Genomic DNA, 55,566 nt, shown 5'->3' on the forward strand with positions numbered 1-55,566 from the left:
GGGCCACCCGCCCGACGTGGTGGTCTCGCACTCCAACCGGCTGCTGCTGGAGATGGAGACCGACCTCTTCGCCACCTGCGCCTACGTCGACGTCGACATGGAGGAGGGCACCGCCTGGTGCGTGCGCGCCGGTCATGTGCCGCCCGTGCTGCGGCACCCGGACGGCACCACGGAGATCCTGGGCGACGAGGGCGGGCCGCCGCTCGGCGTGCTCCCGCAGGCCGAGTTCCCGATGACCCCGCTGCGGCTGCGCCCCGGCACCGTGCTCGCGCTCACCACGGACGGGCTGGTGGAGTCCGCCCAGGTCGACCTCGACGAAGGCCTCGAGCGGTTCACCGGGCAGCTCGCCGCCGCCGACCCCGCCCACCTCGGCCTGGTCGCCGACGCCCTGCTCGCCGGCGCCCACCGCGGCGACGACATCGCCCTGCTGCTGATGCGCTACGACGGCATGGCGGTACGCCCGCTGCGGGAGAGCTGGACGGTGTGGCGCGTGCCCGAGGCGGTCCGGCACGCCCGCCGCTTCTCCCGGCGCAGCCTGCGCGCCTGGGGCGTGCCGCCGGAGGCCATGGACGCCGCGCTGCTCGTCGTCTCGGAACTGGTCACCAACGCCCTCGTGCACACCGAAGGCCCGGTCCGCCTCGACCTGAGCCTGGTCAACCACAAGCTGAGCGTCTCCGTCCTCGACTCCTCGCCGCGCAGCCCGGTCAAGCCGACCAGCATCGGCTGGGAGGCCACCGGCGGCCGCGGCGTCCTGCTGGTGGAGGCCGTGTCGACGGCCTGGGGCACCGTGCCGGCCGGCGGCGGCAAGCAGGTGTGGGCCGACATCACGCTCGGCGACTGAACCCGGCCACCCGGCCCGCCGCACGGACGCCGGCCGGACCCGCCACACGGGTACCGGTCGGCGCCGCATCCGGCAGGTCTGTGCCGTTCGGCGGCCGATCCTGCCTAGGGTCCTTGGCGTGTCACACACCTTCGAAGAGCTCGTGGCGAAGCAGCGCGCGGCCGAGGCGGCCCACGCGCAGGTCCTCGAACTGCGGGACGCCTACGGTCCCCCGGCCGAGCAGCGCCACACCGGCGCGCCCTCGGACACCTACGAAACCGCCCTGCGCGCCTGGCGCGACCTGGCCCGGGACGTGCAGACCGCGGTCAGCGAGTACGCCCGGGACACCGGCCGGACCCGCTCGGAGGTGGAGGCGGAGGTCGAACGCGCGGCGGCCGAACCGGAGACCTAGGTGTGTCGTCCGGATCAGGCCGGCCCGGTCCACCGGTGGGCGTGTCCGCACGCGGGGGTCGTATCCGCCGCTCGGCGGGGTACCCGCCCCGCATGGACACCACCACGTACCAAGCCTCGTCGGGATCGGTCGCCGGACCGATCGTCATCGTCGTCATCGGCGTCGCCATCACGGCCGGACTGGTGTGGGCGTTCCGGTTCGGCCTGAAGGTACGCGCGCGGGAGCAGACCCATGCCACACCGGCCGAGCAGCCCACGCCCCCGGCGGGCGGACCGGTGCGCGAGAGCCATGAGATCCGCGAACCCGACGAGGTGCCCCGCGCCGCCGACGGCGGCGAACGGCTGACCCCGCACCAGCTCGGCGGCTCCGGCACCAAGCGGGCCGACGACCAGACCCGCGAGCGCTGGTCGCCGGGCTCCAGCGGCTCCTTCGGCGGGGGTGGCGGCGGCCGCACCTGACGCCCCCCGGCCGGGCCGGGCCGGGAGCCGGCCGCTCCCGGCCGCCCGCGGGGCGCGGGCCGCGGCGGACCGGTCGTACAAACCGGGGACCGACGCGGACGATCACCGCTAGGGTGTGGTGAATGAAGGCTCTGGTCCTCTCCGGCGGTGCCGGAACCCGGCTGCGGCCGATCACCCACACCTCGGCCAAACAGCTCGTCCCGGTGGCCAACAAACCGGTGCTGTTCTACGGGCTGGAGTCGCTCGCCGAGGCAGGCATCACCGAGGTCGGGATCGTCGTCGGGGACACCGCGGCCGAGATCGAGGAAGCCGTGGGCGACGGGGCGAAGTTCGGCCTCCAGGTCACCTACATACCCCAGGACCGCCCGCTCGGTCTCGCCCACGCGGTGCTGATCGCCCGGGACTTCCTCGGCGACGACGACTTCGTGATGTACCTGGGCGACAACTTCGTCGTCGGCGGCATCAGTTCGCTGGTCGACGCCTTCCGCGCCACCCGCCCCGGCGCCCAGATCCTGCTCACCCACGTCCCCGACCCGCGCTCCTTCGGCGTCGCCGAACTCGACGCGGACGGGCAGGTGATCGGCCTGGAGGAGAAGCCGGAGCACCCCAGGAGCGACCTCGCCCTGGTCGGCGTCTACCTGTTCAGCCCCCTCATCCACGAGGCGGTGCGCGCCGTCAAGCCGTCCTGGCGGGGCGAACTGGAGATCACCCACGCCATCCAGCACCTCATCGACACCGGCGCCGACGTGCGCTCCACGGTGATCCAGGGCTACTGGAAGGACACCGGCAACGTCGACGACATGCTCGAGGTCAACCGGATGGTGCTGGAGAGCGTGGAGCGCCGCATCGACGGCACGGTGGACGAGCGCTCCGAGACGGTGGGCCGCGTGGTCGTCGAGGAGGGCGCGCGGATCGCCAACTCCAGGATCGTCGGCCCGGTCGTCATCGGCGCCGGCACGGTCGTCAGCGACTCCTACGTCGGCCCCTTCACCTCCGTCGCCGAGAACTGCCGGATCACCGACAGCGAACTGGAGTTCTCCATCGTGCTGCGGGACTCCTCCATCTCCGGCGTGGGCCGGATCGAGTCCTCGCTGATCGGCCGGCACGCCGAGGTCACCCCGGCGCCCGGCGTGCCCAGTGCCCACCGCCTCGTCCTCGGAGACCACAGCAAGGTGCAGATCCGTTCATGAACCTCCTCGTCACCGGTGCCGCCGGATTCATCGGCTCCACCTACGTCCGCTCGCTCCTGGCCGACGACGCGGCCGACGCGCCCCGCATCACCGTGCTGGACAAGCTCACCTACGCCGGCACGCTCACCAACCTGCCCGTCGGCCACCCCCGGCTGGACTTCGTGCACGGCGACATCCTGGACGCCGCCCTGGTCGACAAGCTGATGGCCCGGGCCGACCAGGTGGTGCACTTCGCCGCCGAGTCGCACGTCGACCGCTCCATCGACGGGGCCGGCGAGTTCGTACTGACCAACGTCGTCGGCACCCAGACCCTGCTGGACGCCGCACTGCGCCACGGCGTCGGCCCGTTCGTGCACATCTCCACCGACGAGGTCTACGGCTCCATCGAGTCCGGCGCCTGGCCCGAGACCCACCCGCTCGCGCCCAACTCGCCGTACTCCGCCTCGAAGGCCTCCTCGGACCTGCTCGCCCTCGCCTACCACCGCACCCACGGCCTGGACGTCCGGATCACCCGCTGCTCCAACAACTACGGCCCGCACCAGTTCCCGGAGAAGGTCATCCCGCTGTTCGTCAGCAACCTCCTCGACGGCCGCACGGTCCCGCTCTACGGCGACGGCCGCAACGTCCGCGACTGGCTGCACGTCGACGACCACTGCCGGGGCGTGGAGCTGGTGCGCACCGGCGGCCGCCCCGGCGAGGTCTACAACATCGGCGGCGGCACCGAGCTGAGCAACCGCGAGCTGACGGGCCTGCTGCTCCAGGCCTGCGGCGCGGACTGGGACCGGGTGGAGTACGTCACCGACCGCAAGGGCCACGACCTGCGCTACTGCGTCGACTGGAGCAAGGCCCGCGACGAACTGGGCTACCGCCCCCGACGGGACTTCACCACCGGGCTCGCCGAGACGGTCGCCTGGTACCGCGACCACCGCGACTGGTGGGAGCCGCTGAAGCGCCGGGAGTCCCGATGAGGTGGCTGGTCACCGGCGCCGGCGGCATGCTGGGCCGCGACACGGCCGACGCGCTGCTGCGGCGCGGCGCGCACGTCACCGCCCTGGACCGGGCCGCCCTCGACATCACCGAACCGGGCGCCGTCGCCGGGGCGCTGGACGAGCACCGGCCGGACCTGGTCGTCAACTGCGCGGCGTACACGGCCGTCGACGACGCCGAGAGCGACGAGGAGCGGGCGCTGCGCGTCAACGGCGACGGCCCGCGGCTGCTGGCGCGCGCCTGCGCGGCACGCGGCGCCCGCCTGATCCACGTCTCCACCGACTACGTCTTCTCCGGCGAGGCGCGCACCACGCCCTACCCGGAGGACCACCCGCCGGCCCCGCGCACCGCCTACGGCCGCACCAAGCTCGCCGGGGAACGGGCGGTGCTGGCCGAACTCCCGGGCGCGTCGGCCGTCGTGCGCACCGCCTGGCTGTACGGCGTCCACGGCCGCAGTTTCGTGCGCACGATGCTCGAACTGGAGGCCCGCCGCGACACCGTGGACGTCGTCGACGACCAGCGCGGCCAGCCCACCTGGAGCGCCGACGTCGCCGACCGCCTCGCCGACCTCGGCACCGGGATGTGCGGGGACGCCGCCGTGCACGGCGTCTTCCACGCCACCGGTTCCGGCGAGGCCAGCTGGTACGACCTGGCAAAGGAGGTGTTCCGGCTCGCCGGCGCCGACCCGGACCGGGTGCGGCCCACCGGCAGCCGGGCCTTCGCCCGCCCGGCGCCCCGCCCCGCCTACAGCGCCCTCGGGCACGCCCGGTGGCGTGCGGCGGGCCTGGTCCCGCTCAGGGACTGGCGTTCCGCCCTGCAGGAAGCACTGCCCCACATCCGCAAGGAGATGTCTCAGTGAAACGGCACGAGTTCCTGCGGGAACTGCACAAGGTCACCGCGAACCGCAACTACCTGGAGATCGGCGTCAACGACGGCCGCAGCCTGACGCTGTCCCGGGTGCCCAGCATCGCGATCGACCCGGCGTTCAAGGTGGTCACGGAGATCCGCTGCGACGTCCACCTGGCGAAGGCGACCAGCGACGACTTCTTCGCCCGGGACAACCCGCTGGCGCACCTCAGGGGCGGCCGCCACCCCCTGCGCAACCTGGCGCGCAACCGCAGCCCCTTCGGGTACTTCAGGCGCACCACGCTGGACCTGGCGTTCATCGACGGCATGCACCTGTTCGAGTACGCGCTGCGTGACTTCATCAACATCGAGAAGCACGCGGACTGGGCCAGCGTCATCGTCTTCGACGACATGCTGCCGCGCAACGTGGACGAGGCGGCCCGCGACCGGCACACCAACGCCTGGACCGGAGACGTCTACAAGCTGGTGGAGATCCTCAACCGCTACCGGCCCGACCTGCGCACGGTCCTGGTCGACACCGCGCCCACCGGCCAGCTGGTGGTCTTCGGCGCCGACCCGGACAACACCGTGCTCAAGGACGCCTACGACGACATCGTCGCGGAGTTCGAGGTCCCCGACCCGCAGAAGGTGCCCGAGTCGATCCTGTCGCGCACCACGGCCGTGAAGCCCGAGGCGCTGGTCGGCGCGGGCTTCTGGAAGCCGCTGGTGGCGGCCCGCAACCGGGGCACCAAGCGGGCCCGCGGCTGGGAGCCGCTGCGGCGGGCGGTGGAACAGCTCGGCGTCAGCTGAACCGGCCGGCGCGCAGCCGCCGGTAGTGGGCGGAGCAGTCCGCGTAGCTGGGCAGCAGCCCGGACCGCTCCGCCTCCGCCAGCGAGGGCGCCGCGGCGTCCTTCTCCGACAGCACCGGCTCGACACCCTCCGGCCAGGCGATGCCCAGGGCGGGGTCGAGCGGGTGCACCCCGTGCTCGCGCCCCGGCGCGTACCCGGCCGAGCACAGGTACACCACCGTCGCGTCGTCGGTGAGCGCCATGAAGGCGTGCCCGAGGCCCTCGGCGAGGAACACCGCCCGGGGCGTGCCCTCGTCGAGGCGCACGGCCTCCCAGCGGCCGAAGGTGGGGGAGCCGACCCGGATGTCCACCACCACGTCCAGCACGGCCCCGCGCACGCACGTCACGTACTTGGCCTGACCCGGCGGCACGTCGGCGAAGTGCACGCCGCGCAGCACGCCCCGCCGGGACACCGAGCAGTTGGCCTGGGCGAGGGTGAGGTCGTACCCGGTGGCGGCGCGGAACTCCGCGCCCCGGTACCACTCGTGGAAGCTGCCCCGGTCGTCCGGGAACACCGTGGGCTCCAGGACCCAGGCGTCCGCCATGTCCAGCTGCCGCATGCCGTCATGCCTTCCGTGTCGTGTCCGGTGCGGTGGCCCTGGCGCCCGCCCTGCCCAGGGCGGCGGCGAGCACCCGGCGCGCCAGGCGCACCAGGCGCCGCGCCGGCCCGGCGGGCACGCTCCGGGCCACCCGGACCCGCCCGGTACGGCTCACGCCCACCACCAGCGGCACCCCGACGAAGCGCGGCTGCGCGGCGTCCGGGGCGAGACACACCTCCACCCGCCAGGCGGCACCCCGCATCCGCCGCAGCGGCAGCGTCGCCCTGAGCAGCGCGCCGGTGTCGTCGGCGGGGGTGAGCGTGGCCGCCTGCCGCACCGTCCGCCCCGCTCCGGCGGTCAGCCGCACCAGGACGTCGGTGCGGTCGGCGACGTACAGCGGTACGGCCAGGGTCAGTTGCTCGTCGCCGGAGACCGCAGCGTCCGCGGGGGTGAGCCCGGCCAGGCCCAGGGACCGGGTCGCGCGGTCCACGTCCAGCGAGAAGTTGGCGTAGCCCTTCGTCCAGTACGGCAGCACCACGCGCCCGGCGAGGGCACCGGCGGGCGGCCGGGGGCGCTGGTGGGCGGGGGCCGGGCCCAGCCGGCACTCCTTGGTCCAGGGGCCGAGGCCGACCCGGGCGTAGGCGTCCCACAGCCCGTCGTGCAGCGGGGCGCCGCCCGCCGCGGTGGCGGGGTCGACGGCGGCGGTGGCCCGCAGCACCAGGCGGACGCGGCCGTCGCCGGCCGGGACGCGCTCGCGGGTGACGTCGACCGGCTGGAAGAAGGACGCGGAGCTGGCCCGGTCGCGCAGCACCAGGTCGACGCTCGCGCTGTCGAAGGCGTCGTCGGCGGCCCCGGCGAGCCAGGCCACCGCCTCCTCGATGTCCCGGGGCGCGCCGTCGGCCGGGGGGCGGGGGGTGCCGGGCGCGACGGTGAGCGGGCCGTCCCCGGTGTGGTATTCGGCGCTGAACTCCACCCGCAGGCGGCCCTCGCGCCACCGGACGCCGGCCGGGGCCGCCTTGGGCCGGACGGCGGCCTCCCGCTCGGCGAAGGCCACCAGGTCGTCGTACCGGTCGGCCCTGATCAGGGCGGCGACGATCCGCTGGGCGGGCCGCAGGCCCGGGGCGACGCCGGGCCCGAAGCGCTCCACGACGACGTCGTGCATCTCGCGGAACAGCGCGCGCCGGTAGTCGTCCGGCTTGGCCAGCAGCCGGCGGCCGCTCATCCGGTCCACGATCTCCACCCGCAGCCAGCGGCGCAGCAGCCGGTCGCGGCGGGGGCCCGGTTCCGTGTACGTCTCCACGACGTCCAGGGCCTCGCGCAGGTTGGCGAAGTAGCCGACCGGGTCGAAGCGCTGGAAGCCCGCGTTGCCGGCGTCGTCGCGGCGGACGTGGTAGTAGCAGACGTAGTCGCTCAGCACCGAGACGTTGTCCGCGCGCAGGTACGCCTCGGTGACGAAGACGTGGTCCTCCAGGCGCCGCCGGCCCTCGGGGAAGCGCAGTCCGGTGCGGTCCAGGAAGGACCGGCGGAGCATCTTGTGCGGGGTGAGGCTGTCGATCAGCGGGGCGTTGTCGACGGTGGCGTAGGGGTGGTTGCGGCGGAACAGCTCCACCGGCACGGTGCGGCCCCGGCCGGCCATCTTGCCGACCACCACGTCGGCCTTGTGGGCGACGCCGTACTCGTACATCCGCTCCAGCGCCTCGTCGCCGAGGTAGTCGTCGTTGTCGACGAACATCACGAACTCGCCCCGGGACGCCTCGATCCCGACGTTGCGCGGCCTGCCCGACCAGCCGGAGTTCTCCTGGTGCAGGACCCGGATGTGCGGGTGCTCGGCGGCCAGCGCGTCCAGCCGGGCCGGGGTCGCGTCGGTGGAGCCGTCGTCGACGAAGACGACCTCGAACTCCCCCGGGGGCAGCGACTGCCGCAGCAGCGAGGCGACGCAGTCCTCGATGTACGGACCGGGGTTGTAGACGGGGACGACGACGCTGACCTTGACCGGCATCCGGCTCCAATCCCCCTTGCCTCGCCACCCGTTGCTCGCGGTGGCAGAAGTGCGCGTGTGGCGGAATGCTAACCCGGCCCCGGGGGCCGGCGGACGTCGGGTCAACGTTCCGCGGCCTCGGGGACCGGGGTGGAGGGGGCCGGGAACGGCCGCTCCGGCCGCTCCGGTCAGGCGTGCGTCTTGGCCAGCAGCTCGAGGATCTCGGCCGTGGTGCCCGACTCGCCGAGCCGCGGGAAGATCCGTTCGACGCTGCCGCGGTGCGCCTCGGGGTCGCTGTCGGCCATGGCGTCGGTGGCGAGGGTGACGTGGTAGCCGTGGGCGTAGGCGTCGCGCGCCGTCGACTCGACGCCGATGCTGGTGGCGATGCCCGCCAGCACGACCTGGGTGATGCCGCGCCGGCGCAGCTGGACGTCGAGGTCCGTGCCGTGGAAGGCGCTCCAGTTGTGCTTGGTGACGCGGATGTCGCCGGGGTGGCCGGACAGTTCGCCGACGACCGTGTCCCAGCCCTCCGGGAAGGACAGTCCCCGCGCCTGGCGCTCGGTGCGGCCGGGCACCGCGTCGGCCCAGTCGGCGGCGAAGGAGACGCGGACCAGGACCACGGGGAGGTCGCGGGCCCGGAAGGCGTCGGCGAGTTCCGCCGTGCGGGCCACCACGTCAGCGGCGGCGTACGGCTGGGTGGGCATGCCCACGATGCCGTGCTGGAGGTCGATCGCGACGAGGGCGGTGCGGGCGTCGAGGGTGCTCAGGGACATGGGTGGATCAGGCCTTTCGAGGGGTGGGCCGGCCGGGCGGGCGGCGGGAGTGCGCGCCGGAAGCGAACACGGGACGGACGAGCGGGCACCGGCCCGGGCGGCGCGGCGCCGGTGGGCCGGCGCGCCGGGGTGTCACGGGCGCGACAGCCGCTCCAGCAGCTCCAGCGCCGTGAGCACCGTCTGCCGCTCCTGTGCGGTGTACCGGTCCTGGAAGGCGCGGGCCAGCCATTCCTCGCGGGCCTGCCGGTTGCCCTCGACGCGGGCCTGGCCCGCCTCGGTGAGGGTGACCAGCTGGCGGCGGCCGTCGGCGGGGTCGGGCGTGCGGCGGATCAGGCCGTGCTGGTCGAGGGCGGCCAGGGTGGTGGCCATGGACTGCGGCCGGACCCCTTCGGCGGCGGCCAGGGCGCTCGCGGTGGCGGCGCCGTGCTTGCCGACCAGGGTGAGCGCCGACTCCTGGGACGGGCTGAGGGTGCCCGCGTCGTCCTGGCGGGCGACCTCGCGGATACGGCGCCGCAGCCGGCTGTAGACCACGCGCAGATCGCGTGCGGCCCGTGCCGCGGAGTCGGAGATGTGCTCGTCCATGCCCCCACCCTAGACATCGTCAGCCCAGACTGTCCAGTTCAACCTGTTCAGTCTGCGCTGTTCAGCTCACTCTGTTCAGTCACCCTGTTCAACTGTCGCGTGGGGGCGTTGCACAGGCGGTCGCGGGGGTACCCGTCCGCTTCCGTGAGGTCCGTCCGCTCCGTACCGAAGGGGAACCCCAGATGTCCGCCACCGTCGTCATCACCGGTGCCAGCGCCGGCATCGGCCGTGCCACCGCCCGCCTCTACGCCCGGCGCGGCGCCCGGGTGGTGCTCGTGGCCCGCGGCCGGGGCGGCCTGGAGGCGGCGGCCGACGAGGTCGCGGCCCTCGGCGGCCGCCCGCTGGTGCACGTCGCGGACATGGCCGACCCGGACCAGGCCGAGGCCGCCGCGGAGGCCGCCGAGAAGGAGTTCGGCGCCATCGACGTCTGGATCAACTGCGCCTTCTCCACCGTCTTCGCGCCCTTCGACGAGATCACCCCCGAGGAGTACGAGCGCGTCACCCACGTCACCTACCTCGGCTACGTCAACGGCACCCGGGCCGCGCTGAGGCGGATGCTGCCGCGCGACGCGGGCACGATCGTGCAGGTGGGCTCCGCGCTGGCGGAGCGGTCGATCCCGCTGCAGTCGGCGTACTGCGGCGCCAAGCACGCCATCAGCGGCTTCACCTCCTCCCTGCGCGTGGAGCTGCTGCACCGCGGCAGCAACGTGCACGTCACCGTCGCGCAGATGCCGGCGGTCAACACCCCCCAGTTCGGCTGGGTGCGCTCCCGGCTGCCCCGGCACCCCATGCCGGTGCCCCCGATCTACCAGCCCGAGGTCGCCGCGCGGGGCGTCGCGTACGCCGCCGACCACCCGCGCCGCAAGCAGTACTACGTCGGCGGCACGACCGTCGCCACGCTCTGGGCCAACCGCCTCGCCCCCGCCCTGCTCGACCGCTACCTCGCCCGCACCGGGTTCGACTCCCAGCAGACCGCCGGCCGCCCGCCGAGCGGCGAGAGCAACCTCTTCGCCCCGCTCGACCGCCACCCCGGCGACGACCACGGCGCCCACGGGGTCTTCGACGACACCGCGCACGCCCGTTCCTGGCAGGAGACGCTGGTCCGGCACCCCGCCGCCACCGCGCTCGGCGCCGGACTGGCGCTCACCGCGGCGGTACGCGGACTGCGCCGCCTGTCCTCCTGAGCCGTGCCGGAGTGCCGTGGCGAGCGGTGTCCCCGGCCGGTGCGCCGCGCCGGCCCGCCCGGTCCGGTCTACGCTGGCCGGGTGCGCCTGCTCCTGATGTCCGACACGCACCTGCCCAAGCGTGCCAAGCGGCTGCCGGACCAGCTGCTCGCCGAACTACCGCACGCCGACGTGGTGATCCACGCCGGTGACTGGGTGGACGCCGCCACGCTCGACCTGCTGGAGAGCCGCAGCCGCCGGCTGGTCGCCGTGTACGGCAACAACGACGGCCCGGATGTGCGCGCCCGGCTCCCCGAGGTGGCCTACGCCGACCTGGCCGGACTGCGCTTCGGCGTCGTGCACGAGACCGGCGCCGCCCAGGGCCGCGAGGCCCGCTGCGCGGCCCGGTTCCCCGGCCTCGACGTCCTGGTCTTCGGGCACAGCCACATCCCCTGGGACACCACCGCGCCCGGCGGCCTGCGGCTGCTCAACCCCGGCTCCCCGACCGACCGGCGCCGCCAGCCGCACTGCACCTACCTGACCGCCACCGCCGCCGACGGCGCCCTCAGCGAGGTCACGCTGCACCGCCTGCCCCGGCGGTGAGCGGCAGCGCGCCCGGGCGACCGTCCGGGCCTCCGGGGCGCCGCGCACCCCGGAGGCCGGTGGTCCGCCGGCCCGCCGGCCCGGGTCAGCCGGCCGAGGGTCCCGTCCAGCCGGCCTGGACGTGGCCCAGCCGGACGCGCTGCGGATGGTCGCCGACCGGGACCGAGGTCACCTTCCGGCCCGTCGCGAAGTCGATCGCGGTGACCTGGTCGGCGCCGCTCTCGGAGATGACGCAGTCCTTGCCGTCGCCGCTGACCGTGGCCCAGTAGGGCTTGGACGCGGCGATCAGCGGGCCCTCCTGGAGGGTGGCGCGGTCGACCACGGTCGCGTAGTCGTCCATGGTGCCCGCCACGCACAGCGCGCTCCCGTCGGGGCTCATCGAGATGCCGTGGTGCCGCGAGTCGTTGACCCAGGTGGTGCGGTCCTCGCTGGTCGCCGGGTTCTTCGGCAGCGTCTTCACCCGGGTGATCCGGTCGGCGGCGACGTCGTACTCCAGGAAGCCGTTGAAGAACGACACCTGGAAGTACAGCGTGGACTGGTCGGGGGAGAAGACGGCGGGCCGCACGGCGTCGGAGAAGTCCTTCAGGCCGATCGCGTCCAGCCGCTGACGCATGTCGATGACCTTGACCTGCTGGTAGGTCGTCGCGTCCACGACCGTGATGTGCCGGTCGCCCTTCGTCCAGTCCCAGCCGGGGCTGTCGAGCGAGGTGTTGACGTCCCCGATGGACATGTTCCAGATGTACTTGCCGTCCTTGGTGAAGACGTTCTCGTGCGGCTTGTCCCCGGTGGCGAACGAGCCCAGCTGCTTCCCGGTGCCGATGTCCAGCACGTGCACGGTGTTCGCGGTGGAGGCGGACACCGCCACCCGGGTGCCGTCGGGGGAGACGGCCATGTGGTCGGCGCGGTAACCGCTGACCCGGAAGCGCCAGTTGACCTTGCCGGTCGCCAGGTCGATGGAGACGACGTCGGCGAAGCTCGGCCGGGAGACCACCACGGACTTCCCGTCCGGCGTGGAGTACATGTCGTCCGCGAACTGGTCGTGGCCCTCGCCGACGCCGTTGCGGATCGCCTGGAAGTAGATCCACCGGATCGGATCGGCGTTGATCTCCGCCATCCGCTCGGCCTTGTCCGGGACGACGTCGATCCGGCCGACCTTCGCGAAGTCGCCGGAGGAGGTGATCACGTCGGCCGTGCCGTCCCAGTTGTTGCCGACGAAGAGCACCTCGCGCAGGCCGGCGGCGGTGCCGGGCGCGGCGGAGGCGGGGGTGGCGGTGGCGGTGGCGCCGACGGTCAGGGCGAGTGCCGCGGCCGCGGCCCCGGCCGCGGCACGGAGGTGCCTGGTGCTGATGGCAGGCATGGCTGCTCTCTCCTCTGAGAGGTCTGAACAGGTCAGGTCCGAGCAGGTCCGAACACGTGCAGGTCTGAGACACGTGCAGGTCTGAACACGTGCAGGTCTGAACACGTGTGGATTCACAGTCAACTTACTGAAAAGTAAGGAACGGGACGCCTTCTCGACAAGACGTGTGCACGACACGATTGGGCCATCGTCCCGATGACGGAGGGAGAGGGCGTGGCAGGCAGGCTGAAGGCGCCGACGGGCCGGTACGGCGGCAGGTCCGCCGCGGAACGGCAGGCCGAGCGGCGCCGCCGCTTCCTGGACGCGGCCCTGCGGCTGTTCGGCGGCAGCCCCGGCTTCCGCCAGACGACCGTCGCCGCGCTCAGCCAGGCCGCCGGCCTGTCCACGCGCCAGTTCTACGAGGAGTTCCGCACCCTGGAGGACGTACTGGCCGCGCTGCACCTGGAGGTGAACGCCTGGGCCGAGCGGGCGGTGCTGGACGTCGCCGGTCAGGCGGCGCGGCTGCCGCTGGCCGAGCGGGTCACCGTGCTCTTCGGCGCCTACGCCCGCGCCGTCACCTCCGACCCGCGCCGCATCCGCATCACCTTCGTGGAGATCATCGGCGTCAGCGCCCGCATGGAGGAGCAGCGGCTGGCCCGCCGGGCGCGCTGGGTCGACCTCATCCGCGCCGAGGCGGACGCCGCCGTCGCCCGCGGGGAGGCGGCCCCACGCGACTACCGCCTCGCCGCCACGGCGTTCATCGGCAGCGTCAACGGCCTCCTGCACGACTGGAGTTCCGGCTGGGTCGACGCCACGCTCGACGAGGTGGTGGCCGAACTGGTCCGGCTGCTGATGGGCATGCTCCGGCCGCAGGGCTGGGCGGCGGGGGAGGAGTGACCTCCCGCGCCGCCCGTGGATGCGGGTTCGCCGGGGTGTGCTCGGTGCCGTACTCCGCTCTCTGCTGCGCTGTGCCGTGCCGGGTGCTGGACGGCCGCCGTCACTCGTCCCACGCCTGGAGCATGATCTGCTCGCAGATCCTGCCGTCGCGCAGCGTGATCATCGACTCGGCGAACACCCGGATGCCGTCCGGGTACCGGCAGGACTCGCTGAAGGCGGCGTGGTCGCCCTGCACGATGCACTGCTCGAGCTTGTGCGTCATGTCCCGGCTGTAGACGTCGTCCAGCATCTCGCCGATCTCGTCCCGGCCGTGCAGCACCTTGGGGCTGCTGGGCTGGGAGTTGCGGTCGACGATACGGATCTCCGCGTCGTCCGTGTACAGCGACAGCAGAGTGGGTGTGCCGTCGCCCTCGATGCCCCGGCGCAGTGTCTCGGTGTCGAAGGCGGAACCGGTCGCGGTGCCCATGGTGACCTCCTTCAGGCCCGCGGCCCGCAGGGGAGGTGGGCCGCGCGGGCCTCTCCTTCGAGCGTCCTCCGCCCCGGCGGGCCAGGCAAGCGCGGCGGCGCGCTCAGCCTCACGGGTGAGCGGCACCCGGTGGCCGTGTCCGGCCGGGCCCGGGAAGCGTTGCTGGAGGCATGATCCCAACACGACGTATCGTCGCCGCCCTCGGCCTCGCCGCCGGGGTCACCGCCCTGGCCGCCCCCCTGGCGAACGCGGCCGACGCCGGCGCTCCGGGCACCGGGCTGATCAGCCCGCTCAGCACGCTCGACTCGCTGGCCGTCAGCGACATCCCCGCCGCGCACCAGGACCAGATCCCCCGGGTCAGCGAGCAGATGGGGGCGCTGAACCGCATCAACCAGCTCAACGAACTGACCCGGCTCGGCGAGCTGCACCAGGTCACCGACCTCGCCGCACCGGTCACCGGACTGCTGCCCAGCGCGCAGTAGCGCCGCCGGTGACCCGGCCGGGAACCGCCCGCGCCCCGGGCGGACCCGGCCGCGTCCCCGGGGCGCGGCACCGGCCCGGCACCGGTCCGGCGGTGCGGGGACCGCGCCCCGGTCGCGCTCCGTGCCGTTACCGATCAGTCGCGCGTAGGCTGCGGAACGTCAGCGGAATCGACGGAGAGGAGCCGGCGCATGGCGCAGGAAGTACGCGGCGTGATCGCACCGGGCAAGGACGAGGCCGTGCGGATCGAGACGATCGTGGTCCCGGACCCGGGGCCGGGTGAAGCCGTCGTACGCGTCCAGGCCTGCGGTGTCTGCCACACCGACCTGCACTACAAGCAGGGCGGAATCAGCGACGAGTTCCCCTTCCTGCTCGGCCACGAGGCCGCCGGAGTCGTGGAGTCGGTCGGCGAGGGCGTCACGGACGTCGCGCCCGGTGACTTCGTCGTCCTCAACTGGCGTGCCGTGTGCGGACACTGCCGGGCCTGTCTGCGCGGCCGCCCCTGGTACTGCTTCGACACCCACAACGCCGCCCGGAGGATGACCCTCGCCTCGACGGGGCAGGAACTCTCCCCGGCCCTCGGTATCGGCGCGTTCGCCGAGAAGACCCTGGTCGCGGCCGGACAGTGCACCAAGGTCGACCCGTCGGTCTCCCCGGCGGTGGCCGGGCTGCTGGGCTGCGGCGTGATGGCCGGCATCGGCGCCGCGATCAACACCGGCGGCGTCGGCCGCGGTGACAGTGTCGCGGTCATCGGCTGCGGCGGCGTCGGGGGCGCGGCCGTCGCCGGGGCGCGCCTGGCGGGCGCGGCCCGGATCATCGCCGTGGACATCGACGACCGCAAACTCGACACGGCCCGCACCCTGGGGGCCACCCACACCGTCAACTCCGCCGACCGGGACGCCGTCGAAGCCGTCCGCGAGCTGACCGGCGGCTTCGGCGCCGACGTCGTCATCGAGGCGGTGGGCCGCCCGGAGACGTACAAGCAGGCCTTCTACGCCCGCGACCTGGCCGGCACCGTCGTCCTGGTCGGCGTGCCCACGCCGGAGATGACGCTGGAACTTCCGCTGCTCGACGTCTTCGGACGCGGCGGCGCCCTCAAGTCCTCCTGGTACGGCGACTGCCTGCCCAGCCGGGACTTCCCCATGCTGATCGACCTGCACCTGCAGGGCCGGCTGCCGCTGGACGCGTTCGTCACCGAGACGATCGAACTCGACCAGGTGGAGCAGGCGTTCGAGCGGATGCACCAGGGCGACGTGCTGCGCTCGGTGGTGGTGCTGTGATGGCCGCCCGCATCGAAGGCCTCGTCACCTCGGGGCACTTCACCCTCGACGGCGGCACCTGGGACGTCGACAACAACGTGTGGATCGTCGGCGACGACCACGAGGCGATCGTCATCGACGCGGCCCACGACGCCGAGGCGATCGCCCGCGCCGTCGGCGACCGGCGCCTGACCGCCATCGTCTGCACGCACGCCCACAACGACCACATCGACGCCGCGCCCGCCCTCGCGGACCTGACCGGCGCCACCATCTGGCTGCACCCCGACGACCTGCCGCTGTGGAAGCTGACCCACCCGGACCGCGACCCCGACGCCCATCTGGCCGACGGGCAGGTCATCGAGGCCGCCGGCGCCGACCTGCGGGTGCTGCACACCCCCGGCCACGCGCCCGGCGCCGTCTGCCTGTACGACCCGGGGCTGGCCACCGTGTTCACCGGCGACACCCTCTTCCAGGGTGGCCCGGGCGCCACCGGCCGGTCCTACTCGCACTTCCCGGCCATCATCACCTCCATCCGCGACCGCCTCCTCACCCTCCCGCCGGAGACCGAGGTCCTCACCGGGCACGGCGACCGGACGACCATCGGCGCCGAGGCACCCCACCTCCAGGAGTGGATCGACCGCGGGCACTGAGCCGCCCGGTCCCACCTCCCGGCCGCCCACCCCGGCCCCGGCTCCCCACCGCACACCCCGGCCGCGCAGCCGGGGCGTTCGGCTGCGGCGTGGCCGACCCCACGGCAGGCGGAACTTAACCGTTTCGTCACAGCCCGGCCGTCCCTACAACCACCGCCCCCGCCCGCCGGTCCAGTACTACGAGAACCCGGCATCGCGGCCGTCGCGGCGGGGTAGGCACCAGGGACCGAGGAAAGGGCCTGACATGGGGGACATACGCAGACGCGGAGCCGTCGCACTCGGCATCACCGGACTGGTGGCGCCGCTCACACTCGCCCTGACCGCGGCGCCGGCCCAGGCGGCGAGCTGCACCACACAGGCGGGGCCGTACCAGAAGCAGGTGGAGAAGTTCCTCGGCCGCCCGGTCGACGGCAAGCAGTCCGCCGCCGACTGCACGGCCATCCGGGCCTTCCAGAACAAGCACGGCATCACGCCGAACATCGGCTACGCGGGCCCCGTCACGTGGGGTGTGATGGACCTCATGAACAAGCAGAAGGCCGTGGGCACCAAGCCGAACAAGGACGGCAAGTGTCCGGTGAACAAGGGCCGCATCGCCTGTGTGAACCTCACCCTCCAGCTCAGCTGGGTCCAGGACGGCGACAAGCTGGTCTACGGTCCCGTACCGGTGCGCACCGGACGTGACGGCTACGAGACCCGCACCGGGCTGAAGAAGATCTACTGGCGGGACATCGACCACGTCTCCAACCTCTACAACGTGCCGATGCCCTACAGCCAGTTCTTCGACGGCGGCCAGGCCTTCCACTCGGTCAACCTCAGCATGTGGAACCCGCCGGGCTCGCACGGCTGCGTCAACATGACCACGACGACCGCCAAGAAGTACTGGTCGCTGCTGAAGAACGGCGACGACGTCTTCGTGTACGGCCGCAAGCCGGGCACCTGAGCCGCCGTCCCGCCCGCCGGCGCCCGGTGCCGGATGACGAATCGGTGTGAAGTCCCGCCTGCCCCTTGACACCGGACGTGATGAGCAACACGGTCCGTTCTGTCCGTATCGAGGGTGATTACTCACAGCGCCTTCACGTCGCCCGGCATATGCTTCACAGCATGTCCACCACTGTTGAAGCCGTTACCGAGCGATCGGCCGCGGAGGTCAACGAGGAGATCCGGGCCCTGTGGCGCCGGTCGGGCGGGACACTGACCACCGAGCAGCGCGCGGAGTACCAGCGGCTCGTGATGGAGTGGGCCGCCGCGGCCCCGCGGGAGCGCCGGGCGGCCTGACCGCCCGCCGGCACCGCGCCGCACCGCCCCGGGCATCCGCGCACGCACGGATGCCCTTCTCGTTTCCTCCCCGGCCCGGGGTCCCGCACGTCCTCCCCGGCCCCCGACCGTGCTGTCCGCGCGGTCCCGGGCCGCGTCCGCCTGCTCAGTTCCAGGTCGCCGAGTAGTAGCGCTGGTACGCCTTGCGGTCCTGCTCCGCCCGGATGTACCGGGTCGCGACCAGGGCGATCAGGCTGCCCGCGATGACCAGCAGGCCCGGGCCGACCGTGCGCGTGTCGGTGAGGCGGGCCAGCAGGGTCGTACCGGTGGAGACGCCGGTCACCGGGGCCGCCGAGCCCGGGGAGGCCGCGCCCGGGGCCGGTGCGCCCTGCGCCGCCGACGCCGATGGCACCGGAGAGGGCGAACCGCCCTGCCCGCCGCCCGAGTCCCGCGCCGACACGATCAACCGCACGCCCAGCGCCGACAGGGCCTTGGTCACCGGCTGGAAGAACGTCGTCCCGCCGACGGTGCAGTCGCCGCTGCCGCCCGAGGTCACGCCCAGCGCGATCCCCTCGGAGAACAACGGGCCGCCGCTGTCGCCGGGTTCCGCGCACACGGTGGTCTGGACGAGACCGGTGACCGTGCCCTCCGGGTAGTTCACCGTCGCGTCCAGCGCCGTCACCCGGCCGTCGCGCAGCCCGCTCGTGCTGCCGCTGCGGAACACCCGCTGCCCCACCGAGGCGTCGCCCACCCCGGTGATGCGCACCCCCTTGCCGCCGCCGACGGCGACCACGTCGGCCCCGTCACCGGCCTCGCCGGACGCGTACCCCACGAGCGAGAAGTCGCTGCCGGGGAACGTGGTGCTGACCGTGGTGCCCAGCTGCCGGCCGCCCCCGGCGTCGGCGAACCAGACGGAGCCGGCGGGGCCGCAGTGCCCGGCGGTGAGGATGAAGTCCCGCTGCCCGTCGGTGACGTTGAACCCCGCCGAGCAGCGGCCGCCGGTCGACAGGATCGGCTGGGCCCCGTTCAGCCGCGTGGTGAACGTGCCCCGGGCGCGCTCCATGCGCACGAAACCGCCGATGCCCGAGGCGACCCGGCTCATCCGCGACCAGTCGCCGTCCGAGACGCTGCTGTCGGCCTGCACGACCACCTGGTTCGAGCGGTAGTCCACCGCCCACGCCGTACCGGCCACCCGGGGCGCCGCTCGCAACGTCGCCGTGGCCGACCGGAGTTCGTCCATGCTGTGCCGCACGACCTTGGCCTCGGCCCCGGCCCGCCGCACCTCGGCCGCGGCCCGCGGGTCGGTCACCGCCACCACCGGGCGCCCGTCACCGTCCGTCCAGCTGCCCGCCGTACGGGAGGTGCCCAGCCGCGCCACCAGCGTGCCGCCGGTGTCCGCGGGCGCGGCGGCCGTACGGGCCGGGCCGGGGGGCGCGGCGGAGCCCTGGGTCGTCTCGCTCGCCATGGCCGCCTGCGTGATCATGGCGCCGCCCAGCAGAAGTCCGCCGACCGCCGCCAGCCGTGTCACCCGCCGGACGACCCGTCGTCGTACGTGCCTCATGCCTGGCTCCCGAACCCGAACGCGCGGTGTCAGCACCGCGGGGCCCTCCGGTCGTCGAGCGCCCTGCCCTTGATACGGCGCCGGACGCGACGGCGTTCAGCCCGCCGGTCTCCCCCCGGTCTCCCGCCGGGTCCTGGCAGGTCAGTCCTTGCGCGCCACCCCGCCGAACATGGCGACCTCCTCCGGCTCCGCCCCGTTGTCGTGCTCCGGGCGCCAGCGCGAGCAGGACACCACACCCGGCTCCAGCAGGTGCAGCCCGTCGAAGAAGCGGGCGACGTCCTCGGGCCGGCGCTGGGTCAGCTTCGGAGTGCCGTGCTCGTTCCAGAACTTGACCGCCTCGTCCACGTCCGGCATCGACGGGCTGGTGATGGTGTGCGACAGCACCAGGTGACTGCCGGAGGGCAGCCGGTCCGTCAACTGCCGCACCAGCCCGTACGGGTCCTCCCGGTCACCGATGAAGATGACCACGCCGAGCAGCACCAGCGCCACCGGACGGCTGAAGTCCAGGGTCTTACCGGCGTGTTCGAGGATGCTGTCGACGTTGCGCAGGTCCTCGTCGAGGTAGTCGGTGCGGCCCTCGGGCGTACTGGTCAGCAGGGCGCGCGCGTGCGCCAGGACCAGCGGGTCGTTGTCGACGTACACGATTCGCGCGTCCGGCGCGTACCGCTGGGCGACCTCGTGCGTGTTGTCGGCGGTGGGCAGCCCGGTGCCGATGTCCAGGAACTGACGGATGCCGACGTCCCGCACCAGGTGCCGTATCGCCCGGCCGAGGAACAGCCGGTCGGCCCGCGCGTACTCCCCGATACCGGGGTGCAGCGTACGGATCTGGTCACCGGCCGCGCGGTCGACCTCGTAGTTGTCCTTGCCGCCCAGCCAGTAGTTCCAGATCCGGGCCGTGTGCGGCTGGCTGGTGTTGATGCGCGCGCGCAGCGACGCGGCCACGTCGTTCGTGGCCGCCGGGTTGTCCGTCACGTCGTCAGCTCCTGGAAACCTGAGGCGAGATACAGGGTCACCAGGCAATCTAGACGCCCCGGTCGGTCCGCGCGGCCCGTCCGGGGATTTCCCCGCCCCGCCGGCAACGGCCCGCGCCGGTCGCCGCCCGTGCACCGCCGGCCTCGTTCCGTGACCGCGGGCGGCCCTCTATCGTGAGCCTCATGACCAGCATCCCGCACAGCACCCCGGACGAACCCGACCCGCTGCGCGTTCTCACCCTCGACCAGCTGCGCCGGCGCACCAGCGAGAAGTGGCGCGCCCATCCCGCGGACGTACTGCCGCTGTGGGTGGCCGAGATGGACGTCCCGCTCGCCGCTCCGGTCGTCCGCGCGGTCACGGACGCCCTGGCCCTCGGCGACACCGGATACCCCGCCGGCACCGCGTACGCCGAGGCGCTGGCCGGCTTCGCGCAGAAGCGCTGGCAGTGGGACGGCGTCGCCGTGGAGCGCACCGCGCTCGTCCCCGACGTGATGCTCGGCGTGGTCGAGATGCTCAGGCTGGTCACCGGGCCGGGCGACCCGGTGGTCGTCACCCCGCCGGTGTACCCGCCGTACTACCCGTTCATCGAGCACCTGGACCGCCGGGTGGCCGAGGCCCCGCTCGGGCCGGATCTGCGGCTCGACCTCGACGTCCTCGAGGACACCTTCCGCACCGTCACCACGGGCGGCGGCCGCGCCGCGTTCCTGCTGTGCAGCCCGCACAACCCCACCGGCACGGTGCACACGGCCGCCGAACTCGCCGCCGTCGCCGCCCTCGCCGAGCGGTACGGCGTCCGGGTCGTCGCCGACGAGATCCACGCCCCGCTGGTCGTCGCCCCGGACGCCCGCTTCGTGCCGTACCTGAGCGTGCCGGGTGCCGAGCGCGGGCTGTCGCTGATGTCGGCGTCCAAGGGCTGGCACCTGGCCGGTCTCAAGGCCGCGCTCGCCGTCGCCGGTCCCGGGGCCGCCGCCGACCTGGCCCGGCTGCCCGGCGAGGTCGCCGACGGGGTGAGCCACGTCGGCGTCATCGCCCACACCGCCGCCCTGCGGGACGGGACCGGCTGGCTGGACGCCCTGCTGACCGGTCTCGACCGCAACCGGCGGCTGTTCGCCGAGCTGCTGGCCGAGCGGTTGCCCGCGATCCGGTACCGCCCCGCCGAGGCGACCTACCTCGCCTGGCTCGACTGCCGCCCGGCAGGCCTCGGCGACGATCCCGCCCAGGTCTTCCTGGACCGCGGCCGGGTCGCCCTCAACTCCGGCCTCCCCTTCGGCACCGGCGGCGCGGGCCATGTCCGGCTGAACCTGGCGACGTCGCCGCAGGTGCTGCGGGAGGCCGTGGGGCGGATGGCGGCGGCGCTCGGCTGACCGGGCACCCGCTGCCCGGCCGGCCGCGGGAGCGGATGCCCGGGCGCCCGAACAGCGGGCCGGGCAGGGCGGTTCGCCCTCACCCTCCGCGCCGGGGCGGGCGGCCTCCTAGACTGCCGGGTATGGACGACTCACCGCTGGACCGGCTCGCAGCGGGCAAGTACCTGCTGCTCACGAGTTTCCGCAAGGACGGCCGCCCGGTCGCCACCCCGGTATGGGTGGTCCGCGACGGAGACGGCCTCGGCGTCTGGACCGCCGCCGGCTCCGGGAAGGTGAAGCGGATCAGGCGCCGCGCCGACGTCCTCGCCGGGCCCTGTGACGTGCGCGGCCATCCGACCGGCGACCAGCTCCCGGCCACCGCCGAGATCGCCGACGCGGCCACCACCGCCCGCTACCGCGCCCTCATCGCCCGCAAGTACGGCCTGGCCGGCCGCCTCACCCTGCTCGGCAGCCGGCTGCGGCGCGGCCTCGACGGCACGGTCGGCGTCCGGGTCACCCTGGGCCCCTGAGCCGACCGTGCCCCACAGGCCCTGGCCCTACGACCGGTCCAGCACCGTGCCGGTCAGCTCGGGGCCGCCCGGGCGGGGTTCACCGGTGTTCTCGTCGAGCTGCCGCAGGCGCACCGACTCCGCGGGTTCCGCGGTGCGGTCGCGGACGGTGGGCAGGGTGACGTCGGCGCTGGTCCGCCCGGCGGGCAGGTCCACCCACACGTAACAGCCCTCCAGGGCGGACAGCGCCCGCTCCGGGTCCGGCGGGACACCGGCGGCCTCCCGCAGCCAGTCGGCCGGCACGTCCTTCGTGGACAGCTCCGGGCCGGTCACCGGCGCGGCGGCGGCGAACAGCATGCCCAGATCCACGTCGGCGGGCTCCGACAGGGACAGCCGCCACGCCAGCGACTCGCCCTCGGTGACCCGGCCGGCCACCGGGGTGACGGTCACCGTGGGCCTGGGGTCGTCCTCGCGCGCGGTGACCCCGCCCCGGTAGGAGCCGACGACGGCGCCGTGCACCGCCTTCACCAGCACGTCGTGCGCCACGTCACCGCCGTAGCGGGTGTTGCCCCGCACCTCGACCGGCACGTCGATGCCGCCGCCGGGCCGCACCGTCACCAGCCGGTTCCCGGCCCGCCCGGTGGCCGGGTCGACGACGTACACCCGCACCTGTCCGCTGCCGTGCCCGGACACCCGGACAGGCACCTGGTAGGTGCGCACACCCGAGTCGCCCTCGTTCACCGTCGCGCGGCCGACGTCGACGCGTGGCAGTCGCTCCGCCCGCACCGCCGGCGTCCCCGGGCGCCAGCCCCAGGCGTCCATGAGCCAGGCTCGCCCGGACGCCGAACGCGGCGTCAGCGTCAGGGACTCGACGCGGCGCAGGTCGACTCCCGCGCGCGTGGCCGCCGTCAGCGGCACCCGGACCTCGCGCGCCCAGTACGACGCGGTGCGCGCACTGCCCGGCAGCCCGTCGACGCGGACCGTGCCGAGGACAGCGCCGCGGCCGGAGGCGTCGGCGACGGACACGTCCAGGCGCGTGCCCGCCGAGTTCGGCGGCACGATCACCCGCAGCGCCAGGGCCCGGGCACCGGCCAGCGACACCGGCGCGGCCGGCCGCACCCGCGCCGCGGACCCGGCCGCCCGCCAGCGCAGCGCGACCGCGCGCCGCCCGGTCTCCCGGTCGGTCTCCCACATCGCGAAGTGCGGCGAGGCGCCCTTGACGCGCGGGCCCAGGCAGGCCGCGCCCGGGCCGGGGTCCACCGCCGAGCACAGCCGGCCGCCCGTCACGGACACCGTGCCGTCCGGCAGGAACCCGCCGCCGCGGCCGGCGCCGACCGCGTGGCTGAGCACCCGCGCCGGGTCCGCCGACGGCGCCCGCCGTCCCGAACCGTCCAGCAGGGGACGCACCCGGTCGTCCCCGGCGACGAACAGCCGGGCCGCGGCGGCGATGTACGTCGCACCGGCCCGGTGCTGCTGGGTCGCGGTCAGCCGGGTCGCGGCGTGCTGGGCGCAGACCGGGTCGTGCGCCCCCGGCTCGTCCCAGAAGTCGTCCTCCGCCGGTGCCGCGGACCGCCCCGGGGTCCACTCGGTGTTGAAGAAGTTGTGGTTGGCGCCGATGACGTAGACCGCGCTGTGCAGCGCGCGCCCGCTGCTGACGCCCCGGGTGCCGTCGACGTACACCTCGCCCTGGAGGTCGGACACGTCACCGTCGCAGCCCGGCAGCACCGACACCGACGGCACGTCCGGCACCGGGTTCTGCCCGAAGACGGTGGGGCCGATCAGCACGGTGCCGCGGATGTGCCAGCGCACCGGGCCGCGGTAGCCGTCCTGGTCGGCGGGCGGCGGGTAGAGGCTGTCCAGCGATGCCCGGCTGACGCCCTCGCCGCCGCGCGAGTGCCCGATCAGCAGCACCCGGGACAGGTCGGCGCGCGGCGCGGCGCGTACGGCCGGGGGCGCCGTGCCGGGGTGTGCGGCCCAGTCGGCCCACCGGGCCAGGTGCAGCCGCACCAGCGACGAGCGGGCCTGTGCGCCGCCGTCCTCGGCGGCCCAGTCCTGGCCGTTGATGCCGTTGGCCGACACCGACACCGTCACATAGCCCTGCGAGGCGAGCAGTTTCTGGTCGCGCAGATAGCCGCGGTGGCTCGGCACCGGCTCGGTGCCCGGCGGGCAGGGCCAGGCGCCGCTCGTGTCGCCGTGCGGGCCGGAGCCGGGGGTGTAGCAGGTGGAGTGCCGTCCGTGCAGGAACAGGGCGAGCGGGCGGGCGCCGGGGGCGCCGGCCGGGGCGACCACCACCCCGCGCATCTCCACCGGCTCGGAGAAGCCGGGCAGGCGCACCGACTTGAGCGTGTACTCGCCGCTGGTCGTGCGGTAGCGGCCGGGCTTGCCCGGGTCCACCGAGCCCGCGGGCAGGGGAGCGGGCGGCCGGACCGCGTCCGGCGCCGGCGTGTTGGTGCCGCCGGTGTGGCCGCCGGTGTCCAGGCGCCGTCCGCCGGACCAGACTTCGAGACTCTTCACGCTCGCGGAGGGCCCGCCGGGCAGCGGAAGCCGGAAGGTGTGCCCGTCCGGCGCGGGCGCGGGTATCCCGAGCAGCCGTCCGCCGGCCCGGAACTCCACCCGCGCGTCACCCATGGGCATCCGGCGGTCCACGTGCCACAGCAGCTGCGGCGCCGACCGGGAGCCGCCGATCGCCCAGCCCGGCGGCAGCTTCCCCGTCAGGGCCGCCGCTGACGCCGCCGGGGACGCCGACGGCTCGACCGCGGGCGGGGGTTGGGGCTGTGCGAGCGCCGCTTGCGAGGATCCCCCGGCCACCGCGAGCAACGCGGCGGCGGCGACCCAGATCTGCCGGGCACGGACCACTGTCTCTCCTCCTCGAACACCGGGCGCGGGCGCCCTGGTGGTCCCGGGAGCGCCTCGCGCCCCGGAGGACGGACGGAGCGGACTGTGGGTTGCCTGTGAGACCCGCGCGGTTCGGCGGCGGCGGCCGCGCCGGCGAGCCGGTGCCGGGGTCAGCTCCAGGCGCGGTACGGCTCGTCCAGCAGCTGGAAGACCGGCTCGCCGCGCACCGGGTCCTTGGCCGTGGACAGCTGGACGCGGTCCCCGCTGTGGATGCCCATCGCCGGACCCATGACCCGGCCCCGCACGACGAACCCCTCCGCCAGCTCGACCAGCGACACGTTGCGCGCCGCGGGGGAGTTGCGGTGCACCACGGTGGCGTGGCGGACCGTCCCGGTGCCCTCGCTGCGCTCCGTGCGCAGGTCGCTGCCCTGGCACACCGGACACAGCAGCCGCTGGTACATCGCGGTGCCGCACCAGGTGCAGCGCTGGAAGAGGAGGGCGTCCCCGGTGTCGGCCGGAACGGGGTCGAGGACACCCGCCGCGGAGCCGGCCCCTGTCTGAGCGGCGCTTGCTGAGTGGTGGTACACGCTGTCAACTCCCTGCGCTCGGCCGGAATCCCGTGTGCCCGGCGCGAGCCGCGCACGCCTGTGCCCGGTTCCCGTGCCACCGTGCACGCCGACAGAGTATGGCACTCAGTGCCAGCGGTAAAGGTACCGCGTACCCCTATTTCAGGCCGTCGTCCAGCGTCGACTCGATCTCCTGGAGCATCCGCCACAGCGGCGTCCCGCGCCGGGCGACCAGCACGACCACCTCGTCCGCCTCCGCCCGGCCGGGGGGCGGGGGAACGGGGTGCGCGGGGAGGGGGCGCGTGGCGGCGGGCGCGCCGTCGTGGGCGAAGGCGGACTGCACCCAGCCCAGTGCGTGGTCCACCGCGGCGCCGGCGTCCCCCCGGCCGTCGGAACGCAGCCAGGAGCGCAGCGCGTTGTTGTGCGCCGCGACGACGGCGGCCGCGATCACGTCCGCGCGCAGTGTGCCGTCGGGCCGCCCGGCGAAGCGCTCGCGCAGATACGCGGCGAGCGCCCGCTCGTAGCGCCACACCACCGACAGCTCATAGGCCCTGAGCCCCGGCACCTTCCTGGTGAGCCGGTAGCGCTGCACGGAGAACGTGGGGTTCTCCGCGTACATCCGCAGCACCAGCCGGGCCGCGTCGCAGACCCGCCGCACCGGTTCGTGCCGCTCGCCGCTCGCGGCGAGGAAGGCGGTCATGTCGGCCAGGCAGCGTTCGTGGTCGGGGAAGACCACGTCCTCCTTGGAGGGGAAGTACCGGAAGAACGAGCGCCGCCCGACCCCGGCCAGGGACACGATGTCGTCCACCGTGGTCTCCTCGTAGCCGCGTTCCAGGAAGAGCTGGAAGGCCGCCGCGACCAGGGCGTCCCGCATGGGCGGCTTCGCGGCCGCCGCCGCGCTGCTGGAACTCATGGACGGGAACGTAACACCCGAACCGGCCGGATGACACTCAGTGCACTCCGATGGCCCGTCGAGGGAACTCGGTGCTCTGCGGGGCGTACCGCACGGCTGCGCACCCCCCGGGGCGGGCCCGGTCGCCGGACGGCCGGGCCGGGACGTGGGCTGCCGAGGGCGCGAAGTACCCTTTCGGCGCTGCTGAGGGCGCCCGTCCGCCCCGGCCGCCCCGACCCACGAGGAGCCCGCATGCCCGCCGCCCGCCCCCGCCTCCTGTACGTCACCGACCTGGCGTACCAGGCCCGCGGGCGCCGCTACTGCGACGAGGACATACACCTCACCTCCCGGCTGCGCGCCCACTTCGACCTGGCCCTGTGCCACCCGCTGGACGCGGCGGCCCTGATGGACGGTTGCGACGCGGTGGTCGTCCGCAACAGCGGGCCCGTCCTCGGCTACCAGCGGGCCTACGACGACTTCCGCGCCCGCGCCCTGCGCGGCGGCGTTCCCGTGTACAACCCGCTCACCGGCAAGGCGGACATGGCGGGCAAGCAGTACCTGCTCGACCTGCACGCGGCGGGCTTCCCCGTCATCCCGACCGCGGACCGCCCGCAGGACGTGCGCCGCCTGCCGCGGGCCGAGCGGTACGTGGTCAAGCCCAAGCGCGGCGCGGACTCCCTCGGCCTGCGCGTCGTCAGCGAGGAGGAGGCCCGGGAGCTGGCCGACGGCAGCGTGCTGGTCCAGCCGTGCGTCGACTTCGCCTACGAGGTGTCCTTCTGCTTCGTCGACCGCGACTTCCAGTACGCCCTGTACGCACCCGACCCCGGCCGGCGCTGGCACCTGGAGCCCTACACCCCGACCGCCGGGGATCTGGAGTTCGCCCGGCGCTTCATCGACTGGAACGGCCTGGCGCACGGCATCCAGCGGGTCGACGCCTGCCGGGCTCCGGACGGCGGCCTGCTCCTGGTGGAGCTGGAGGACCTCAACCCCTACCTGTCGCTGGACGCGCTGCCGCAGGCGGCCCGGGACGCCTTCGTGACCGCGATGACGGCGTCCCTGAACCGGTTCCTGCGGGAGCCGGTCCCCGCGCGGTCGTCTACCCGTTCTCCGGCGGCACCCTGATGTCCAGCACGCAGACGTCGTCGCGCAGTTCGTCCGTCAGCAGGGCGGAGAGCAGCGAGTCGAGGAAGCCGGCGTCGCCGCCGTGGCTGAGCACGGCCTCCGCGAGGCGCGTGAAGCCGGCGTCGATGCCCTCTCCCGGACGCTCGACCAGACCGTCGGTGTAGAACAGCAGCCGGTCGCCGGGTTCCAGGCGGCACTCGGCCGCGCCGTACACGGGCGTCGCGCTGGCGCCGAGCAGCATGCCGCAGGGGCGCTCCAGATAGCGGACCCGGCCGTCGCGCAGCAGCAGCGGGGGCGGGTGGCCCGCCTGGGCCCAGGCCAGCCGGCGGCCCCGCGGCTCGTAGCGGGCGAGGACGAGGGTGGCGGTGGTCCGGCTGTCCCTGGACTGCAGCAGCAGGGAGTTCAGCCGCGTGAGGGCACCGGTCAGGGAGGAACCCGTGCTCACCATGCCCTTGGCGGTGAAGCGGAGCTGCGCCATGGTGGCGACGGCGCCGATGCCGTGCCCGGCGACGTCGCCCACGACGAACAGCGCGGACTCGTCGGGCAGTTCGATCGCGCTGAACCAGTCGCCGCCCACGTGGATCTCCGCCTGGGCGGGCAGATAGGCGACCTCGACCCGCAGCCCGGCCAGCTGCACGGGCTTGCGGGGCAGCGGCAGCAGCGCGTGCTGGAGCCGGGCGGCCACCGCCCGCTCGGCCTGGAGGACGCCGTGCTGGAGGAGCACCGCCCGTTCGCTCTCCATCAGCGCCAGTTCCGCGCTGCGCTGCGCGGTGAGGTCCTGGACGAAGCCGTGCACCTCGACGGGGGTGCCGCCGGTGTCCGTGACCGCCTCGGCGACCATCCGCAGGTGCCGTGCGCCCTGTGGGGTGGCGATACGGAACGGCACGTCGAACTGGTGGGCGTCGCGGACGAGTTCGGCGATGGCGTGGGCCAGGGTGCCCGCGTCCTCGGCGGCCACCAGGTCCGGCAGCCGCTCCAGGCGGACCGGCCCGCGCGCCGGGTCGCGACCGAGCACCCGGTAGGCCTGGGAGGACCAGCTGATCTGCTGGGTGACGAGGTTCCAGTTGGCCCAGCCGAGGTTGCCCAGGCGCTGGACGTCGGACAGGCGCTGCTCCTGGCGGTCCGTGGGGTCGTGGCGCAGCCAGCTCACCAGCAGGCCGCCGGCGAGCGGCGCCGCCCGCACGGAGTAGGTGGCGGTGACGGGCACCCCGTCGATGACGTCCTGGTAGGCGAACGGATCGCCCACGAACGGCTCGCCGGTGTGCAGTGCCCGGAGGTAGCCGTGCCACAGGCGCTCGCCCGCGACCGAGGGGTAGCTCTCCAGGACGTGCGTGCCGACCATGTCGCGTCCGGTGCGGCCGAAGATGTCGACGGCCTGCGGGGTGGCGGCGTCGATGCGGTAGTCCTCCACCTCGCCCGTGGCCGAACGCAGCGGTGTCAGCAGGAGCGCGGCGCCGGGGAGGGCGTCGAGCACGCCCTGGACCGTGTGGGCGGCGTCCGCGAGGGGGTGTTCCACCGGCGCGTCGAAGGCGCGCAGCCGGCCGGCGCACAGGCGCGCGGTGGCGCGCAGCTGCTCCCGTTCGCGCGGTGTGAAGGGCCCGCCGCGGCGGCGCAGCACGCCGAGGGCCACGCTGGTGGTGTCCCCGGCCGGCACGGGCAGCCAGGCACGCGAAGCCCAGCGCTCGGGCGGGTCGCCGATCAGCAGGAACTTCGCGCGGTCCGTGGGGAGGTCCTCCAGCCAGCGTGGTTCCCGGGCCTCCAGGGCCTCCAGCGCGGCCACGCCGCTCAGCGGCGGGATGTGGCGCCACCGCACGGCCAGGTCGGCGTCGACCCCGGCGTGGCCGATCAGTTCCAGGCCGCCCTGCGGCAGCAGCCGGTAGAGCAGCACCGCGTCGGCGCCCAGCCGCGGCTCCAGGTGGTCGAGCAGGCAGCCCGCCAGCTCCTGCGGCGAGCCGACGCGGACCAGGGCCGTGCCGAGGCTGCCCAGCACCCCGGCGAGGTCGCCGCTGCCGGCGGGCGGGGTGTCCCAGGAGGCCCCTGCCGCCGGCCGCGCGGACGGGGCGGCGGCGCCGCGGGCCGCCGCCGGGGCCAGGGCGCCCAGGGTCAGCCAGCACTCCTCCAGCAGCGTACGGTCGCCGGTGGCCGCGCGTTCCTGGAGTTCCTCGTACGCGGCTTCGGGGGAGCAGCCCGTCGTGGCCATCAGCGCGCCCTTGGCGCGCTCCAGCACGGCCGAGGTCGCCGCCAGGTCCCGCAGCCGGTCCAGCTCCGCGCGCTGCCTGGCGACCACCTTGGCCAACGCCGCCAGGTCGGCGCCGCCACCGGTGTCCATCGGGGGCGCGGGCTCGCTCGTCACGCGTCGAGCATCGCACATCCGGGCCGGTCCGATCACTCGTCTGCGGGGTCCGTCCGCGGCTGTCCGGGGGCGTGCCGGTGCGGGCGCGCGAGCGCCGGCGGCCGGTGCCCGCAAGCTCAGCGGCCGGTGCCGCGGCCGGCCAGCGCTTCGGTGACGGCGCGGACACTGCGGGCGATGTGCTGGAGCTGGAGCACCTCGGCCGCGTACAGCTTGATCGTGTGTTCGATGACCGATTCGGGCAGGCCGAGGACGGGCAGTTCGGCCCGCGCGGTCTGCAGGGCGGTGCGGGCCACCCGTATTTCGTGCTGGACCTGGATCTGCGCGTGCCGGGCGAGCAGCACGGGGTGGCGCATCAGCGCCGGGTAGCTGGCGTAGCGGGCCGGTACGAGGTCGCGCAGCCACCTGGCGGCCGACCGCTCCCAGTCGAAGGTGCCGGGCGTCTTGACCTGGCAGGGCCAGTCCGGTCCGATGCGCGTGGTCGTCAGGGTCATGATCATCGCTTCCGGTTCTGCGGCGTCGTGGGGGGTGGGTCCGACGGGTCTGTGGCGGCCCCGGCCCAGGGGATGACCGGGGCCGCCGTGGGCGGCGTCGCGCGGGCGACGCCCGAGCGGACACCCCTGGCGCCGACGCGGGTAGGAGACGGCGGCCGGTGGCGTCCGTGCGGGGGCCCCGGCCGTCGGGCGCCGGCGCGGCGAAGGGGCGTGCGTGCGCATGGCGGACCGTCGGCTTTCTCGGGGCGGGTGCGAGCCGTGGGGCCCGCGGGTGCGGAACGTGCCCGGAGTGGGTCGGGTGCGATCCGTGAGCAGTATTTATATATGCCGACCGGTTTGCAAGACGTATGAAAACATTCATGCGCTGCGCACGCTGAATGATCCTGTCCGCACGGCAGCCGCCGTCCTGCGGGCCGGGTGCGCGACGGATGCGCGCCGGATGCCCGCCGGGTCAGTCCCGCATGAAGAACTGGTGCTGGTCGGCGACCTGTTCGTACTTCTCCAGGCGCGCCTGGGTCCGCTCGGGGTCCGCGTCGGTCATGGCCTGCAGCAGCGCGGCGGCGAGCAGCCCGGGCGCGGCGTAGGTGTCGAAGACCAGCCGGGAGCCGGTGCCGGTGGTGAAGACGACGTCGGCCTCGTCGGGCAGCGGGCCCAGCGCGAGGTCCGTGACCAGGGCGACGCGCAGCCCCTCGCCGCGGGCGACCCGGATCGCGGTCAGCGTCTCCTGCGAGTGCCGGGGCATGCCGAACGCCAGCACCCAGGTACCGCCGGCCTCGCGGGACTGTAGCAGCGCGTCGTAGGCCACGCTGCCGCCCCGGGTCACCAGCCGCACGTCGGGGTGGATGCGCCGGGCCGCGTAGGCGAAGTACTCGGCGAGCGACACCGAGATCCTGAGGCCCAGGACGGTCAGCGGGGCAGACCGGGAGAGCGCGCGGCCGACCCGGATCACCCGGTCGGGATCGGCGAAGTCGCGGCGCAGGTTCTCCAGGTTCTGGATCTCGGCGTCGACCGCCGCCTGCAGTTCGTTGCTGCGGTCGACCTCGTCGGGGCCGCCCGCCAGGGTGCGCAGCGCGATCGACTGGAGCTTCTCGCGCAGCGCCGGGTAGCCGCTGAAGCCGACCGCGGCGGCGAACCGGGTCACCGACGGCTGGCTGACGCCGACGCGGTCGGCGAGGTCGGTGATCGACAGGAACGCGGCCTCGGTGATGTGCTCGATCAGGTACTGGGCGATGCGCCGCTGCCCCGGGGACAGCCGGGGCCCGTCGAACAGCTCGCGCAGCTGGGAGGTGGGTGCGGCCTCGGCCCGCGGCACGGTCTTTCCCGAGGTGATCGCGGACGCCTGTGCACGGGCCTGCTGCGGCGAGGGCACCGGTCCTTCTCCTTTGTCTCCCACGAGGACTCAACATAGCTCACCGCCCGTGGTGACCAGCGGCTTGTGCGGCCCCGGCGCCGGTGCGGGGACCCGCTCTCAGCGCCGGTACACGGTGATCGAATGACCGACCTCGTCGATCACCCGGCTGCCGCCGATCAGCTCGGCCAGCGCGCCCCGGGCCTTGGCCGCCGCCGAGTCCGACACCACGAGCAGCCCGTGCACCTCGGCGGGCGGCACGGTGCGCGGATCGCGGGCGTGGATGCCGTAGTACGACGGCACGCCGCTGCCCTTGTACACCAGCCAGACCCGCTCGCCCCGGTACCGCGTGGAGAGGCGGTCGGCGAGGCGGCCCAGGTCCTGGCCCCAGTCGACGTTGGAGTCGTGCAGCCGCAGATGGGTCGCGGCCGGCCCGCCGAACGCCTCGTTGGCGTAGGGCAGGTAGTACGGGTACGTGCGCAGCGAACCGGCCGCCACCCACAGCACCAGCGCCCCCGCCGCCCAGCCGCGCCACCGCCGGCCCGGCGCGGGCACGCAGGCCGCCGTCACCGCCAGGAACATCGGCACGAACACCGCGTACCGGGTCCCGAAGTCCCGCGACCCGGTCATCGCCGCCGCCAGCAGCACACCGGGCGGCAGCAGCAGATACGGCGCCGCGGGCCGCAGCCGGCGCACCGCCGTCACCGTGACGGCGCCGGCCGCGCCCAGCGCGAGCAGCCCCAGCGGGGTCTTCACCAGCAGGGCCGCCGGCAGGTAGTACCAGAGCGAACCGGTGTAGAGGCGGCCGAAGAGGTAGCCCTGCCACGGGCGGCCCTCCAGGCCGAACTGCACCCGCATCCCGTCCCGGTAGGCGCGGGGCAGCGGCAGCAGCCCGGTCAGCCGCCCGCGCAGCCCGTGCACGGCGGGCACCGGGTCGGCCGGCAGGAACCGCAGCCGCGGGTCGACGGCGAGGTAGCACGCCCAGACGACGGCCACCGCCACCAGCGCCACCACGGCCGCACCCGCCAGCCCGGGCAGCAGCCGGCGCCACCGGCCGGCCGCGCCGGACCCGCCGGGGCCGCGCGCGTGCAGCACGGCGGCCACCGCCAGTGCCAACAGCACCGGTACCGCCGGGAGCGTGCTCATCTTCGTGGCCACGGCCGCGCCGAGCGCCGCCCCGGCCGCCGGCAGGTACGCCCGGGGCCGCCGGCGCGCCCGCCACAGCAGCCAGACGGCCGTCAGCACGAAACCGGCCGCCGGCACGTCGAGCGTGGCCAGCGAGCCGTGCGCGACGACGTCGGGGCTGAAGGCGTACAGGGCGAGCGCGGTGACCGCGCCGGCCGGGCCGGTGACGTCCCGGGCGAAGGCGAAGACCACCAGCCCGAACAGCAGGGTCAGCGCGACGACCGGGAGCCGGGCCCAGAGCATCAGCCGCCAGGGGTCGTTGCCGGACTCGTACAGCAGGTGCCGCCCGGCCTCGCCCTGGGTGCCGGTGAACGACGGGTCGTAGTGCGGGCGGGCCGCCGTGACCCCGGCCATGACGACGAGCTTGCCGAGCGGCGGGTGTTCGAGGTTGTAGTGCAGCCGGTGCTCGCGCAGGTAGTCGGCGGCGGTGACGACGTACACGGGCTCGTCGATGGTGGGTGTCTGCTGGCGGGCCGTCACCACCATCACCGCGGCCATCTGGCCGAGCAGCAGCACCACCAGCAGCGGCACCGGCCACCTGCGGCGGCGCAGCCAGGCACCCGGCCGGGTGCCCGGCGAGGCGCCCGGCCGGGGCCGGAGCGGGCCCGCGCCCGGTGACGGGGCGCCGCCGGGCGTCCCGGGTGCGAGGACCGAATCCTGTGCGCCTGCCATCGTCCGCCCCGACACGAGTCCGACCGGCGGTCCCTCCGCCGTGTACACCGGTACGGCCCGCGGCCCCGCGGGGTTCACCTGCGGTGCGCCCCGCCCGGCCGGGCGCGCTCAGATGCCGGGCGGCACCGCCAGGTCGGCCCGCTCCCGGGTGGCGGCGACCAGGTCGGCGTTGCGCTGGTCGGTACCGAGGACCCAGGCCACGGCCGCGTCGTGGTCCTTGCCGAACTCCTCGTGCCGGGCCACCAGCCGCCGCACGCGTTCGGCCTCGTCCGTCTCGCAGAACCAGACCTCGTCCAGGCACGGCCGCACCCGCGCCCACGCGCCCTGCTCCAGCAGCAGGTAGTTGCCCTCGGTCACCACCAGCCGGGCGGACGGCGGCACCGGGATCGCCCCCGCGATCGGCTGTTCCAGCACCCGCTCGAAACCGGGCGCGTACACCACCTCGCCGAGGTCCGGGTCCGGGCCGCCCGCGCCGCCCGTGCCGTCGGGGCCCTCCGTGCCGGGAGTCTCGCGCAGCCGCCGCAGCAGCGCGGCGTACCCGGCCGCGTCGAAGGTGTCCGGGGCGCCCTTGCGGTCCCGGCGGCCCAGCCGGTCCAGTTCGGCGTCGGCCAGGTGGAAGCCGTCCATCGGCACGTGCGCCACCCACGGCGCGCCGGTGCCGTTCAGGTCGCGCACCAGGCGCTCGGCGAGGGTGGTCTTGCCCGCGCCCGGACCGCCGACGATGCCGAGCAGGGCGCGGCGGCCGCCGGCGGTGAGCCGCCGGGCGCGGCCGAGCAGGTCGTCGTAGGTCGGGCGCACCCGCCGAGTGTGCCACCCGCCCCGGTGCGCCACCCGGCGCACACGACGCGCCCCGGATGTGGCGTGCGCCACCCACTGGAAGCGTTCCGACGGGGAACGCTGCTGGGTATGACTCAGCTCGGTCTGCCCGACACCATCCAGGCCTGTCTCTTCGACCTCGACGGAGTGGTCACCAAGACGGCCGTCGTGCACGCGGCCGCCTGGAAGGAGGCGTTCGACGCCTTCCTGCGCGAGCAGGACGGCCTGGACCCGGACGCCGCCCGGCCGTTCGACACGGCCGCCGACTACGACGAGTACGTCGACGGACGCCCCCGTGCCGACGGGGTCCGCGCGTTCCTCGACTCGCGCGGCATCCACCTGCCCGAGGGCACCCCCGACGATCCGCCCGACGCCCGGACCGTGCACGGCCTCGGCAACCGCAAGAACGAGCTGCTGCTGGAGAAGATCCGCACCGGTGGCGTCGAGGCCTACGAGGGCACCCTGCGCTATCTGGAGGCGGTCCGCGCGCAGGGCCTGCGCACCGCGATCGTCTCCTCCAGCGCCAACTGCCAGGACGTGCTGCGCGCGGTGGACGCCGAACGGTTCTTCGACGTCCGCATCGACGGGGTGGTCGCGGCCGAGCGGGGCCTGCCGGGCAAGCCGCGCCCCGACACCTTCCTCGCCGCCGCCCGCGACCTGGGCGTGGAGGCGGCGCGGGCGGCCGTGTTCGAGGACGCCCTGGCCGGCATGGACGCCGGCCGCTCCGGCGGCTTCGGGTACGTCGTCGGCGTCGACCGGGTCGGGCAGGCCGACGCCCTCCACGCGCACGGCGCCGACGTCGTCGTCAAGGACCTGGCCGAACTCGGAGGCAAGGAGTGATCACCCAGCGGGCGTACACCGTCGAGCCGTGGACGGTCCGTGAGACCACCCTCGACCTCGACGTGCTGGCGCAGAGCGAGTCCGTGTTCGCCCTGTCCAACGGGCACGTCGGCTGGCGCGGCAACCTCGACGAGGGCGAACCGCACGGCCTGCCCGGCAGCTACCTCAACGGCGTGCACGAGGTGCATCCGCTGCCGTACGCGGAGGCCGGCTACGGCTACCCCGAGGCCGGCCAGACCGTCATCAACGTCACCAACGGCAAGGTCATCAGACTGCTCGTCGACGACGAGCCGTTCGACCTGCGCTACGGCCGGCTCGTCTCCCACGAGCGCGTCCTGGACCTGCGGCGCGGGGTGCTGGAGCGGACCTGCGAGTGGACCTCCCCGGCCGGTTCCACCGTGCGGGTGCGCTCCACCCGGCTGGTGTCGCTCACCCAGCGGGCGGTGGCCGCCGTCGCGTACGAGGTGGAGGCCGTCGACAGCCGCACCCGGGTGGTGATCCAGTCGGAGCTGGTCTCCAACGAGACGCTGCCGCAGGCGAACGGCGATCCGCGCGCCGCGATGGCGCTGCACTCGCCGCTGGAGCAGGAGGACGGCTTCGCCTCCGGCCGGCGGCTGCGGCTGGTGCACCGCACCCGGCGCAGCGGTCTGCGGGTGGCGGTCGCCGCCGACCACCGCGTCGACGGGCCCGAGCGCACCACGCACCACAGCGAGAGCGGCATCGACGTGGCCCGGCTGACCGTGACCTCCGTGCTGGAGCCGGGGGAGCGGCTGCGGGTGGAGAAGCTCGTCGCCCACGGCTGGTCCGGGGCCCGTTCGCTGCCCGCGATGGCCGACCAGGTCGACGCCGCGCTCGCGGCCGCCGCGCACGACGGCTGGCAGGGCCTGGTCGACGCGCAGCGCACCGCCCTGGACGACTTCTGGGCCCGGGCCGACGTCGAGGTGGACGGCGACGAGGAGATCCAGCAGGCCGTCCGCTTCGCCCTCTTCCACGTCTTCCAGGCCGGCGCCCGCGCCGAGCAGCGGGCGATCCCGGCCAAGGGCCTGACCGGCTCCGGGTACGACGGGCACGCCTTCTGGGACACCGAGATGTTCGTGCTGCCCGTGCTCACCCACACCGCGCCGCAGGCCGTCGCCGAGGCGCTGCGCTGGCGGTACAACACCCTGGACACCGCCCGGGAGCGGGCCGCCCAGCTGGGTCTCGACGGGGCCGCGTTCCCCTGGCGGACCATCGAGGGCTCGGAGGGCTCCGCGTACTGGCCGGCCGGCACCGCCGCCTTCCACGTGAACGCCGGGATAGCGGACGCGGTCGTCCGCTACGTCGCCGCCACCGGGGACACCGACTTCGAGCGGGACACCGGGGTGGAGCTGCTGGTGGAGACGGCCCGGCTGTGGCGCTCGCTCGGCCACCACGACCACCACGGCGCCTTCCACGTCGACGGTGTCACCGGCCCCGACGAGTACAGCGCGGTCGCCGACGACAACACGTACACCAACCTGATGGCCCGGGCGAACCTGCTCGCGGCGGCCGACGCCGTCGAACGCCACCCCGGGCAGGCGGACCGGCTCGGCGTCGACGACGAGGAGAGCGCCGCCTGGCGGGACGCCGCCGAGGCCATGTACGTGCCGTACAACGCCGAGCTGGGGGTGCACGAGCAGCACGCCGGGTTCACCCGCTACCAGCGCTGGGACTTCGCCGGCACCCGTCCCGAGCAGTACCCGCTGCTGATGCACTTCCCCTACTTCGACCTGTACCGCAAACAGGTGGTGAAGCAGGCGGACCTGGTGCTGGCGATGTACACGTGCGGCGCGTACTTCGACGACGAGCACATCGTGCGCAACTTCGCCTACTACGAGCCGCTGACCGTCCGCGACTCCTCCCTGTCGGCGTGCGTGCAGGCGGTGATCGCCGCCCAGGCGGGACACCTGGGGCTGGCCTTCGACTACGCGGCCGAGGCCGCGCTGATGGACCTGGCGGACCTGGAGCACAACACCCGCGACGGGCTGCACATCGCCTCGCTGGCCGGCACCTGGATGGCGCTGGTGGCGGGCTTCGGCGGGATGCGGCACCACGGCGACGGACTGCTGTTCGCCCCCCGGCTGCCGGAGCGGCTGAGCCGGCTCGCCTTCAGCCTGCAGTTCCGCGGCCGCAGGCTGCGGGTGGAGATCAGCGCGGAGAAGACGGCGTACACCCTGCTGGACGGGCCGCCGCTGAGCGTGTGCCACCACGGGGAACCGCTGACGGTGCGCACCGGCGAACCCGCCGTGCGCGCCGTACCGCCCCTGCCGCCCCGCCCGGCGCCCCAGCAGCCCCCGCACCGCGCTCCGAACGGCGGCTGACCGGCAGGTCCGGCGTGCCCGCGCCGCCGCGCACGCCGGACCTCACCCGCTGACGCCCTCGCCGCTGCCGCCGCCGGTGCCGTCGGTGAACAGGCCGCGCAGCGCCCGCTCGGCCTCCGGGCTCAGGCCCGACACGAACTGCCGCAGCGCGGCGACCGGATCCGGGCCCCGGCCGAGGGCCTCGTGCATCGCCGCCGCCGTCAGCTCCGCGGCGTTCTTCGCCGGCCGGTACGCGCCGCGCCGCCCGTCGGCGTCGCGCAGCACCAGACTTTTGTCGAACAGGCGCTTGAGGATGGTGTGCACCGTGTTGTAGGCGAGTCCGCCGCCGAGCGCGGCCTGGATCTCGGCGGGCGTCAGCGGCCGCTCGGTCGCCCAGAGCGCCGCCAGCACCTCGCCCTCCAGCTCACCGGCGCCGCGCCGCCCGGCCCCGCGGCGAGAGTCCGTTCCAGCCATGCGGCCAACCTTACAGCGCGTAGGGCCGTCATGCGCATGGCTGAACCATGTCCGCGGCCGCGCCCGGAACCAGATAGTTTGACCATGCTTTTTACCGACTCTCACCCGTGCTTCCGAGGCCCTGACGGATAACTGTGCGACCCTGCCCTACAGGCTGTAGGGGTAGAGGGGTGGAACATGGCCGGCACCACGCACGCCACGCTGGACGGGACCGGGCGGCACGCACCGCCGTGGCGCGGACGCTTACGGACCTCCCGGGCCGACGGCCCGCTCGCGGCCGTCGCCGCGGCCTTCACCCTGGCCCAGCTGCTGCTGGTCCGGCCGGGCCTCGGCCTCGGCTGGGACGAGACGGTGTACGTCAGCCAGGTCAGCGGCCACGCCCCGGCGGCCTTCTTCAGCGCGCCCCGCGCCCGCGGCGTCACCCTGCTCGTCGCGCCCGTCACCACCTGGTCGGCGTCCACACCGCTGCTGCGCGTCTACCTCGCCGCGCTCTCCGGACTCGCGCTGTTCCTGGCACTGCGCGCCTGGCGGGACCTGTTCCCGCGCCGCGTGCTCACCCTGGCCGGCGCCCTGTTCGCCTCCCTGTGGGTGACCCTGTTCTACGGCCCCCAGGCCATGCCCAACTACTGGGTCGCCGTCGGCGCCCTGGCCGCCGTCGCCTGCTTCCTGCGCGCCGGCGCCGACCGCTCGGACCGGGCGGCGCTGTGGGGTCTGGCCGCCGCCGGCGCGCTGATGGCCTGGATGCGGCCCACGGACGCCGTCTGGACCACCCTCCCGCTGCTCGCCCTCGCCGTGCTGCGCCGCTACCGGCGCCCCGCGGCCGCCGTCGCCGCCGGGCTGGTGGCCGGGGCCGCCGAGTGGGTGATCGAGGCCTACGTCTCGTACGGCGGTCTCCTCCAGCGGCTGTCCGACGGCTCCGCCATCCAGGGCGGCCTCGGTCTGCACGTCGCCGTCGCCGACCAGCTGCGCAGCCTCGGCGGCCGGGCCCTGTGCCGGCCGTGCACCGGCGCCGCGCCCCACCCGCTGGTCACCGTCTGGTGGTACGCGCTGCCCGTGCTGGCGGCGCTCGGGCTGCTCCTCGCCGTCCGGGCCCGGCGCACGACGGCCACCGCGGTGCCGCTGGTCTGCGCCGCGGCGGCCGCCTTCCCCTACCTGTTCCTGATCGGCTACGCGGCCCCCCGCTTCCTGCTGCCCGCCTACGCCCTGCTGGCCCTGCCGGTGGCCGACGCCCTGCTGCACCCGCTGACCCTCCGGCGCGGCACCCGGCGCCGGGTGGCCGCGCTGGCCGTGGTCCTCGGGCTCGCCGCGCACCTGGGCGTGCAGCTGATCGTCCTGGAACGCACGGTGCACCGCACCGCCGCCGCCCACGACGCCTGGTCCCGCACCGCCGACCGGCTGCACCGGCTGGGCGTCGAGCCGTCCTGCCTGGTCACCGGGAAGGACGCCATCCCCGTCGCCTTCTACGCCGGCTGCGCCTCCGCCGCGACCGCGGGCCACAACGCCAACAGCACGGCCGACGGCATCGCCCGCACCGCGCACCACATCCCGGTCGCCGTCCTGGTGCCGTCCGGGTCCCGCCCGCCCCGGTACGCCCGCGGCTGGCCGTCGGTGCCGTTCGAGGGTCTGCGCCTGCACTACGCGGTCCCGGGACCGGGATCGTGACGACCCCGGCGGGCCCCGCCGGCCGGGCACGCTCACCGGGCCGGCGCCGCGACGACCCGCCCGCGGCGCCGGCCGGCGGGGCCCGCCCGAGCGGGCGGCGCCGTCCGGGCACGCTCACCGCGCCGGCCGGGGCCGTCGCCGCCGTCACCGCCACCGGGCGGCGGCGGGCCTGCTGGCACGCCGCCGCCGCACTGGCCGTCCTCGCCGCGGCCGGGCTGCTGGCCCACCGGCACTGGCCCGCGGTGCGTGGCGGAGCCCTGCGGCTGGCCGCCGCCGACCACGGCTGGCTGCTGCTCGGCGCCACGGCCGCGGTGTGCACCTGGGCGGCCTCCGCGCTCGCCCAGCAGGGCGCGGTGGTGCAGCGGCTGCCCGCCCCGCGGCTGGTCGCCACGCAGTTCGCCGCCTGTGCCGCCAACCACGTGCTGCCCGCCGGGCTCGGCGCCGGCGCGGTCAACCTGCGCTTCCTGATGCGCTGCGGACTGCCCGCGACCCGCTCCGCCAGCGCCCTGGCGGTCAAGGCCGCCTCCGGCGCCGTCGCCCGGTTCACCCTGCTCGCGGCCCTCGTACCGGCCTGCCCGGGCCTGCTGCGCCTCCCGCCCGCAGGCCCCGCCGTGACCGCCGTCGTCCTGGCCGCCGCCGCGCTGTCCGCCGTACTGGCCACCCCGCTGTGGCCGCGCTGCCGCCGGGCGCTCGCCGCGGTGCTGGCCGACATCCGGGCCGTGCACGCCTGCCCGGCCCGCGCGGCCGCCCTGTGGTGCGGTTCGGCCGCTTTCGCCGCGCTGCACGCGCTGGTGCTCGTCGCCGTCACCCGGGCCGTCGGCGTGCCGCTGCCGCCGCCGCAGGTGGCGCTGCTCTACCTCGCCGCCAGCAGCGCCGCCGCCCTGCTGCCCACCCCCGGCGGCCTCGGCTCCCTCGACGCGGCCCTCGCCGTCGCGCTCACCGCCTCCGGCGCCCCGGCCGCGGCGGCCGCCTCAGCCGTGCTCGGCTACCGCCTGCTGACCGTCTGGCTGCCGCTGCTGCCGGGCCTGCTCACCCTCGGGCTGCTGGTGCGCCGCAAGGCGCTGTGACCCGCCGGGGGCCCGGACCCGCCCCGCCGGCCGCCAAGGCGAGCGCACCGCAGGCCGACGGACGTACGGTCCGGGGGGTTAGGGGCGCACCTGCGGGAAACGCGGTGTGACGAGCTTCGTGTGACGAGAGAGAGGCGACCATGAGCGATCAGCAGTCCGAGCAGACGCCGATGGCGGACGACGCCTACCAGCCCACCGGGACCAACGAGGAACAGGAGGACGCCGGGCCGCTGGATCTGCAGGACGCGGTCGACGAGCGCACCTACGACGACATCCTCGACGAGGGCTACTCCCCGCCCGAGCGGCCGCTGGGCGTCACCAAGCACGGCATCACCGCCGCCGAGCAGCACGAGGGGGAGTCCCTGGACGAGCGGCTGCGCCAGGAGGTCCCCGACGTCGAACCGCCGGCCGGTGACGGCATCGGCGACCTTCCCGGGGGCGAGGGCGAGCCGGTGGACCCGGAGACGGGGACCGCCCGCGCGGGCCGCCTGGTCGCCCCGGACGAGGGCGCCCACACGGACGCCACCAAGGAGGAGGTCGCCGCGGACGTCGGCATCGACGGCGGCGCGGCGGGCGCGGAGGAGGCCGCGGTGCACGTGGTCGAGGACGACACGGTCCTGCCGGACCGGCCCTGAGCGATCTCTGGGCCACCGGGGCCCGTGCACCCTGCCGGGCGGGGCGCACGGGCCCCGGCGGCGCCGGTCGGAGCGGGCCGTGTCAGAGCGGGCCGAGGCGGGCCTTCAGGAGGCAGAACGCGTTGCCCTCGGGGTCGGCGAGGACGTGCCAGGACTCCTCGCCGGTCTGGCCGACGTCGGCCGGGCGCGCCCCGAGCTTCAGCAGGCGTTCCAGTTCGGCGTCCTGGTCGCGGTCGGTGGCGTTGACGTCGATGTGCAGCCGGGGCTTGGCGGGCTCCGGCCGCTCGCTGCGGCTGAGGATGATCGTCGGCTGCGCGCCGCCGAACCCCTCGCGCGGCCCGATCTCGATGCTGCCGTCCTCCTCGCGGCCCAGCTCGACGAAGTCCAGCACCTCGCACCAGAAGCGCGCGAGCGCCTCGGGGTCGCGGCAGTCGAGCACGAGTTCACTGATCCGGCACGCCATGGACGCAACCTGCTCTCATCGGCGGGGTGGAGGGGACTGCCCGGGGACACGCGCTGGGAACCGTACCGGGCGGAGTGAGCCCGGGCGAGTCGTTTTCCGGGCCGCTCACCGCCCGCCCGCTGCCGCGGACACGCGGGCGCGCAGCGCGCAGCCCTGACGGCCGTGACGGACACCGGACCCGGTGCCGCCACGGCCGTCAGGGCACACGGGCGGCAGACGGCCCTACGGCAGCAGCCTCTCGACGGCTGACGGGCCCTCCGCCTCCATCTTGCGCCGGGCCCAGTCGAGGCTCGCCGGGGTGATGTCCCTGCCCGCCGCCAGCACCAGGTCCTCCGGGGTCACGCCCTGGGCCGGTGCGCTGTGGAGCAGGGAGTCCGGGGTGGCATGGTCGTCGGACGACCTGGACTCTTCGGGTTGTGACGTCGGCATGATGCCTCCTCCTCGGTCCGGATGGCCGCATCGGCGCCCGGGCCGCGCCGCACGGAGCGACCGGGCACACTCTCACGATTGCCCGCCGGAGCGCACCCTGCATCCGGAAGGCACCGGCGGCTCGTGCCGGACCTCCTGCCCGCGCCACGCGCGGGCACTCGCTCCTAAGCTGGAACTCCTAGGCTCGAAGCAGCCCGGACGGCAGCCACCGCGGCCGGCCCGGGCGGCTGCACCCGGCAGCGGCCCGCACCGCGACCGCCGCCGCATCCCCCGCACCGGGAGGCCGCGATGGTCGCGACGCCGTTCCAGCAGGACGCCGGTACAACCGCCCCCCGCTACCTCCCGATCGCCGAGCACGGGCTCATCGGCGACCTGCGGAGCGTGGCCCTGGTCGGCAGCAACGGCACGATCGACTGGTACTGCTGCCCGTCCTTCGACTCGCCCAGCGTCTTCGCCGCCGTCCTCGACGCCGAGCGCGGCGGCCGCTTCGAGCTGGCCGCGGCCGTCCCGGCCCGCACCAAGCAGTTCTACTTCCCCGACACCAATGTGCTGATCACCCGCTTCTTCACCGAGGAGGGCGTCGGCGAGGTGCAGGACTTCATGCCGGTGACCACCCAGAGCGAGCGCGCCGACCCCGCCCGCGAGCCCGGCCGGCACCGGCTCATCCGGCGCGTGCTGTGCGTACGCGGCACCGTCCCCTTCCGCGTCCTGGTCGCCCCGCGCTTCGCCTACGGCGCCGACCCGCACACCGTGACGCTGCTGGGCGGCATGGCCCTGTTCGAGTCACCGGCCATGTCCCTGGCGCTGACCTCCACCGTGACCCTGGGCAGCGACGGCAGGGACGTGCGCGCCGACTTCAAGCTCAGCGAGGGCGAGAGCGCCGTGTTCGCCCTCGACCAGCTCGGCAACGAGGTCGCGCCCCGCGGCTGCGCCCGCGCCGAGGCCGAGCACGAGTTCGCCGCCACCGTCGCCTACTGGCGGCGCTGGCTCGCCCAGTCCCGCTACCGCGGCCGCTGGCGCGAGATGGTCCACCGCTCCGCCCTCACCCTGAAGCTGCTCACCTACGCGCCCACCGGCGCGATCGTCGCCGCCCCCACCACCAGCCTGCCCGAGCAGGTCGGCGGGGAGCGGAACTGGGACTACCGCTACGTGTGGATCCGCGACGCCGCCTTCTGCGTGTACGCGCTGCTGCGGCTGGGCTTCTCCGGCGAGGCCGCGGCGTTCATGGGCTTCCTCACCACCCACATCGGCCCCGGCGACGGCGCCGCCGCGGGCCCGCTGCAGATCATGTACGGCATCGACGGCCGCTCCGACCTGCCCGAACGCGTGCTGCCGCACCTGGAGGGCCACCAGGGTTCGGCCCCGGTGCGGGTCGGCAACGCCGCCGCCGACCAGCTCCAGCTCGACATCTACGGCGCCCTCATCGACTCCGTCTACCTCTTCGACAAGTGGGCCGAGCCCATCTCCAGCGGCCAGTGGGACGACGTGTGCCGGCTCGTCGACTGGGTCTGCGCGCACTGGGACCAGCCGGACGAGGGCGTGTGGGAGACGCGCGGCGGACGCAAGGACTTCCTGTACTCCCGCCTGATGTGCTGGGTGGCCGTCGAGCGGGGCATCCGCCTCGCCAACCGGCGCGGACTGCCCGCCGACCTGCTGCGCTGGCAGCGGTGCCGGGACACCATCTACCGGCGGATCATGGAACGCGGCTGGTCGCAGCGGCGCCACGCCTTCGTCCAGTACGAAGGCGGTGACGTCCTCGACGCCTCCGTGCTGATGATGCCGCTGGCCAAGTTCATCGCGCCCACCGACCCCAAGTGGCTGTCCACCCTGGACGCCCTCACCGAGGACCTCGTCTCCGACTCCCTGGTCTACCGCTACGACCCGCAGGCCAGCCCGGACGGGCTGCGCGGCGACGAGGGCACCTTCTCCATCTGCTCGTTCTGGTACGTCGAGGCACTCGTGCGCGCCGGACGCGTCGACGAGGCCCGGCTGGCCTTCGAGAAGATGCTCACCTACGCCAACCACCTCGGCCTGTACGCCGAGGAGATCGGCCGCACCGGTGAGCAGCAGGGCAACTTCCCGCAGGCGTTCACCCACCTGTCCCTGATCAGCGCCGCCTTCAGCCTCGACCGCGCCCTCGGCTGACCCGGCACCGCCCCGCCCGGACGACCGCCGCTCAGCCCGGCAGCGGCTGCTCGGCCCAGATGATCTTCCCCGTGGCGGTGTAACGGGTGCCCCAGCGCTCGGCGAGCTGCGCCACCAGGAACAGGCCCCGGCCGCCCTCGTCGGTGCTCGCCGCGTACCTCAGGTGAGGGGAGGTGGTGCTGCGGTCGGAGACCTCGCAGATCAGCGTGCGGTCGCGCAGCAGCCGTACGCCGATCGGGGCGCGGCCGTAGCGGATGGCGTTCGTGACGAGTTCGCTCAGCACCAGTTCCGTGGTGAACGACAGGTCCGCCAGGCCCCACGCGGTCAGCTGCCGGGTCACCGCCGCCCGCACCTCCGCGACGGCCGCCGGGTCGGACGGCACCTGCCACTCGGCGACCCGGTCCGCGCCCAGGACGCGGGTCTCGGCGACGATCAGCGCCACGTCGTCGCTCGGCCGGGCCGGCAGCCGCTCCAGGACGGCCCGGCAGGTGTCCTCCAGGGAGGCGCCGGGCGTCCGGGCGAGGGCGTCGCGGAGCATGTCGAGGCCCTCGTCGATGTCCCGTTCCCGGTCCTCGACCAGCCCGTCGGTGTACAGCACCAGCCGGGAGCCCTCCGCCAGGTCCAGATCGGCCGTCTCGAACGGCATCCCGCCCAGACCCAGCGGAGGCCCCGCGGGCACCTCCGGGAACTCCACCGTCCCGTCGGGGCGGACCACCGCCGGCGGGGGGTGACCGGCCCGGGCGACGGTGCAGCGCCCGGCGACCGGGTCGTACACCGCGTACAGACAGGTCGCCCCGGTGACCGGGGCGGCGCCGTCCGCGGGGGTCTCGTCCTGGTCGAGTCTGCCGACCAGCTCGTCCAGCAGCCCCAGCAGCTCCTCGGGCGGCAGGTCCAGCGCGGAGAAGTTGTGCACCGCCGTCCGCAGCCGGCCCATGGTCGCCGCCGCGTGCAGCCCGTGCCCGACGACGTCCCCGACCACCAGCGCCACCCGGGCACCCGACAGCGGCAGCACGTCGAACCAGTCCCCGCCCACGCCCGACTGCGCCGGCAGGTACCGGTAGGCGATCTCCAGGGCTCCTTGCTCGGGCAGGCTGCGCGGCAGCAGGCTGCGCTGAAGCGTCACCGCCATGCCGTGCTCGCGGGTGTAGCGCCGGGCGTTGTCGATGGACACCGCGGCCCGGGCGACGAGTTCCTCGGCGAGCGCCCGGTCCTCGGTGTCGAACGGCTGCGGCTTCCCGGCGCGCCAGAAGTTGACCACCCCCAGGATCAGGCTGCCCGCCCGCAGCGGCACCGTGATCAGCGAGTGGATGCCGTACGCCACGATCCGGTCGGTGCGTTCCGAATTCTGCGCGAGCCAGCCGGGTGCCTGGCGCAGCCTCGGCTCCACGACCGACTGCCCGGTGGCCAGGGAGCGGGCCTGCGGCGAGCTGTCCACGAACCGGATGCGCTCCCCCACCGGGTACAGCGGGGCGCCGTCGCGGACCCCGCCGCCGGCCACCCGGCGCAGCGTGGACCCGGGCCGCGGCTCCTCGCCGTCGAGCACCGCGTCGAACAGGTCCACGGTCGTGAAGTCCGCGAACCGGGGCACCGCCAGCCGCGCCAGCTCCTGCGCGGTGCGGGTCACGTCCAGGCTGGTGCCGATGCCGACACCGGCGTCGTACAGCATGTTCAGGCGTTCGCGGGCCACCTCGGCGCGGCCGGACAGGGCGCGCAGCTCGGTGGAGTCCCGCAGGGTGGTGACGCTGCCGGGCGGGCCGCCGCGCAGGTCGGTGGGCCGCTGGTTGACCGCCAGCAGCCGGTCCTTGACCCGGTGCACCTCGTCCGTGACCTCCCGGCCCGAGGCCAGCAGTTCGGCCGTGCCGGGGTCGAGGCCGAGGTCCAGCACACTGCGCCGCTCGGCGTCCTCGGGCAGGTCCAGCAGGCGGCGCGCCTCGTCGTTGGCGAGCAGCAGCCGGCCCTCGTCGCCGACGATGAGCACGCCCTCCCGCACCGCGTGCAGCACCGCGTCGTGGTGCTCGTACATCCGGGTCATCTCGTACGGGCCCAGCCCGTGCGTCTGGCGCAGCAGCCGCCGGCTCACCAGCGCGGTGCCCGCGGTGGCCAGCACCAGTGCCACCCCGGCCGCCGCGAGCAGCAGCGGCAGCTGCTGGTCGGCGGCCCCGCCCACGTGCGCGGTGGTGATGCCGGCCGACACCAGTCCCACCACCGTCCCGGCGGAGTCCTTCACCGGCACCACGACCTGCACCAGCCGCCCGATCGTGCCGTCCACCTGCTCGACGACCGTGCCGCCGGCCACCGCGGGCCCGATCGTGCCGACGAACCGCTTGCCGATGCGGTCGGGTCTGGGATGCGTGTAGCGGATGCCGGCGGTGTTCATCACCACCACGAAGTCGACACCGGTCGCCTCGCGGGTGGCCTCGGCGCTCGGCTGGAGCACGGCCGTGGGGTCCGGGGAACGCAACGCGTCCGCGGTGCCCGGGGCGTTGGCGAAGGTCTCGGCGACCGCGAGGGAGCGGTTGCGGGCCTCCAGGTTGCTGTCGTGCCGCACCTGGAGCACCTGGGCCACCACCGCCGACACGACCAGCAGCAGGACGATCACCACCTGAAGGACGAACACCTGCCCGGCGACACTGCGCCCGCTCAGCGTGGCCCGCAGGGTTCCGTGCGCCCCGCCGTCCCGTCCGCCCGCCGGCCGCCGGGCACCGAACGGCGCGCGCGCGGACCCGGTGGGACGGGGCGGCCGAGTCGCGGGCCGGCCGGGCAGTCGGACCATGTGCCCATGTCTACACTGCCGGGCCCCTGAGGGCGAGGCTCGTCGCAGCGGGTGACGGCGGCCGGTCCGCACCGGCCGCGGGAGGTGCGCGGCCGGGGTGGGCGCGCCGGTGGGCGTGCCGGTGGGCGTGCGGGCTGCCGGGTCACCGCTTCCGGCCGGGTGCCGCGCGGCGGGCGGCGAGCAGCAGGGCGACGTCGTCCGGGCGGTCGGTGGCGTGCCGGGCCGCGGCGGTGAGCCGGTCGGCGACCTTGCCCAGGGACCGGCCGTCCAGCCGCCCGGCGGCCCCGCCGGCCCGCGCCAGCGCCTCCCGCAACGCCGCGATGCCCTCGTCGATGTCGGTGCCGGGCCGCTCCACCAGCCCGTCCGTGTACAGGGCGAGGATCGTCCCCGGCGCCATGGTCAGCCCGGCCACCGGGTACCGCGCCCGCGCGTCGACGCCGAGCACCACCCCGCCGGGCAGGTCCAGGACGTCGGTGCGCCCGCCGGGGCGGTACAGCAGCGGCGGCAGATGCCCGGCCCGCGCCACCCGCGCCAGACCGGTCGCGGGGTCGAGGCGCAGGTAGCAGCAGCTGGCGAACTGGCCGGGGTCGAGGTCGATGAGCAGGCGGTTGGTGCCGCTCAGCACCTCGTCGGGCGGCCGGTCGCCGAGCGCGAACGCGCGTACGGCGCTGCGCAGCTGGCCCATGGTGGCCGCGGCCTGCACCCCGTGGCCCTGCACGTCCCCGATGACCAGGGCCAGGCCGTCCCCCGCCTCGACGACGTCGTACCAGTCGCCGCCCACGTCCATGCCCTGCGTCCCGGGCAGATAGCGCCCGGCGGTCTCCACCCGGGGGTGGGCCGACAGCCGCCTCGGCAGCAGCGCCCGCTGGAGGCCGCGGGCCAGGGCGGCCTCGCTGTCGTAGCGCCGGGCCCGGTCCATCGCGTGCGCGATCAGGCCCGCCAGCGCGGTGAGGACCGTACGTTCCTCCGTGCTGAAGCCGCGCTCCCGCTCGAAGCCCAGGATGCACGAGCCGACCGCCCGGCCGGAGGCGATCAGCGGCAGGAAGGCGCGGGCACCCGTCTCGGCGTCCAGCGGGATGCCCGGGTAGGTGGCCGCCAGTTGCACCATGGACTCGAAGAACAGCGGGCGGCCGGTGGTCAGGGTCTCCACGCCGGGCAGCCGGGCGTCCAGGCCGACCCCCTCGAAGGAGGACAGGAAGCCCTGCGGGAACCCGGTCTCCCAGGCCAGGTGGAGATGACGGTCCTGGAGCAGGTAGATGGCCAGGCGCCGGCCGCCGAAGGCCGGCAGCAGCTCCTGCATCACGACCGCCGACACCTGCCGGGCGGTCACCGCGTCGGTCAGCGCGATGGCGAGGGCGATCGGCCGGTACAGCGGGGCCATCGACGGCCCGCCCGGCACCGCCGGCTCACCGTCCGGCCGCTCGCCGGGCCGACCGGGGGAGTCGGGGTGGCCCGGGGCGTCGGGGCCTGGCCGGGCGGGGTCGTCGGGCGGCAGGTCCACCGGGGCGTCCACGCGGCCGGCCCGGGCGACCGTGCAGGTCACCAGGTCCGGGCCGCTGTGCAGGGACAGGGCCAGCCACTCGCCCTCGCCGCCCTCGCCGTCGTGCCCGGGCGGCCGCCGGACGCGGAAGCGCACCGTACCCGGCACCAGCAGCGCGCCACGCAGCTGATCGTCGTAAGGAGGCCCGTCCAGCCACGGCAGCGCCTCCCACACCGGACGCCCGAGGAGCCCCTCGCGCGGACACCCGGCCAGCCGGGCCGCCGCCGGGTTGGCGTACACCACCAGCCCCAGCCGGTCCAGGCAGAACACGCCCTGCGGCAGCAGATCGGCGGCCCCGTCCGCCCCCGGGTCCACCACCAGGCCGTCCACCGGGGCACAGGGAGCGGCGGAGGCCTCGCGACCGGAATCCGGGGGCGGCCGCAGGTCGACGAGGCGGACGGCGCCGTCCGCGGCGCGGACCCGCAGCGGCGCGGACGGCGGCCGCCCCGCGGCCGTCTCCCGCAGCGCAGCCAGGACCCGGTGGGCGTCCCCGGCGGCCACGGCGTCCGCGAGCGCCGGGCCCGTCCCGGCGAACTCGCCCGGCCGCAGGCCGAGCAGGCCGTGCAGGGGGCCGTCCGCGGTCACCGCCGAGGTCCGCGGGTCCCAGGTGAACCGCCCCACGCGCGCCCCGGCGGGCCGCGCCTCGGGCGGCCGTACGCACAGCGGCTCGTCGTCCCAGACCAGCGCCCCTTCCGCATCCGCACCGCCGGCCAGCTCGCGCAGCCGCGCGCCCAGCTCCTCGGCGAGCCGGGTCAGCGTCCCCCGGTCCACCAGTTCGTCCACCGTCTCCGAGAACGGCGGACGCAGCACGGTCAGCACGCCCAGGGAGCCGTCCGCCGCCGGTACGGGCATGTACAGCGAACCGAACTGGAAGGGCAGCAGGGCCGCGAACTGGGGGAAGCGGCGCATCGTCTCCGTCGCGTTCGGCAGGACCACTGGCACGCCCTCACGGTAGGCCTCCGCCACCGGGAACGGACGGTCCATGTGCAGCCGCCACCAGGGCCGGAACAGCGGACCGGGCAGGCCCTCCAGCACCGCCAGCCGCAGCAGGCCGGGGGTGGCGGAGCGCAGGTAGACACCGGCCACGCGCCCGCCGGCCACGCCGATCGCGCTGGTCGAGGCGTCGACCAGCAGCGCGGCCAGCCGTGCGCGGGTCCGGCCCTGCGGTGTCCCGCTCCCCGTCATCGGCCCTGCCTCGTCCGTCCGCCCGGGTGGGGTGACACAGCAAGAATGCGCCCCCCGCGCCCTGCCGTGCACGCCGGGCGGACGCCGCTCCCCGGCCGGCCGCACCGCGCCGGCGTCCCGCGCACCGCCCGCACGGCCCCCGCGGAGGCGCCGGCGGCCCGTTCCTCACCCGTCTGCCCCGTCCGCGGCTCACCCGGGTGGCAGGGCGCCGGGCGGGCTCCTAGTAATGGGTGGCGTACCACCGCGTGCCGTGTTCAGGGCTGATGCGCGGACGCACCCCTTCCCTGGGAGCGAACATGACCACCAGCTCTCCGTCCCCCCGTCCGCACGGCGCCGGGACAACCCCACCGGACATCTCCGCCCCCGGCACCCCGCTCCCCGACCTCACGGCCCGGCCGGCCCCGCCCCCGGTGCCTCCCGGCCCCCAGTACCCGGCGCCTCCCGGCCTGCCGCCGGACCCCGGCGCCGCGTACCGGCGTGACCCGCGTGAGGCGTTCACCGCCGCGTACGGCGGCCCGGGGACGTCTGCCGCCCTGCTCGGGGACGCCGGCCGGACGGCCGCCCCGGACGCCTTCGACGCCCCCGGCGTGGACTCCGCGCGGCCGGCGGCCTCGTCCCCGGGGCTGCCCGGGGCCGGCCTGACCCGAGCGGACCTTCCCCCGGCCGACCCGCCGACCGCCGACACCCCGACCGCCGAGCTGGACCTGCGGCGCGCCCTCCCCTCCTGGAGCGGCGGCCCGCACCGGCCGGACGCGCCCGCCGCGGCCCCCGGCCACCGCACGGCGTCACCCGCTGCCCCCGGCGCGACCGCCGCGCCGCCCCCCGCGCCCGCCCGGGCCCCGGCGGCGCAGGACGGCCCCGGCACGGCGGGCGGCGCGCACGGCGGCCCCCCGGAGGCCGACGCCCCGCTCGGCGACCCGCTGCGCGGGCTGGTCCGCGCCGCGGTGGCCGACCGGCCCCTGGAGGACGTCGTCCGGCTGATCACCTTGCTGGAACGCTCGCCGGAGCACGCGCGGGCCCGCGCGGCGGCGCTGCGTGCCGTCGGCGTCGACCGGTCCGTCGAGGACGTGACGCGGCTGGTCACCCTGCTCACCCGGCCGCCCCGGGACCCCGGCGGCGCCGACGAGGTGATCCGTGCCGCCGCCGCCTCCCGGCCCGTGGAGGAGGTGACCCGGCTGATGGAACTGCTGCACCGCACGCCCCTGGAAGCGCACTGCGGCGAGGAGGCGGTCCGGGCGGCGGCCGTCAACCGCCCCGTCGAGGAACTCGCCGAGCTGATCACGCGGCTGGCGGGCGAGCCGGTATGGCCACCCGCCGCGCCGCCGCGCACGGAGGAGCCACCGCCGGCCGGACAGCCCGCCCCGTCCGGGTACGGCGGTCCGGCCCCCGAAGCCGCGCCCGAGCGGCCCCGCGTGCGCGCGGGCGAGGCCGGTGACCGGTCGCGGGAGTCCGCGGCCGCGGCCGTCCGCCCGGCCCGCACCGCCGCCGTGCTGGTGTTCCTGTGCGGGGTGGCCCACGTGCCGCGCCACCCCGACCGGTTGCCGCCGGACGTCCTGAGGTCGAGCCTCGTCGCGTCGGGACTGTGCCTGCTGCTGGCCCTCGCGCTCCTGGCGCGGCCCGCGGCCTGCCGGCTCACGGCGGCCGGGGCCGCCTTCGCCGTGACGGCGGCGCTCGCCGCGGGCCGGCTGCTCCAGGGGTGGGCCGAGCTGCCGCCCGGCGTCACCCGGGTGCTGACCGACACGCTGGAACCGCCGTGGATCACGGGCGCGGCCGCCGCCGCGGCGGCCCTCGCCGCCCTCGCGGTGCTGCTCGCCGCGCGGCCACCGGCGAACGCGCACGGGGGCCACCGGGCGCCGGGCCGGACCGCCGGACCCAGGCCCACCGGACGCGGCACGACCTGACCGTACCCACAGGCGCACGGCCGCCCGGCGGGACCGGGCGGCGGTCAGGACTCGGGCAGGTCCGTGGGCAGCGCCCGCCCGGCCCGCATCGAGCGCAGGGCGAGGAGCAGGACGCCGATGTCGTCCAGGTAGACCGGGTCGGGCAGCAGGTCGGTGGGCAGCACCAGGTAGAGCACCGCTCCCCAGAACACCCAGCGCGGGCCCGTGGGCATCCCGGCCCGCCGCAGCGTGCGCCGGGTGCGGACCAGCCGGAGCAGGAGCACGACGGCCAGGGCGAGCAGCGCCGCCGCGACGACGGCACCGATCACCAGCAGGGTCCTGGTGTTGTCCATGGGGGCCTCCTGTACCCGTGGCGCGGGCGGCCCGCACCGGCCGCCCCCTGTCGCCTTCCCGCTCCGGGCCGCCGTACCGCCGCCCTACGGCAGCCGGTCCGCGGTGGCCGCCGTCGCACCGGTGCCGACGGCCCCGCCGGTGACGGTTCCGGGAGTCCCTTCGGTGCCGGGGGTGGCGGGGGCCGCGGGGGTGCCGTCGGGCCCGGTGACCGCGTCGGCCGAGGTGGCCGGGCGCAGAACCTTGCCGGCCTTGAGCCGTTCGAACGTCCGGGTCAGCTGCTGCAGGGGCGACGGTGTCCGGGGCGCGGGCTGCTGCCGGGGCAGCTCGGCCGGGGCGGGCAGGTCGCGGTAGACGGCCAGCGCCTGGTGCGCCTGCTCGGCGGCCTCCCGGTACAGGTCCCGCGACCTGGTCATGGCCTCCAGCGCGTCGGCGTACATCGCGACGAGCCCGCGCGCGCGTTCCAGCTCCTCGTGGACGGTGAGCAGGGTCCAGTTCTCGCGCAGGTCGCTCAGCGCCTCCTCGGCGCCTTCCGGCAGGGGCCTGTCCAGCGCGGTGAACCGCCGGAGGACCTCGATGAGCTCGGTGGGCGCGGAACCGTCCAGGAAGACGTTGCGCACCTGGTGGTCCTGCCCGTCGTAGCCGGCCGGCGCCGGGTCCGGCGGCAGCAGTACGGCGCCGCCGCGCGGCACCTCGACGCCCAGGTCCTTCAGCGCCCAGTTGACGGCGCGGAACTGGTGCGGCGCCGCCCGGTGCTCCAGCACGCGGTGCCGCAGCCCGGGCGGCAGCAGGCGCGCCAGCGGCCGGCGCCCGCGCTCGTCCGGGGTCATCGCCTCGTGCACGACGACGTTGACGCACCAGGACTCACGGGCCGCCGCGCGCAGCAGGCGCCGCATCTCCTTGTCGTCGGACGGCAGCGGGTTGATCTGACCCTGCCGCAGACCCGGGACGGTGGGGTGCCGGTCCCAGACGAACGGGCCCTCCTCGTCCGGCTCCGCCCCACCGGGGTCGTCCTCCCCGGGCCAGAACATCGTCGCGGGCGAGGGCCAGGCGTCGTCCCACGGCCGCTCCGCCTCGGCGACCAGGGTCCACACCCGTCCGGTCGGCGGGTCCGCTTCCGGCAGGAGGGTCAGCCGCGCGCGCACCGCAACGGCGGCGCCGGCCTGCCAGCGCGCCTCGAAGACGTGCCGGCCGCTGTCGTCGGCCACGGGCGGTTCGGCGAAGTCGTCGAGGGTCCGGCTCTCCTTCAGCCGGCTCAGCCGGCGGCGGACGGCGTGCTCGGCGGCGGGCCCGGTGTGACGGCCGCGGACCGCCCACAGGGTGGGCGGAACGGCGGCGCGGTCGGTGGCGGAGTTCGACATGAGCCAATCTGCGGATGGGGGCCGGGGGTCCGCCCACCAGTATCACCGCCCGGCGCCGCGACATGCCGGGCGGGTCCCGGCGGCCGCCCCCGGACGGGGCACGAGCACGGCCGGACGGACCAGCGCGCACGCCGCGCGTGCGCCGCGCGCCCGGCCCGCGCGCGGAGCGCACGGACAGCGCTCCCGGCCCTTCGGCCCGGCGCTCCCGAGGCTGTTCCCGCGCTCCCGGCACCCGGTCCCGCGCTCCCGGGCCGCCTTCGCCGCCATGGTCGTCCGGTGGCGGGGAAGCCGGTCCGCATGGACCCCATGGACCCCACGACTCCGGTGACAGCGGCATCCCTGCGGCGTATCGGCCGGCGCACCGGCCCGTTCCTCGCGGTCGCCCTCGCCGTCACGGCGTGCGGCTCGGGCCACCACGGCGCCGGCGCGCACGGCGCACCGGCCGCGGTTCACCGCGGCTCGCACCTGGTGATCAGCACCGAGAACGGTCTGCGGCTGCGGCCCGCCTCCGGTGACCAGGTCGGCCTCGACCAGCGGGTGGACGGCGGCTGGTCGCACCGGGGCGGCTCGTGGGTGCTCGATCTGCGCTGCCCCGCGCACGGCGACCGGGCCGCGCACTGCCCCCGCATGCCCGAGATCCGCGTCCCCGAGGGCACGTCCGTCACCGTCACCGCCCGCAACGCCGGCATCGACGCCGCGGGCGTCCGGGCGGCCCTCGACCTCACCACCGTGAACGGCGACGTGACGGTGACGCGTTCGGGGCAGAGCGGCCGGCCGGCCCGCCTGGTGACCCGCAACGGCTCCGTGCGGGCGGTCGCGCTGAGCGCCGGGCGGCTGCACGCCGAGACCGTCAACGGCGACGTGGACACGGGCTGCGCCACCGCCCCCACGGCCGTGACGGCGGCCACCACCAACGGCTCCGTCCACGTCCGCGTCCCGCACGACGCCCCGGGCTATCGGGTCACCGCGACCACCGCCAACGGGCGGCCCTCCGTCTCGCTGCCCGCCGCCGGTGACCGCGACGGGCAGCACCGCATGAGCCTCACCACCGTCAACGGTGACGTCACCGCGGCCGCCGAGTGACGTCACCGCCCGCGCCGGGACCTACGCCCCGCTCTCCCGCAGCATGTCCGCGCGCTCGACGAGCTTCACGCGCTCGCGGCCCTGCGGCTCGCCCAGGGCCCGCTCGGCGGCGTCCAGCCGGTACCAGCCCTCCCAGGTGGTGAAGCGCACGTTCCGCTCGGCGAGGAAGGCGTCGACGGCCTCGGGCGCGGGCGCGGCCGGGGTGTGCAGCCGGCCGCCGGCGTAGTCGTCCAGCAGGTTCGCCACCGTCTCGTTGGCGTCGCCCTTGGTGTGGCCGATCAGACCGATCGGGCCGCGCCGGATCCAGCCGGTGACGTACGTCGACTGAAGATGGCCGCCGCTCTCCTCGATCACCCGGCCGCCCTCGTCCGGGACGGTGCCCGACTCCAGGTCCCAGGGCAGCTTGGGGAGCTTGTCGGAGAGGTAGCCGACGGCGCGGTAGACCGCGCTCACGTCCCAGTCCTTGAAGGCGCCGGTGCCCTTGACGTTGCCCGTGCCGTCGAGGGCGGTGCGCTCGGTGCGCAGGCCGACGACCTTGCCGTCCTGACCGAGGATCTCGGCCGGCGACTCGAAGAAGTGCAGGAACAGCTTGTGCGGCCGGTCGCCGACGTCCCGGATGGCCCAGTTCTCGAGGGTCTTGGCGACCATGTCGGCCTGCTTGTTGCCGCGCCGGGTCTCGATGGAACCCGCGTCGTAGTCGATGTCCTCGGGGTCGACGATGACCTCGATGGTGGGGGAGTGGTCCAGCTCGCGCAGCTCCATCGGGCTGAACTTCGCCTGTGCGGGGCCGCGGCGCCCGAAGACGTGGATCTCCCGGGCCCGGTTCGCCTTCAGGCCGTCGTGGACGTTCGGCGGGATCTCGGTGGGCAGCAGCTCGTCGGCGGTCTTGGCGAGGATGCGGGCCACGTCCAGGGCCACGTTGCCGACGCCGAGCACCGCGACCTTCTCGGCCTCCAGCGGCCAGGTGCGCGGCACGTCCGGGTGCCCGTCGTACCAGGAGACGAAGTCGGCGGCGCCGTACGAGCCGTCCAGCTCGACACCGGGTATCCGCAGGTCGCGGTCGGCCGTGGCGCCCGTGGAGAAGATCACCGCGTCGTAGAAGGCACGCAGGTCGTCCAGGCTGATGTCGGTCGGGTAGTCGACGTTGCCGAACA

The 55,566-nt window shown here is 75.2% G+C and carries 50 protein-coding genes (2 of these 50 running past the window's edge); 26 read left to right on the forward strand and 24 right to left on the reverse strand.

The annotated features are described in order from the left end of the window. The 7 genes from ACZ6CZ_RS04795 to ACZ6CZ_RS04825 all read left to right on the forward strand — a co-directional run. On the forward strand, positions 1–841 hold the 3' end of the coding sequence (locus tag ACZ6CZ_RS04795; protein ID WP_469014615.1) for a SpoIIE family protein phosphatase. 1,604 nt of this gene lie to the left of the window's left edge; 841 of the gene's 2,445 nt are visible here — the last part of the coding sequence; its start codon lies off the left edge, out of view; it ends in the stop codon at positions 839–841. Between the two features lie 118 nt (positions 842–959). Then, positions 960–1,232: a hypothetical protein gene (locus ACZ6CZ_RS04800; protein ID WP_469014620.1), complete on the forward strand. Its 273-nt coding sequence runs from the start codon at positions 960–962 to the stop codon at positions 1,230–1,232. 92 nt (positions 1,233–1,324) lie between these two features. Then, on the forward strand, positions 1,325–1,690 hold the full coding sequence (locus tag ACZ6CZ_RS04805; RefSeq protein ID WP_469014624.1) for a DUF6479 family protein: 366 nt from the start codon (positions 1,325–1,327) through the stop codon (positions 1,688–1,690). Positions 1,691–1,812: 122 nt separating this feature from the next. Beyond that, entirely contained in the window at positions 1,813–2,880 is a 1,068-nt protein-coding gene (locus tag ACZ6CZ_RS04810) for a glucose-1-phosphate thymidylyltransferase (RefSeq protein ID WP_469014628.1), read from the forward strand. Further along, positions 2,877–3,848 (forward strand): dTDP-glucose 4,6-dehydratase, encoded by a 972-nt coding sequence (gene rfbB / locus ACZ6CZ_RS04815; RefSeq protein ID WP_469014631.1) that lies wholly within the window; start codon positions 2,877–2,879, stop codon positions 3,846–3,848. The genes ACZ6CZ_RS04810 and rfbB overlap by 4 nt, the downstream gene beginning before the upstream one ends. Beyond that, entirely contained in the window at positions 3,845–4,726 is an 882-nt protein-coding gene (gene rfbD, locus ACZ6CZ_RS04820; RefSeq protein ID WP_469014634.1) for a dTDP-4-dehydrorhamnose reductase, read from the forward strand. The genes rfbB and rfbD overlap by 4 nt, the downstream gene beginning before the upstream one ends. Further along, positions 4,723–5,523 (forward strand): class I SAM-dependent methyltransferase, encoded by an 801-nt coding sequence (locus ACZ6CZ_RS04825; protein ID WP_469014636.1) that lies wholly within the window; start codon positions 4,723–4,725, stop codon positions 5,521–5,523. The genes rfbD and ACZ6CZ_RS04825 overlap by 4 nt, the downstream gene beginning before the upstream one ends. Here the strand turns inward: ACZ6CZ_RS04825 and rfbC are convergent. The 4 genes from rfbC to ACZ6CZ_RS04845 all read right to left on the reverse strand — a co-directional run bounded on the left by rfbC (position 5,516) and on the right by ACZ6CZ_RS04845 (position 9,433). Continuing rightward, positions 5,516–6,121, reverse strand: a complete 606-nt coding sequence (gene rfbC, locus ACZ6CZ_RS04830) for a dTDP-4-dehydrorhamnose 3,5-epimerase (RefSeq protein WP_469014641.1) — start codon at positions 6,119–6,121, stop codon at positions 5,516–5,518. The two genes, ACZ6CZ_RS04825 and rfbC, sit on opposite strands and share 8 nt — an antisense overlap. Before the next feature lie 4 nt (positions 6,122–6,125). Next, complete coding sequence (locus tag ACZ6CZ_RS04835; RefSeq protein WP_469014646.1) at positions 6,126–8,099, reverse strand: glycosyltransferase; 1,974 nt, start codon at positions 8,097–8,099, stop codon at positions 6,126–6,128. Between the two features lie 167 nt (positions 8,100–8,266). Beyond that, positions 8,267–8,851 (reverse strand): hydrolase, encoded by a 585-nt coding sequence (locus ACZ6CZ_RS04840; RefSeq protein ID WP_469014651.1) that lies wholly within the window; start codon positions 8,849–8,851, stop codon positions 8,267–8,269. A gap of 132 nt (positions 8,852–8,983) precedes the next feature. Next, a complete protein-coding gene (locus tag ACZ6CZ_RS04845) occupies positions 8,984–9,433 on the reverse strand; it encodes a MarR family winged helix-turn-helix transcriptional regulator (protein WP_469014654.1) in 450 nt (149 codons plus the stop codon). 182 nt (positions 9,434–9,615) lie between these two features. Here ACZ6CZ_RS04845 and ACZ6CZ_RS04850 point away from each other — a divergent pair, with 182 nt between their 5' ends. Beyond that, positions 9,616–10,617, forward strand: a complete 1,002-nt coding sequence (locus tag ACZ6CZ_RS04850) for an SDR family oxidoreductase (RefSeq protein ID WP_469014657.1) — start codon at positions 9,616–9,618, stop codon at positions 10,615–10,617. Between the two features lie 81 nt (positions 10,618–10,698). Then, positions 10,699–11,199, forward strand: a complete 501-nt coding sequence (locus ACZ6CZ_RS04855) for a metallophosphoesterase family protein (protein ID WP_469014659.1) — start codon at positions 10,699–10,701, stop codon at positions 11,197–11,199. 85 nt (positions 11,200–11,284) lie between these two features. Here ACZ6CZ_RS04855 and ACZ6CZ_RS04860 read toward each other — a convergent pair whose 3' ends face one another. After that, positions 11,285–12,556: a YncE family protein gene (locus tag ACZ6CZ_RS04860; RefSeq protein WP_469014662.1), complete on the reverse strand. Its 1,272-nt coding sequence runs from the start codon at positions 12,554–12,556 to the stop codon at positions 11,285–11,287. 213 nt (positions 12,557–12,769) lie between these two features. Here ACZ6CZ_RS04860 and ACZ6CZ_RS04865 point away from each other — a divergent pair, with 213 nt between their 5' ends. Beyond that, positions 12,770–13,432, forward strand: coding sequence for a TetR/AcrR family transcriptional regulator (locus tag ACZ6CZ_RS04865; protein ID WP_469014664.1), 663 nt, complete (start codon positions 12,770–12,772; stop codon positions 13,430–13,432). Between the two features lie 100 nt (positions 13,433–13,532). Here ACZ6CZ_RS04865 and ACZ6CZ_RS04870 read toward each other — a convergent pair whose 3' ends face one another. Then, the gene (locus tag ACZ6CZ_RS04870; RefSeq protein ID WP_469014667.1) at positions 13,533–13,898 is read right to left on the reverse strand and encodes a nuclear transport factor 2 family protein; all 366 of its coding nucleotides are present in this window, start codon (positions 13,896–13,898) and stop codon (positions 13,533–13,535) included. Positions 13,899–14,068: 170 nt separating this feature from the next. Between ACZ6CZ_RS04870 and ACZ6CZ_RS04875 the strand changes: the two genes are divergently transcribed. From ACZ6CZ_RS04875 to ACZ6CZ_RS04895, 5 genes are all read left to right on the forward strand, one after another. After that, on the forward strand, positions 14,069–14,380 hold the full coding sequence (locus ACZ6CZ_RS04875; protein WP_469014669.1) for a hypothetical protein: 312 nt from the start codon (positions 14,069–14,071) through the stop codon (positions 14,378–14,380). A 189-nt stretch (positions 14,381–14,569) separates the two neighbouring features. Further along, positions 14,570–15,658, forward strand: coding sequence for an S-(hydroxymethyl)mycothiol dehydrogenase (locus ACZ6CZ_RS04880; protein WP_469014671.1), 1,089 nt, complete (start codon positions 14,570–14,572; stop codon positions 15,656–15,658). Next, positions 15,658–16,287, forward strand: a complete 630-nt coding sequence (locus tag ACZ6CZ_RS04885; protein WP_469014675.1) for an MBL fold metallo-hydrolase — start codon at positions 15,658–15,660, stop codon at positions 16,285–16,287. The genes ACZ6CZ_RS04880 and ACZ6CZ_RS04885 overlap by 1 nt, the downstream gene beginning before the upstream one ends. Positions 16,288–16,531: 244 nt before the next feature. Continuing rightward, positions 16,532–17,227, forward strand: a complete 696-nt coding sequence (locus tag ACZ6CZ_RS04890) for a L,D-transpeptidase family protein (RefSeq protein WP_469014680.1) — start codon at positions 16,532–16,534, stop codon at positions 17,225–17,227. Positions 17,228–17,376: 149 nt separating this feature from the next. Then, positions 17,377–17,562, forward strand: coding sequence for a hypothetical protein (locus ACZ6CZ_RS04895; RefSeq protein ID WP_469016525.1), 186 nt, complete (start codon positions 17,377–17,379; stop codon positions 17,560–17,562). 145 nt (positions 17,563–17,707) lie between these two features. Here the strand turns inward: ACZ6CZ_RS04895 and ACZ6CZ_RS04900 are convergent, their stop codons facing one another. Then, the gene (locus ACZ6CZ_RS04900) at positions 17,708–19,102 is read right to left on the reverse strand and encodes a S1 family peptidase (protein WP_469014682.1); all 1,395 of its coding nucleotides are present in this window, start codon (positions 19,100–19,102) and stop codon (positions 17,708–17,710) included. Between the two features lie 141 nt (positions 19,103–19,243). Then, entirely contained in the window at positions 19,244–20,074 is an 831-nt protein-coding gene (locus tag ACZ6CZ_RS04905; RefSeq protein ID WP_469014685.1) for an SAM-dependent methyltransferase, read from the reverse strand. 182 nt (positions 20,075–20,256) lie between these two features. On the opposite strand from ACZ6CZ_RS04905, the gene ACZ6CZ_RS04910 reads away from it, so the two are divergent. Both ACZ6CZ_RS04910 and ACZ6CZ_RS04915 read left to right on the forward strand, forming a co-directional pair. Continuing rightward, positions 20,257–21,438, forward strand: coding sequence for a MalY/PatB family protein (locus ACZ6CZ_RS04910; protein ID WP_469014689.1), 1,182 nt, complete (start codon positions 20,257–20,259; stop codon positions 21,436–21,438). A gap of 122 nt (positions 21,439–21,560) precedes the next feature. Next, positions 21,561–21,947, forward strand: coding sequence for a PPOX class F420-dependent oxidoreductase (locus tag ACZ6CZ_RS04915; protein ID WP_469014693.1), 387 nt, complete (start codon positions 21,561–21,563; stop codon positions 21,945–21,947). A gap of 27 nt (positions 21,948–21,974) precedes the next feature. Here the strand turns inward: ACZ6CZ_RS04915 and ACZ6CZ_RS04920 are convergent, their stop codons facing one another. The 3 genes from ACZ6CZ_RS04920 to ACZ6CZ_RS04930 all read right to left on the reverse strand — a co-directional run bounded on the left by ACZ6CZ_RS04920 (position 21,975) and on the right by ACZ6CZ_RS04930 (position 26,240). Beyond that, complete coding sequence (locus ACZ6CZ_RS04920; RefSeq protein WP_469014696.1) at positions 21,975–24,782, reverse strand: alpha/beta hydrolase family protein; 2,808 nt, start codon at positions 24,780–24,782, stop codon at positions 21,975–21,977. Positions 24,783–24,931: 149 nt separating this feature from the next. Beyond that, positions 24,932–25,348: a Zn-ribbon domain-containing OB-fold protein gene (locus ACZ6CZ_RS04925; RefSeq protein WP_469014702.1), complete on the reverse strand. Its 417-nt coding sequence runs from the start codon at positions 25,346–25,348 to the stop codon at positions 24,932–24,934. Positions 25,349–25,484: 136 nt separating this feature from the next. Beyond that, entirely contained in the window at positions 25,485–26,240 is a 756-nt protein-coding gene (locus ACZ6CZ_RS04930; RefSeq protein WP_469014707.1) for a TetR family transcriptional regulator, read from the reverse strand. Between the two features lie 231 nt (positions 26,241–26,471). On the opposite strand from ACZ6CZ_RS04930, the gene ACZ6CZ_RS04935 reads away from it, so the two are divergent. After that, positions 26,472–27,341 (forward strand): ATP-grasp domain-containing protein, encoded by an 870-nt coding sequence (locus ACZ6CZ_RS04935; protein ID WP_469014712.1) that lies wholly within the window; start codon positions 26,472–26,474, stop codon positions 27,339–27,341. Here the strand turns inward: ACZ6CZ_RS04935 and ACZ6CZ_RS04940 are convergent. From ACZ6CZ_RS04940 to ACZ6CZ_RS04960, 5 genes are all read right to left on the reverse strand, one after another. After that, positions 27,316–29,670, reverse strand: a complete 2,355-nt coding sequence (locus ACZ6CZ_RS04940; RefSeq protein WP_469016528.1) for a SpoIIE family protein phosphatase — start codon at positions 29,668–29,670, stop codon at positions 27,316–27,318. The two genes, ACZ6CZ_RS04935 and ACZ6CZ_RS04940, sit on opposite strands and share 26 nt — an antisense overlap. Before the next feature lie 140 nt (positions 29,671–29,810). Beyond that, on the reverse strand, positions 29,811–30,191 hold the full coding sequence (locus ACZ6CZ_RS04945) for a hypothetical protein (RefSeq protein ID WP_469014717.1): 381 nt from the start codon (positions 30,189–30,191) through the stop codon (positions 29,811–29,813). A 445-nt stretch (positions 30,192–30,636) separates the two neighbouring features. After that, on the reverse strand, positions 30,637–31,554 hold the full coding sequence (locus tag ACZ6CZ_RS04950; RefSeq protein ID WP_469014723.1) for a MurR/RpiR family transcriptional regulator: 918 nt from the start codon (positions 31,552–31,554) through the stop codon (positions 30,637–30,639). 99 nt (positions 31,555–31,653) lie between these two features. Further along, on the reverse strand, positions 31,654–33,390 hold the full coding sequence (locus ACZ6CZ_RS04955; RefSeq protein ID WP_469014729.1) for an ArnT family glycosyltransferase: 1,737 nt from the start codon (positions 33,388–33,390) through the stop codon (positions 31,654–31,656). Positions 33,391–33,498: 108 nt separating this feature from the next. Then, positions 33,499–34,188, reverse strand: coding sequence for a nucleoside/nucleotide kinase family protein (locus ACZ6CZ_RS04960; RefSeq protein WP_469014734.1), 690 nt, complete (start codon positions 34,186–34,188; stop codon positions 33,499–33,501). Between the two features lie 108 nt (positions 34,189–34,296). Here ACZ6CZ_RS04960 and ACZ6CZ_RS04965 point away from each other — a divergent pair, with 108 nt between their 5' ends. Together ACZ6CZ_RS04965 and ACZ6CZ_RS04970 are read left to right on the forward strand one after the other, a co-directional pair. Then, entirely contained in the window at positions 34,297–35,046 is a 750-nt protein-coding gene (locus tag ACZ6CZ_RS04965) for an HAD family hydrolase (RefSeq protein ID WP_469014739.1), read from the forward strand. After that, positions 35,043–37,385: a glycoside hydrolase family 65 protein gene (locus ACZ6CZ_RS04970; protein WP_469014744.1), complete on the forward strand. Its 2,343-nt coding sequence runs from the start codon at positions 35,043–35,045 to the stop codon at positions 37,383–37,385. Before ACZ6CZ_RS04965 ends, ACZ6CZ_RS04970 begins: the two co-directional genes overlap by 4 nt. A gap of 42 nt (positions 37,386–37,427) precedes the next feature. On the opposite strand, the gene ACZ6CZ_RS04975 is transcribed toward ACZ6CZ_RS04970, so the two are convergent. Continuing rightward, entirely contained in the window at positions 37,428–37,838 is a 411-nt protein-coding gene (locus ACZ6CZ_RS04975; RefSeq protein WP_469014751.1) for a BlaI/MecI/CopY family transcriptional regulator, read from the reverse strand. 177 nt (positions 37,839–38,015) lie between these two features. Between ACZ6CZ_RS04975 and ACZ6CZ_RS04980 the strand changes: the two genes are divergently transcribed. The 3 genes from ACZ6CZ_RS04980 (at position 38,016) to ACZ6CZ_RS04990 (ending at position 41,202) form a co-directional block, all read left to right on the forward strand. After that, a complete protein-coding gene (locus ACZ6CZ_RS04980; protein WP_469014755.1) occupies positions 38,016–39,500 on the forward strand; it encodes a hypothetical protein in 1,485 nt (494 codons plus the stop codon). Between the two features lie 191 nt (positions 39,501–39,691). Continuing rightward, a complete protein-coding gene (locus ACZ6CZ_RS04985) occupies positions 39,692–40,567 on the forward strand; it encodes a lysylphosphatidylglycerol synthase transmembrane domain-containing protein (RefSeq protein WP_469016531.1) in 876 nt (291 codons plus the stop codon). A 140-nt stretch (positions 40,568–40,707) separates the two neighbouring features. Continuing rightward, positions 40,708–41,202: a DUF5709 domain-containing protein gene (locus ACZ6CZ_RS04990; protein ID WP_469014758.1), complete on the forward strand. Its 495-nt coding sequence runs from the start codon at positions 40,708–40,710 to the stop codon at positions 41,200–41,202. Positions 41,203–41,284: 82 nt separating this feature from the next. Here the strand turns inward: ACZ6CZ_RS04990 and ACZ6CZ_RS04995 are convergent, their stop codons facing one another. Both ACZ6CZ_RS04995 and ACZ6CZ_RS05000 read right to left on the reverse strand, forming a co-directional pair. Then, the gene (locus ACZ6CZ_RS04995; RefSeq protein ID WP_469014760.1) at positions 41,285–41,665 is read right to left on the reverse strand and encodes a VOC family protein; all 381 of its coding nucleotides are present in this window, start codon (positions 41,663–41,665) and stop codon (positions 41,285–41,287) included. A 222-nt stretch (positions 41,666–41,887) separates the two neighbouring features. After that, positions 41,888–42,094 carry a hypothetical protein gene (locus ACZ6CZ_RS05000; protein WP_469014763.1) on the reverse strand — a complete coding sequence of 69 codons (207 nt, stop codon included), beginning with the start codon at positions 42,092–42,094 and terminating at the stop codon, positions 41,888–41,890. 288 nt (positions 42,095–42,382) lie between these two features. Here ACZ6CZ_RS05000 and ACZ6CZ_RS05005 point away from each other — a divergent pair, with 288 nt between their 5' ends. After that, positions 42,383–44,239, forward strand: a complete 1,857-nt coding sequence (locus ACZ6CZ_RS05005; RefSeq protein ID WP_469014765.1) for a glycoside hydrolase family 15 protein — start codon at positions 42,383–42,385, stop codon at positions 44,237–44,239. Positions 44,240–44,270: 31 nt separating this feature from the next. On the opposite strand, the gene ACZ6CZ_RS05010 is transcribed toward ACZ6CZ_RS05005, so the two are convergent. Next, positions 44,271–47,012, reverse strand: a complete 2,742-nt coding sequence (locus tag ACZ6CZ_RS05010; RefSeq protein WP_469014769.1) for a SpoIIE family protein phosphatase — start codon at positions 47,010–47,012, stop codon at positions 44,271–44,273. 142 nt (positions 47,013–47,154) lie between these two features. Further along, a complete protein-coding gene (locus tag ACZ6CZ_RS05015; RefSeq protein ID WP_469014775.1) occupies positions 47,155–49,737 on the reverse strand; it encodes a SpoIIE family protein phosphatase in 2,583 nt (860 codons plus the stop codon). 296 nt (positions 49,738–50,033) lie between these two features. On the opposite strand from ACZ6CZ_RS05015, the gene ACZ6CZ_RS05020 reads away from it, so the two are divergent. Then, positions 50,034–51,638 (forward strand): hypothetical protein, encoded by a 1,605-nt coding sequence (locus ACZ6CZ_RS05020; RefSeq protein WP_469014779.1) that lies wholly within the window; start codon positions 50,034–50,036, stop codon positions 51,636–51,638. Positions 51,639–51,682: 44 nt separating this feature from the next. On the opposite strand, the gene ACZ6CZ_RS05025 is transcribed toward ACZ6CZ_RS05020, so the two are convergent. Further along, positions 51,683–51,970, reverse strand: coding sequence for a DUF1232 domain-containing protein (locus ACZ6CZ_RS05025; protein ID WP_469014783.1), 288 nt, complete (start codon positions 51,968–51,970; stop codon positions 51,683–51,685). Positions 51,971–52,054: 84 nt separating this feature from the next. Further along, positions 52,055–53,329, reverse strand: coding sequence for a hypothetical protein (locus ACZ6CZ_RS05030; protein ID WP_469014788.1), 1,275 nt, complete (start codon positions 53,327–53,329; stop codon positions 52,055–52,057). A 306-nt stretch (positions 53,330–53,635) separates the two neighbouring features. On the opposite strand from ACZ6CZ_RS05030, the gene ACZ6CZ_RS05035 reads away from it, so the two are divergent. Continuing rightward, the gene (locus ACZ6CZ_RS05035) at positions 53,636–54,412 is read left to right on the forward strand and encodes a DUF4097 family beta strand repeat-containing protein (protein ID WP_469014794.1); all 777 of its coding nucleotides are present in this window, start codon (positions 53,636–53,638) and stop codon (positions 54,410–54,412) included. 21 nt (positions 54,413–54,433) lie between these two features. On the opposite strand, the gene ACZ6CZ_RS05040 is transcribed toward ACZ6CZ_RS05035, so the two are convergent. Next, positions 54,434–55,566 carry the 3' portion of an FAD-dependent oxidoreductase gene (locus ACZ6CZ_RS05040; protein WP_469014799.1) on the reverse strand. Its footprint extends 232 nt past the window's final position, so only the last 1,133 of its 1,365 coding nucleotides appear in the window; its start codon lies off the right edge, out of view — the gene reads right to left on this strand; it ends in the stop codon at positions 54,434–54,436.

The organism is Streptomyces sp. NPDC041135 (genome assembly GCF_055592085.1).

Coding starts and splice junctions, on each gene's coding strand:
- ACZ6CZ_RS04915 (WP_469014693.1), top strand. CDS start 21,561: ATGGACGACTCACCGCTGGACCGGCTCGCAGCGGGCAAGTACCTGCTG.
- ACZ6CZ_RS04810 (WP_469014628.1), top strand. CDS start 1,813: ATGAAGGCTCTGGTCCTCTCCGGCGGTGCCGGAACCCGGCTGCGGCCG.
- ACZ6CZ_RS04995 (WP_469014760.1), bottom strand. CDS start 41,665: ATGGCGTGCCGGATCAGTGAACTCGTGCTCGACTGCCGCGACCCCGAG.
- ACZ6CZ_RS04930 (WP_469014707.1), bottom strand. CDS start 26,240: ATGAGTTCCAGCAGCGCGGCGGCGGCCGCGAAGCCGCCCATGCGGGAC.
- ACZ6CZ_RS04840 (WP_469014651.1), bottom strand. CDS start 8,851: ATGTCCCTGAGCACCCTCGACGCCCGCACCGCCCTCGTCGCGATCGAC.
- rfbB (WP_469014631.1), top strand. CDS start 2,877: ATGAACCTCCTCGTCACCGGTGCCGCCGGATTCATCGGCTCCACCTAC.
- ACZ6CZ_RS04805 (WP_469014624.1), top strand. CDS start 1,325: ATGGACACCACCACGTACCAAGCCTCGTCGGGATCGGTCGCCGGACCG.
- ACZ6CZ_RS05005 (WP_469014765.1), top strand. CDS start 42,383: ATGGTCGCGACGCCGTTCCAGCAGGACGCCGGTACAACCGCCCCCCGC.
- ACZ6CZ_RS04900 (WP_469014682.1), bottom strand. CDS start 19,102: ATGAGGCACGTACGACGACGGGTCGTCCGGCGGGTGACACGGCTGGCG.
- ACZ6CZ_RS05000 (WP_469014763.1), bottom strand. CDS start 42,094: ATGCCGACGTCACAACCCGAAGAGTCCAGGTCGTCCGACGACCATGCC.
- ACZ6CZ_RS04860 (WP_469014662.1), bottom strand. CDS start 12,556: ATGCCTGCCATCAGCACCAGGCACCTCCGTGCCGCGGCCGGGGCCGCG.
- ACZ6CZ_RS04945 (WP_469014717.1), bottom strand. CDS start 30,191: ATGATCATGACCCTGACGACCACGCGCATCGGACCGGACTGGCCCTGC.
- ACZ6CZ_RS04895 (WP_469016525.1), top strand. CDS start 17,377: ATGCTTCACAGCATGTCCACCACTGTTGAAGCCGTTACCGAGCGATCG.
- ACZ6CZ_RS04975 (WP_469014751.1), bottom strand. CDS start 37,838: ATGGCTGGAACGGACTCTCGCCGCGGGGCCGGGCGGCGCGGCGCCGGT.
- ACZ6CZ_RS04980 (WP_469014755.1), top strand. CDS start 38,016: ATGGCCGGCACCACGCACGCCACGCTGGACGGGACCGGGCGGCACGCA.
- ACZ6CZ_RS05020 (WP_469014779.1), top strand. CDS start 50,034: ATGACCACCAGCTCTCCGTCCCCCCGTCCGCACGGCGCCGGGACAACC.
- ACZ6CZ_RS04965 (WP_469014739.1), top strand. CDS start 34,297: ATGACTCAGCTCGGTCTGCCCGACACCATCCAGGCCTGTCTCTTCGAC.
- ACZ6CZ_RS05035 (WP_469014794.1), top strand. CDS start 53,636: ATGGACCCCACGACTCCGGTGACAGCGGCATCCCTGCGGCGTATCGGC.
- ACZ6CZ_RS04880 (WP_469014671.1), top strand. CDS start 14,570: ATGGCGCAGGAAGTACGCGGCGTGATCGCACCGGGCAAGGACGAGGCC.
- ACZ6CZ_RS04885 (WP_469014675.1), top strand. CDS start 15,658: ATGGCCGCCCGCATCGAAGGCCTCGTCACCTCGGGGCACTTCACCCTC.
- ACZ6CZ_RS04835 (WP_469014646.1), bottom strand. CDS start 8,099: ATGCCGGTCAAGGTCAGCGTCGTCGTCCCCGTCTACAACCCCGGTCCG.
- rfbC (WP_469014641.1), bottom strand. CDS start 6,121: ATGCGGCAGCTGGACATGGCGGACGCCTGGGTCCTGGAGCCCACGGTG.
- ACZ6CZ_RS04870 (WP_469014667.1), bottom strand. CDS start 13,898: ATGGGCACCGCGACCGGTTCCGCCTTCGACACCGAGACACTGCGCCGG.
- ACZ6CZ_RS04875 (WP_469014669.1), top strand. CDS start 14,069: ATGATCCCAACACGACGTATCGTCGCCGCCCTCGGCCTCGCCGCCGGG.
- ACZ6CZ_RS04935 (WP_469014712.1), top strand. CDS start 26,472: ATGCCCGCCGCCCGCCCCCGCCTCCTGTACGTCACCGACCTGGCGTAC.
- ACZ6CZ_RS04940 (WP_469016528.1), bottom strand. CDS start 29,670: ATGGACACCGGTGGCGGCGCCGACCTGGCGGCGTTGGCCAAGGTGGTC.
- ACZ6CZ_RS04850 (WP_469014657.1), top strand. CDS start 9,616: ATGTCCGCCACCGTCGTCATCACCGGTGCCAGCGCCGGCATCGGCCGT.
- rfbD (WP_469014634.1), top strand. CDS start 3,845: ATGAGGTGGCTGGTCACCGGCGCCGGCGGCATGCTGGGCCGCGACACG.
- ACZ6CZ_RS05015 (WP_469014775.1), bottom strand. CDS start 49,737: ATGACGGGGAGCGGGACACCGCAGGGCCGGACCCGCGCACGGCTGGCC.
- ACZ6CZ_RS04845 (WP_469014654.1), bottom strand. CDS start 9,433: ATGGACGAGCACATCTCCGACTCCGCGGCACGGGCCGCACGCGATCTG.
- ACZ6CZ_RS04990 (WP_469014758.1), top strand. CDS start 40,708: ATGAGCGATCAGCAGTCCGAGCAGACGCCGATGGCGGACGACGCCTAC.
- ACZ6CZ_RS05030 (WP_469014788.1), bottom strand. CDS start 53,329: ATGTCGAACTCCGCCACCGACCGCGCCGCCGTTCCGCCCACCCTGTGG.
- ACZ6CZ_RS04890 (WP_469014680.1), top strand. CDS start 16,532: ATGGGGGACATACGCAGACGCGGAGCCGTCGCACTCGGCATCACCGGA.
- ACZ6CZ_RS05010 (WP_469014769.1), bottom strand. CDS start 47,012: ATGGTCCGACTGCCCGGCCGGCCCGCGACTCGGCCGCCCCGTCCCACC.
- ACZ6CZ_RS05025 (WP_469014783.1), bottom strand. CDS start 51,970: ATGGACAACACCAGGACCCTGCTGGTGATCGGTGCCGTCGTCGCGGCG.
- ACZ6CZ_RS04910 (WP_469014689.1), top strand. CDS start 20,257: ATGACCAGCATCCCGCACAGCACCCCGGACGAACCCGACCCGCTGCGC.
- ACZ6CZ_RS04955 (WP_469014729.1), bottom strand. CDS start 33,390: ATGGCAGGCGCACAGGATTCGGTCCTCGCACCCGGGACGCCCGGCGGC.